The sequence below is a fragment of the Bacteroidota bacterium genome (assembly GCA_016718825.1).
Lineage (GTDB): Bacteria > Bacteroidota > Bacteroidia > J057 > JADKCL01 > JADKCL01.
Map to the genome: position 1 here is coordinate 1 of JADKCL010000012.1, position 57,671 is coordinate 57,671.

46 protein-coding genes and 1 tRNA gene (1 of these 47 running past the window's edge) are annotated in these 57,671 nt (G+C 50.1%); 21 read left to right on the plus strand and 26 right to left on the minus strand.

Going from position 1 to position 57,671, the window contains the following annotated elements:
- Positions 1-200 precede the first annotated feature (200 nt).
- Complete coding sequence (locus IPN95_15005) at positions 201-797, minus strand: hypothetical protein (GenBank protein MBK9450682.1); 597 nt, start codon at positions 795-797, stop codon at positions 201-203.
- 182 nt (positions 798-979) lie between these two features.
- Here IPN95_15005 and IPN95_15010 point away from each other — a divergent pair, with 182 nt between their 5' ends.
- The 8 genes from IPN95_15010 to dnaJ all read left to right on the plus strand — a co-directional run bounded on the left by IPN95_15010 (position 980) and on the right by dnaJ (position 11,861).
- Positions 980-4,036 (plus strand): right-handed parallel beta-helix repeat-containing protein, encoded by a 3,057-nt coding sequence (locus tag IPN95_15010; protein ID MBK9450683.1) that lies wholly within the window; start codon positions 980-982, stop codon positions 4,034-4,036.
- Complete coding sequence (locus IPN95_15015) at positions 3,961-4,374, plus strand: T9SS type A sorting domain-containing protein (protein ID MBK9450684.1); 414 nt, start codon at positions 3,961-3,963, stop codon at positions 4,372-4,374. Before IPN95_15010 ends, IPN95_15015 begins: the two co-directional genes overlap by 76 nt.
- A 144-nt stretch (positions 4,375-4,518) precedes the next feature.
- On the plus strand, positions 4,519-6,738 hold the full coding sequence (locus tag IPN95_15020) for a UvrD-helicase domain-containing protein (GenBank protein MBK9450685.1): 2,220 nt from the start codon (positions 4,519-4,521) through the stop codon (positions 6,736-6,738).
- Positions 6,739-6,850: 112 nt separating this feature from the next.
- Positions 6,851-7,510: a DUF4290 domain-containing protein gene (locus tag IPN95_15025; GenBank protein ID MBK9450686.1), complete on the plus strand. Its 660-nt coding sequence runs from the start codon at positions 6,851-6,853 to the stop codon at positions 7,508-7,510.
- Positions 7,511-7,516: 6 nt separating this feature from the next.
- The gene (gene murA / locus IPN95_15030; GenBank protein ID MBK9450687.1) at positions 7,517-8,842 is read left to right on the plus strand and encodes a UDP-N-acetylglucosamine 1-carboxyvinyltransferase; all 1,326 of its coding nucleotides are present in this window, start codon (positions 7,517-7,519) and stop codon (positions 8,840-8,842) included.
- Between the two features lie 28 nt (positions 8,843-8,870).
- A complete protein-coding gene (locus tag IPN95_15035) occupies positions 8,871-10,088 on the plus strand; it encodes a DUF255 domain-containing protein (GenBank protein MBK9450688.1) in 1,218 nt (405 codons plus the stop codon).
- A 71-nt stretch (positions 10,089-10,159) separates the two neighbouring features.
- Positions 10,160-10,699 carry a nucleotide exchange factor GrpE gene (locus IPN95_15040; protein ID MBK9450689.1) on the plus strand — a complete coding sequence of 180 codons (540 nt, stop codon included), beginning with the start codon at positions 10,160-10,162 and terminating at the stop codon, positions 10,697-10,699.
- Between the two features lie 4 nt (positions 10,700-10,703).
- Entirely contained in the window at positions 10,704-11,861 is a 1,158-nt protein-coding gene (gene dnaJ, locus IPN95_15045) for a molecular chaperone DnaJ (GenBank protein ID MBK9450690.1), read from the plus strand.
- Between the two features lie 36 nt (positions 11,862-11,897).
- On the opposite strand, the gene IPN95_15050 is transcribed toward dnaJ, so the two are convergent.
- From IPN95_15050 to IPN95_15065, 4 genes are all read right to left on the minus strand, one after another.
- Positions 11,898-13,058: an acyltransferase gene (locus tag IPN95_15050; protein ID MBK9450691.1), complete on the minus strand. Its 1,161-nt coding sequence runs from the start codon at positions 13,056-13,058 to the stop codon at positions 11,898-11,900.
- A gap of 123 nt (positions 13,059-13,181) precedes the next feature.
- A complete protein-coding gene (locus IPN95_15055; GenBank protein ID MBK9450692.1) occupies positions 13,182-13,643 on the minus strand; it encodes a DUF1569 domain-containing protein in 462 nt (153 codons plus the stop codon).
- 79 nt (positions 13,644-13,722) lie between these two features.
- On the minus strand, positions 13,723-13,872 hold the full coding sequence (locus tag IPN95_15060; GenBank protein ID MBK9450693.1) for a hypothetical protein: 150 nt from the start codon (positions 13,870-13,872) through the stop codon (positions 13,723-13,725).
- Between the two features lie 10 nt (positions 13,873-13,882).
- Positions 13,883-14,599, minus strand: a complete 717-nt coding sequence (locus IPN95_15065) for a hypothetical protein (protein ID MBK9450694.1) — start codon at positions 14,597-14,599, stop codon at positions 13,883-13,885.
- 286 nt (positions 14,600-14,885) lie between these two features.
- Here IPN95_15065 and purH point away from each other — a divergent pair, with 286 nt between their 5' ends.
- The 6 genes from purH (at position 14,886) to rodA (ending at position 22,928) form a co-directional block, all read left to right on the plus strand.
- Positions 14,886-17,063: a bifunctional phosphoribosylaminoimidazolecarboxamide formyltransferase/IMP cyclohydrolase gene (purH, locus tag IPN95_15070; protein ID MBK9450695.1), complete on the plus strand. Its 2,178-nt coding sequence runs from the start codon at positions 14,886-14,888 to the stop codon at positions 17,061-17,063.
- A 22-nt stretch (positions 17,064-17,085) separates the two neighbouring features.
- Complete coding sequence (locus tag IPN95_15075; GenBank protein ID MBK9450696.1) at positions 17,086-18,108, plus strand: rod shape-determining protein; 1,023 nt, start codon at positions 17,086-17,088, stop codon at positions 18,106-18,108.
- Positions 18,109-18,228: 120 nt separating this feature from the next.
- Positions 18,229-19,146, plus strand: coding sequence for a rod shape-determining protein MreC (locus IPN95_15080; GenBank protein MBK9450697.1), 918 nt, complete (start codon positions 18,229-18,231; stop codon positions 19,144-19,146).
- Positions 19,143-19,661 carry a hypothetical protein gene (locus tag IPN95_15085; GenBank protein ID MBK9450698.1) on the plus strand — a complete coding sequence of 173 codons (519 nt, stop codon included), beginning with the start codon at positions 19,143-19,145 and terminating at the stop codon, positions 19,659-19,661. The genes IPN95_15080 and IPN95_15085 overlap by 4 nt, the downstream gene beginning before the upstream one ends.
- Entirely contained in the window at positions 19,658-21,559 is a 1,902-nt protein-coding gene (gene mrdA, locus IPN95_15090) for a penicillin-binding protein 2 (GenBank protein ID MBK9450699.1), read from the plus strand. Before IPN95_15085 ends, mrdA begins: the two co-directional genes overlap by 4 nt.
- Complete coding sequence (rodA, locus tag IPN95_15095; GenBank protein MBK9450700.1) at positions 21,549-22,928, plus strand: rod shape-determining protein RodA; 1,380 nt, start codon at positions 21,549-21,551, stop codon at positions 22,926-22,928. Before mrdA ends, rodA begins: the two co-directional genes overlap by 11 nt.
- Here the strand turns inward: rodA and IPN95_15100 are convergent.
- Positions 22,925-24,442: a hypothetical protein gene (locus tag IPN95_15100; protein MBK9450701.1), complete on the minus strand. Its 1,518-nt coding sequence runs from the start codon at positions 24,440-24,442 to the stop codon at positions 22,925-22,927. The two genes, rodA and IPN95_15100, sit on opposite strands and share 4 nt — an antisense overlap.
- Before the next feature lie 254 nt (positions 24,443-24,696).
- On the opposite strand from IPN95_15100, the gene IPN95_15105 reads away from it, so the two are divergent.
- Complete coding sequence (locus tag IPN95_15105; protein MBK9450702.1) at positions 24,697-25,275, plus strand: thymidine kinase; 579 nt, start codon at positions 24,697-24,699, stop codon at positions 25,273-25,275.
- A gap of 303 nt (positions 25,276-25,578) precedes the next feature.
- Here IPN95_15105 and IPN95_15110 read toward each other — a convergent pair whose 3' ends face one another.
- From IPN95_15110 to IPN95_15120, 3 genes are all read right to left on the minus strand, one after another.
- The gene (locus tag IPN95_15110) at positions 25,579-26,295 is read right to left on the minus strand and encodes a hypothetical protein (GenBank protein ID MBK9450703.1); all 717 of its coding nucleotides are present in this window, start codon (positions 26,293-26,295) and stop codon (positions 25,579-25,581) included.
- A 42-nt stretch (positions 26,296-26,337) separates the two neighbouring features.
- Positions 26,338-27,729, minus strand: coding sequence for an arginine decarboxylase (locus IPN95_15115; GenBank protein ID MBK9450704.1), 1,392 nt, complete (start codon positions 27,727-27,729; stop codon positions 26,338-26,340).
- Between the two features lie 306 nt (positions 27,730-28,035).
- Positions 28,036-28,767, minus strand: a complete 732-nt coding sequence (locus IPN95_15120; protein MBK9450705.1) for a hypothetical protein — start codon at positions 28,765-28,767, stop codon at positions 28,036-28,038.
- A gap of 195 nt (positions 28,768-28,962) precedes the next feature.
- Here IPN95_15120 and IPN95_15125 point away from each other — a divergent pair, with 195 nt between their 5' ends.
- Together IPN95_15125 and IPN95_15130 are read left to right on the plus strand one after the other, a co-directional pair.
- Entirely contained in the window at positions 28,963-29,367 is a 405-nt protein-coding gene (locus IPN95_15125; protein MBK9450706.1) for a DUF4332 domain-containing protein, read from the plus strand.
- A 270-nt stretch (positions 29,368-29,637) separates the two neighbouring features.
- On the plus strand, positions 29,638-30,075 hold the full coding sequence (locus tag IPN95_15130) for a hypothetical protein (GenBank protein ID MBK9450707.1): 438 nt from the start codon (positions 29,638-29,640) through the stop codon (positions 30,073-30,075).
- 25 nt (positions 30,076-30,100) lie between these two features.
- Here the strand turns inward: IPN95_15130 and IPN95_15135 are convergent, their stop codons facing one another.
- The 6 genes from IPN95_15135 to IPN95_15160 all read right to left on the minus strand — a co-directional run bounded on the left by IPN95_15135 (position 30,101) and on the right by IPN95_15160 (position 38,997).
- The gene (locus tag IPN95_15135; GenBank protein MBK9450708.1) at positions 30,101-30,919 is read right to left on the minus strand and encodes an SUMF1/EgtB/PvdO family nonheme iron enzyme; all 819 of its coding nucleotides are present in this window, start codon (positions 30,917-30,919) and stop codon (positions 30,101-30,103) included.
- 104 nt (positions 30,920-31,023) lie between these two features.
- Positions 31,024-31,659 carry an FKBP-type peptidyl-prolyl cis-trans isomerase gene (locus IPN95_15140; GenBank protein MBK9450709.1) on the minus strand — a complete coding sequence of 212 codons (636 nt, stop codon included), beginning with the start codon at positions 31,657-31,659 and terminating at the stop codon, positions 31,024-31,026.
- Between the two features lie 227 nt (positions 31,660-31,886).
- A complete protein-coding gene (locus tag IPN95_15145) occupies positions 31,887-36,440 on the minus strand; it encodes a T9SS type A sorting domain-containing protein (protein MBK9450710.1) in 4,554 nt (1,517 codons plus the stop codon).
- A gap of 37 nt (positions 36,441-36,477) precedes the next feature.
- On the minus strand, positions 36,478-37,107 hold the full coding sequence (locus tag IPN95_15150; protein ID MBK9450711.1) for a hypothetical protein: 630 nt from the start codon (positions 37,105-37,107) through the stop codon (positions 36,478-36,480).
- 151 nt (positions 37,108-37,258) lie between these two features.
- Positions 37,259-38,758, minus strand: coding sequence for a hypothetical protein (locus IPN95_15155; protein ID MBK9450712.1), 1,500 nt, complete (start codon positions 38,756-38,758; stop codon positions 37,259-37,261).
- Positions 38,759-38,924: 166 nt separating this feature from the next.
- A tRNA-Phe gene (locus IPN95_15160) sits at positions 38,925-38,997 on the minus strand.
- Positions 38,998-39,132: 135 nt separating this feature from the next.
- On the opposite strand from IPN95_15160, the gene IPN95_15165 reads away from it, so the two are divergent.
- The 3 genes from IPN95_15165 to IPN95_15175 all read left to right on the plus strand — a co-directional run bounded on the left by IPN95_15165 (position 39,133) and on the right by IPN95_15175 (position 43,355).
- Positions 39,133-40,488: a 4Fe-4S dicluster domain-containing protein gene (locus tag IPN95_15165; GenBank protein MBK9450713.1), complete on the plus strand. Its 1,356-nt coding sequence runs from the start codon at positions 39,133-39,135 to the stop codon at positions 40,486-40,488.
- Between the two features lie 27 nt (positions 40,489-40,515).
- Complete coding sequence (locus IPN95_15170) at positions 40,516-42,447, plus strand: hypothetical protein (protein ID MBK9450714.1); 1,932 nt, start codon at positions 40,516-40,518, stop codon at positions 42,445-42,447.
- Positions 42,448-42,557: 110 nt separating this feature from the next.
- On the plus strand, positions 42,558-43,355 hold the full coding sequence (locus IPN95_15175) for a (Fe-S)-binding protein (GenBank protein MBK9450715.1): 798 nt from the start codon (positions 42,558-42,560) through the stop codon (positions 43,353-43,355).
- Positions 43,356-43,481: 126 nt separating this feature from the next.
- Here the strand turns inward: IPN95_15175 and IPN95_15180 are convergent, their stop codons facing one another.
- The 7 genes from IPN95_15180 to IPN95_15210 form a co-directional block, all read right to left on the minus strand.
- The gene (locus IPN95_15180) at positions 43,482-44,849 is read right to left on the minus strand and encodes a nucleotide sugar dehydrogenase (protein MBK9450716.1); all 1,368 of its coding nucleotides are present in this window, start codon (positions 44,847-44,849) and stop codon (positions 43,482-43,484) included.
- Between the two features lie 108 nt (positions 44,850-44,957).
- Positions 44,958-46,184, minus strand: a complete 1,227-nt coding sequence (locus IPN95_15185) for a PP2C family protein-serine/threonine phosphatase (protein MBK9450717.1) — start codon at positions 46,182-46,184, stop codon at positions 44,958-44,960.
- Positions 46,185-46,187: 3 nt separating this feature from the next.
- Positions 46,188-47,441, minus strand: coding sequence for an ABC transporter permease (locus IPN95_15190; GenBank protein MBK9450718.1), 1,254 nt, complete (start codon positions 47,439-47,441; stop codon positions 46,188-46,190).
- Between the two features lie 5 nt (positions 47,442-47,446).
- Positions 47,447-47,710: a hypothetical protein gene (locus tag IPN95_15195; GenBank protein MBK9450719.1), complete on the minus strand. Its 264-nt coding sequence runs from the start codon at positions 47,708-47,710 to the stop codon at positions 47,447-47,449.
- Positions 47,707-48,837: a glycosyltransferase gene (locus IPN95_15200; GenBank protein ID MBK9450720.1), complete on the minus strand. Its 1,131-nt coding sequence runs from the start codon at positions 48,835-48,837 to the stop codon at positions 47,707-47,709. Before IPN95_15200 ends, IPN95_15195 begins: the two co-directional genes overlap by 4 nt.
- 20 nt (positions 48,838-48,857) lie before the next feature.
- Positions 48,858-49,841, minus strand: coding sequence for a flippase-like domain-containing protein (locus IPN95_15205; protein ID MBK9450721.1), 984 nt, complete (start codon positions 49,839-49,841; stop codon positions 48,858-48,860).
- A complete protein-coding gene (locus IPN95_15210; GenBank protein ID MBK9450722.1) occupies positions 49,838-51,241 on the minus strand; it encodes an MBL fold metallo-hydrolase in 1,404 nt (467 codons plus the stop codon). The genes IPN95_15205 and IPN95_15210 overlap by 4 nt, the downstream gene beginning before the upstream one ends.
- Before the next feature lie 74 nt (positions 51,242-51,315).
- On the opposite strand from IPN95_15210, the gene ruvC reads away from it, so the two are divergent.
- The gene (gene ruvC / locus IPN95_15215; GenBank protein ID MBK9450723.1) at positions 51,316-51,921 is read left to right on the plus strand and encodes a crossover junction endodeoxyribonuclease RuvC; all 606 of its coding nucleotides are present in this window, start codon (positions 51,316-51,318) and stop codon (positions 51,919-51,921) included.
- A 32-nt stretch (positions 51,922-51,953) separates the two neighbouring features.
- Here the strand turns inward: ruvC and IPN95_15220 are convergent, their stop codons facing one another.
- The 4 genes from IPN95_15220 to IPN95_15235 all read right to left on the minus strand — a co-directional run.
- On the minus strand, positions 51,954-52,355 hold the full coding sequence (locus IPN95_15220) for an HIT family protein (GenBank protein ID MBK9450724.1): 402 nt from the start codon (positions 52,353-52,355) through the stop codon (positions 51,954-51,956).
- Positions 52,356-52,357: 2 nt separating this feature from the next.
- A complete protein-coding gene (greA, locus tag IPN95_15225) occupies positions 52,358-52,834 on the minus strand; it encodes a transcription elongation factor GreA (protein MBK9450725.1) in 477 nt (158 codons plus the stop codon).
- A 92-nt stretch (positions 52,835-52,926) separates the two neighbouring features.
- Positions 52,927-53,985: a PorV/PorQ family protein gene (locus tag IPN95_15230; GenBank protein MBK9450726.1), complete on the minus strand. Its 1,059-nt coding sequence runs from the start codon at positions 53,983-53,985 to the stop codon at positions 52,927-52,929.
- A gap of 19 nt (positions 53,986-54,004) precedes the next feature.
- A protein-coding gene (locus IPN95_15235; protein MBK9450727.1) for a T9SS type A sorting domain-containing protein crosses the window boundary here: on the minus strand, positions 54,005-57,671 show its 3' portion. 245 nt of this gene lie beyond the right edge of the window; only the last 3,667 of its 3,912 coding nucleotides appear in the window; its start codon lies off the right edge, out of view; the stop codon is at positions 54,005-54,007.

The window sequence follows — 57,671 nt, forward strand, 5'->3', positions numbered from 1 at the left end:
TCTGCAAGGCGCCTCGGTCAACGCGATCCTCTTCAGCGATCAAAAAGACCTCATCGAAAACCACAGGAAGTGAAAAGTGAAAAGTGAAAAACTATAAGTGAAAAGTGAACGGTTAGCCCTTTCATTTCAGGGACTTTTCACTTTTCACTCTCCACTTTTCACCACTTTTCACTTAAAAAGCTGTTGCGATGATGCGCCATTCACCGTCGAGGCGCTTGTAAATCGCCTTGCTGAGGAGGGAATCGTGATACCCCTCGCACCGCATTTTGAAGTTCGAGGATGGCATTTCGATCGTTTTCTTTGCCTACCAAAAGGAGGTTGTGGCAAGGAATTGCGGCATACATTTCCGTTCCAAATTCGGCTTCCAAGGTGAGCCAAAGGTTGCTCAACAGCAGAAATGAGGCCTCATATTTGCCGCCGGATGCGATTCTGCTCAATCCATTGTCGAGTAAAATCAGCTGCAAGTCTTCGCCCATTCTGTCCTTGAGATTGCGAAAGCCCTGCTGAATCAACGCCATATCGTCCCAAACTTCATCGCCTTGTCGGTCATTTTCCCTGACAAAATCGAATCCGCGCTCCCGGTCCTGCACGAATTGCACTGCAAGATCCTCGAGCATGGGCACGGTGACAATTTTGCTACTGAGATCCACAACTTGTGAAGTTGACAGGCGCATATGTCGTCCAAGATCACGCTGATAAATCGCGTGGGCACGGTCGGCGATGAGACGCGGGAATAGCAACTGCGGATCAATCAAACTGGTATCCATGGCATTGGCGAGGAGGCCAAAGATAGGCACCGCCTTTGTTTGTTCAAAAACTAAGATCTCTTAGGCCAGTTCTAAGGTGAATTTCAGCTCCGAATCCGTATTATTGTATTGACGCGTCGGCAAAAGCAGAATTGCTACGCAGTTTGGCCGCACATGGAATCAGAATCTTCTTGTCGGCTTGGATTTAGAACTACAAAAACACAATTGGAATGATGAAAAATTCTACAAAATGCTTGTTGCTTGCATTGCTATGCATTTTATGCTCAACAACGGGAATGGCTTACGGGGCATTGAATGGTAACTATACCATCAATTCGGGGGCGCCGGCCTCGGCCAGCAACTATCAGACGATTGCCTCGGCGGTTTCCGATTTGATGTCCGGCACACGCGCCGACGGCGGCATAGTGAACGGACCGGGGGTGACAGGACCCGTGAACCTCCGCATTGTCGCTGGATCAGGACCTTATACAGAACAAATCTCGTTTGGTGCCATAGCGGGCACCAATGCGACCAACTATGTGAGGCTTAGCGGTGGCGCTACGCGGGAAACGATTCAATTCACCAATACGACCACAACCGATCGCCATGTTGTGCGGCTAACCGGAACCAAAAACATCATTTTGGACAGCTTGACCATCGTGAACAATGGTGCAACCTATGGGTACGGCGTTTGGATCACCAACAATTCTGACTCCAACTTTGTAAAAAACAGCGTCATTACCGTCAACCCAACCACAACGAGCTCAAGTTTTTGCGGGATCTCGATCTCAGGCACGACCCCAACCACGCTTGGCAACAATGGGGACTACAACACCATCCAAGGAAATGTGATTACTGGCGGATACTACTCGGTAGCGATCAACGGGACGAGCACAACAGTCTTTGCGCAAAACAATCATGTACTCAATAACGAATTGCGTGAATTCTACTACTACGGATTGCGCCACTATGCCCAAAATGCAGCAGTCATCAGCGGAAATTACATTCACGCCCGCAGTACAGGCACAACGGCCGGCTACGGAATGTACATCTATTACAATGACCGGTTCTTGATTGAGCGCAATTGGGTCACCAACTACGGCGCCTACGGCGTCTACATTTACTACGGCAATTACCAAGGTGGGGCATCAAGTTCGAGGGCCACGTTGCGCAACAACTTCATCGGAGGCACCTTGCTGAACAGTACAACGCCCTATGGCATCTATGTTACCACCAATACGACCAACGTCGATTTTTTCCACAACTCGGTGAGTCTGGTTGCAGGCAACGGCCGCTGCATATATATCCTTTCCGGCTCTGGCAATGACGTCCGCAACAATTCGTTTTCCGTCAGGAACTCCACCACCGGATGGGCGGCCTACGTGTCGTCGACGGCCTACGTCACCAACATGGACTACAATAACTACTACGCACCAGGATCCTCCAACTTTCTCTATTTGAGTGCGCCCTATTCACAAAGCACCTATATCGGAGGTGCAGGATTCAATGCCAATTCGAAGGATGGAGATCCCAATTACATCAACCCAGCTTCAGACCTGCATGCCTTTGCTGCGCAATTGTTTGACAGTGGGGATCCCATCGTTGGCGTGAATTCAGACTATGACAATGACCTTCGCCCGAATCCCTTCTCTACGATCCCTGACATTGGCGCCGATGAATATATGCCCGACACCATTGACATCGCTCCGATCACCTTTCTCACCCCCGCAAACAATATTTGCCCTGACAGCCAGCAGGTTGTGAGCGTGATCATTTCCAACAAGGGATTAAATTCGATTACCAACATCCCCATGACCGCCAATGTCACCGGCGCATTGACGGCTACACTCACGGCGACCTACACCGATACGCTTGATTTGGGCGAGTCAGACACAGTTTTGCTCGGCACACTTAACACCTGGCCAGGTGGAGTGCTCAACTTCGAAGTTTACAGCGCAGTACCTGGAGATCAAACGCTAAGTAATGACACGTTGGCTGCTACACGCAACATCAACCTCACACCTGCTGCTCCAGCCGCTACCAACGACACCGTGTGCGCAGGCGACAGCACCATGTTGGTCGCCAGTTCCACCGGCACGAATTATTGGTACGATGCTCCTTTTGGCGGAACGGTCCTCGCCAACGCCGATACCCTTCATACAGGTCCGCTCAACACCAACACCACTTACTATGTCGAGGCAAAAGGCGTTGCTTCCAATTCACTCGAGACCACTTTTGCCAACAACAACAGCTGTGGCGGGGGCAATATGTTTGAAATCACTGCCTACAACGAAATCACAGTGGACAGTTTTGACCTGAATATGAATGCTGGCACCGTCAATGTCGATGTATATTACAAGGTGGGGACTTTTACAGGCTTTGAGACGACAGGCGCCGCGTGGACCTTGCTCGGCAGCGGATCCGCAACGAGTACGGGAACAGGGATACCTACGCGCTTGGCAGTCGGCGGGCTCACAATCCCTGCGGGTCAGACCTACGCCATTTATATCTATGCAACGAATATGGTCTACACGACACTTACAGTCCCGACGAATTATACCAACTCCGATATGAATCTTTTGGCGGGTGTAGGCCTGTGTTCACTATTTGGCGGAACCAACAATCCAAGAGGCTGGAATGGAAGGGTTTACTACACGGCTGAAGGTTGTGCGTCTCCACGTACCCCCGTAAGCGTTGCCGTAAATCCGGTCCCTGCGGTGAGTATCGCCGACACGAGTACATGCAGTTCCTTGACATTGGATGCTGGCGCGGGCGGTGCCACGTACACTTGGAGCACGGGCGACAGTACGCAGACGATCGTTGCCAATGCAAGCGGCACCTACAATGTCACGGTGAGCAGCGCTGCAGGATGCTATGCCTCTGACTCCGCTGCCATCGTGATCAATACCCCGGCAACGGTAAATTTGGGCAACGACCAACTCCTTTGCGACGGTGCAAGTTCTACCTTGGATGCGGGAAATACCCCTGGCAGCAGCTTTGCTTGGAGTACAGGTGATACCACGCAAACGATTGTTGTTTCGGCCGCCGGGAATTATACCGTGGCAGTTACGACACTGGAAGGCTGTGTGACCACAGACACCCTTGTCGCCACAACGCTGAATTCGCCAAGTGGCAGCTTTGTTGCAGACACTTCAGGCTGTCCTACGATTGCCTTCACGGGCGCCAATGCCGGCGGCATCGCAAGTGCGACAAGTTGGGATTTTGGGGATGGAAATACGGCGACAGGCAGGCCAACCATACCTATACCGCCAACGGAACTTATAATGTGACCTATGTGCTTGCAAATGACTGCGGCGGTGATACGGTAACCGTTCCAGTCACCATCGCTTGCCTCGTGGGCACGACTGCACCCAATGGAACTGTGATCAGCCTTTACCCCAATCCGACCAATGGTTTTGCGGCACTTGAGCTGCAACTGCCCAACACGACAGAGACGGAGGTAGCCGTGACTGATATCACTGGCAAGATCATTTTCCGCCAAAATCAGGCGTATCCATCTGGCAAAAGCCTTCTTCAGATTGATTTGTCAAAGGCGAGCGCTGGAATTTACCTCGTTCATGTGACCACCGAAGGTCTGAAATGGCAAGGTAAATTGGTCAAGAACTGATCTCCAAAAGTCCTGAAAATGGGGAATGCCGGTGTTGGTATTCCCCATTTTTCATTTTCGGAGATTGGCTTGCAGGTATCCATTTTCCGTCCGCTTCTCTGAACTTCGTTTCTCCATTGTTCATTAATCAGTAGCTTTGTTGCGATGTACTTTTTGGACGAATTGAATGAAGCTCAACGTGCAGCCGCGGCTGCGACGGATGGTGCTGTCATGATCATTGCAGGGGCAGGTTCCGGAAAAACCCGCACGCTCACCTTTCGCTTGGCCTTCATTATTGATCAAGGATTTGCAGATCCTTTTGAAGTGCTCGCGCTGACCTTTACCAACAAGGCGGCCAAGGAAATGAAGGAAAGGATCGTCAAATTGGTGGGGCCCGAGGCGAAAAATATCTGGATGGGAACCTTTCACAGCATTTTTGCAAGAATGCTGCGAATGGAGGCCGAAAAAATCGGCTACACCAACTCCTTCACCATTTACGATACCGACGATACCGAGAGTTTGCTCAAGAAAGTCGTGGATTCGATGGCTTTGGATCCCAAAAAATTCAAGCCAAGGGTCCTTTACACCCACATTTCCAGCGCAAAAAGCGCCTTGGTCGATCCGGAGGACTATGCGATCAACTACGTCACCGACGAACAAAGCAATACGATCGCAAGAATTTACAAAATCTATCAGACCAGGCTTTTTGAAAGCAATTCGATGGATTTTGATGACCTGTTGATGAAGCCGATTGAGCTTTTTCAGCGGTTTCCCGATGTCTTGCACAAATGGCAGAAGCGCTTCAAATACATCATGGTGGATGAGTATCAAGATACCAACCACGCGCAGTACATGATTACGCGCATGCTTGCCGGTCACCATGGCAACGTTTGCGTGGTGGGCGATGATGCGCAATCCATTTACTCTTTCCGCGGCGCCAACATTGCCAACATCCTGAACTTCAAAAAGGATTATCCCGAGGCGCGCCAATTCAAACTGGAGCAGAATTACCGTTCCACCAAAAACATCGTTGGGGCCGCCAACAGCGTGATTGCACGGAACAAGGACCAGCTGCAAAAAACGGTCTACACCGACAATGACGCGGGTGACCTCATCAAAATCCTGGAATCCAACACCGAGCAGGATGAAAGCAAGGCCGTGACGGATGCGATTCGGGAGCAAAAAATGCGCAACAGCTATCGCAACCAAGACTTTGCGATCCTTTACCGCACCAACGCGCAGTCGCGCTCCGTGGAAACCGAATTGCGCCGCGCCAACATCCGCTACAAAATCTTTGGCGGACAAAGCTTTTACAAACGCAAGGAAATCAAGGATGTGACCAGCTATCTAAAGCTGGCGATCAATCCCAAAGATACCGCAGCCCTGCTGCGCGTGATCAACTACCCGGTCAGGGGGATTGGCAAATCCTCCCTCGACAAACTGACGGTCATCGCCGACGAAGCCAAGCTCGGGCTTTGGGAGGCTTTGATGCAGGTCGAGCGCTTCACCGAATTGGGCAAAGCCCGGAAGGCATTTGCAGATTTCGTCCTGATGATCCGCACATTCGGCATCAAGGCCAAGGAGGCCAATGCCTACGAAGCTGCGAGTTACATCGCCAAACAGAGCGGCATTCTCAAGGAATTGCACCAGGAAAACAGCATTGAAAGCCTGAGCCGCTGGGAAAACGTGCAGGAACTCCTCAACGCAGCCAAGGAATTCACCGAAGATCCTGATCAAGATGCCCATTCGCTCGATGCCTTCCTCGCCGAAATTTCGCTCTACAGTGATCAGGATGACAAGGAGGACGACCTCGACTTCGTGACCCTGATGTCGATTCACGCGGCGAAGGGCTTGGAGTTTCCGAGTGTATTTGTGGTCGGCATGGAGGAGGAATTGTTCCCGAGTTTCATGTCATTGGGCAGCCGCGCAGATTTGGAGGAGGAACGCCGCCTGTTTTATGTCGCTGTGACCCGCGCCAAGGACCGGCTCACGTTGAGCTACGCCAAAAGCCGCTACAAATACGGCAGCCTGAGCTACAATGAACCCAGCAGGTTTCTGACAGAAATCGATGTTGAATATCTTGCGCTACCGAGTCGCGGGCGCGGGCCTGCTCCTGCACAACAAGGCATCCCGATCACAACGCGTTCGCTCACGCAGCGTCCACAGCGCGGCACGCAACGCGGCGCAAGCATTCAAGAAGAATTCGAAGGGGACAACCTTGATGGGCTCCGCCCCGGCATGGAAGTGCGCCACAGCAAGTTTGGTCAAGGAAAAGTCCTCGTCGTCGACGGAAACGCGCAGGAAAGGAAAGCCACGATCTTTTTTCAGGACATCGGGCAGAAGGTATTGCTGCTCAAGTATGCAAAACTGAAGATTTTGAATTAAGTTTGCCAACCAAGGCGCTTGGGCATGGAATCGATGACGCTGCTGGCAATTGCGCCCCGAAGCGAATAAGCAGCAATGGTCCTGAGCGCCCGAATCAACACGATAAGATAGCATGAAGTACAAGATCTCTGACGAGCCCATGAAATTGAGAGAATTTGGACGTAACGTTCAAATGATGCTCGACTATTGTAAGACACTCCCCGACCGCGAAGAACGGAATGCATTGGCCCGCACCATCGTGCGTATCATGGCCCATATCAATCCTTCAGTTACCGAAGAGGCTGACTATCAGCAGAAGCTTTGGGACCACCTGATGCTCCTTGCAGACTACGATCTCGATGCGGATATTCCTGCCGAATTTACCCGTGCCGAAGAGAGCCGCAGATTCACGCGCCCCAAGACGCGCATGGAATACCGCACCCATCGTTCGCGCTTCCTGCAATACGGCCATAACGTCGAGCTACTCGCCGAGCAAGCCTACAAAATGGAAGACGAAGAGGAAAAAATGGCGCTCGTCGCCTTGATCCTCAATGTCATGAAAATGCAGATCAAGGGCGCCGAAAAGGACATCAATGCCGAGCTCATCGTCTGCGAACACTTGAAAACGTTGAGCAAGGGCAGGTTGGATTACCAACCCGAAGACGTGCGCTTCCACAAGTATGCACGTGAAACGATGCCGCAATTGGCCAACTACAGCACGGCAACCTATCAACCGCGCAACGGCGCCAAAAAGAAAAAGAAGAAGGTCCAACCCCAAAAGAAGTACAAATAAGCAGCTATGCAATACTTTGAGATCGAAGGTGGTCACCAATTAACGGGTGAAATCGAGCCCCAAGGAGCTAAAAACGAGGCACTACAGGTTGTTTGTGCCGTATTGCTCACCGAGGAAAAGGTTGTTCTGGAGAACGTTCCTGACATTCTCGACGTCAACCGCCTCATCGAGCTGCTTGAAATCATCGGCGTCGAGGTCAAGCGCCTCGAACCTGGAAAAATCGCCTTCCGCGCCAAGGACGTCAAAATCAGCCTGCTCAACGGGCCTGAATTCCGGAATGCAGCTGCAAGGTTGCGTGGTTCCATGATGATCCTCGGTCCGCTGTTGGCACGTTTTGGCGAAGCCTTGATGCCGCAGCCGGGTGGGGACAAAATCGGTCGTCGCAGGGTCGACACGCACTTCCTCGGTTTTCAGCAGTTGGGCGCCCACTTCGTCTACAACGAAAAGGAAAGCTATTTCAAGGTCTTCTCCCATGGCCGTCTCAAGGGCACGTTCATGCACTTGGACGAACCCTCCGTTACGGGTACAGCCAACATTATCATGGCGGCAGTCCTTGCAGAAGGCACCACGACGATCTACAATGCCGCCTGCGAGCCTTATATTCAGCAACTCTGCAAGTTGCTCAACAGCATGGGCGCCAAAATCGAGGAAACCACGATTGGCTCCAACAAGCTGATCATCAACGGCGTTGAAAAGCTCGGCGGCAACAAAAAACCGCACCGGATTTTGGCCGACATGATCGAAGTCGGTTCCTTCATTGGTATGGCAGCCATGACGCAAAGTCAGTTGACGATCAAGAATGCCGATGTGGAGCACTTGGGCTTGATTCCTTCGGTTTTCCGTCGACTGGGCGTCGACTTGGAAGTACGCGGCAACGACTTGATCGTGAACCGTCAATCGATTTGCAAGATTGACACCTATATAGATGGTACTTCGCTGACCATTTATGACCACCCATGGCCGGGCTTCACGCCTGACCTTTTGAGCATCGTGCTCGTGGTGGCAACGCAATGCGAAGGCAGTGTGCTCATTCACCAGAAAATGTTTGAGAGCCGGCTGTTTTTCGTGGACAAATTGATCGAAATGGGTGCACAGGTGATTTTGTGTGACCCGCACCGCGCGGTCGTCATCGGTCTTGGGCGCAAGCACATGCTGCGTGCCATCCGCATGACTAGTCCGGATATCCGTGCCGGCATCGCCCTGCTCATTGCCGCGCTCGGGGCCAACGGCACAAGCCGCATCTACAACATCGAGCAGATTGACCGCGGTTATCAGAATATCGAAGCGAGACTCAACGCGCTAGGTGCCCGCATCAAGCGCATGAAGGAATAGGGCCATCCATCAAGGCAGCCCACATTTCATGGTGTATTTCTACCGGCTCACTTTCACGTTTGCTGCCCTCCTTGGATTGATACTGGGACTTGGCAGCAATTCCCACGCGGCAAACGCTGATTTGGCGTTGGAAGGTGGCATGGACAGCATTCCACGAAATGCACTGGTCTTTGTCGAGGGGTTTGATTCCCAAGGAAAAAGCATCAGCATTTCTGTAGGATTAATTGTCAAAAAGGGCTTTGTCGCACTCAACTACCACTACTTGGTGGGTGCCACCGAAGTCAAATGTTTCAAACCGGGCGAGACACAGGCGCACGTTTCCAATGGATTTTTGTCCGTCGAGGAAAACCAAGACCTGATCGTCATTTCCGTTCCAACGCTTGAAGGTACGATTGCGAACCTCAGTCCGCTGAATTTTCCTGCCAATGGGAGTACCGTGCAATTAACTGGCAGTGCAGATCAGCATCGATTGGTTTTCGGAAATGCGCTGGTTTCCGGTACCAAGGACATCCTCGGGAAAACCATGCCGCAGATGATTTCCACGCAAATGGAAGACTGCACCGGCGGTCCGATTTTTCAAGGAAATCAGGTCGTAGGCTTTGCAGTGGCCGGCTATTTGGATGATCGCAGGTACTATGCCTACGGGATTCCAGCCTACGAATTGAAACGTTTGCTCAACCGCAGCTTCATCATCAAGACTTTCAGTGCTATGAGTGAAATGGCCCCCACCCCATTCGCCCCCTTTCAAGCAAACTTGATGGAATCGTTGGAGGCTGTGCTTTGGCAAAGCTTTGCCGACGCGGAGCGCGTGGTCACGAAACGCAAGAAGATGGTGCTGATCGACGTTTCGACCAAATGGACAGGATGGTCCAACCTCATGGAAAAAAACACCTACACCAAAAAGGGGATCATCCGCTATCTGAACGAGAATTTTTATGCCGTGCGGTTGGATGCAGAATCCAATGACACCATCGTCTTCAACCGGCTGGCATACCACCGCAATTCTGGCAGTCCCTACCATACATTGGCTTACTCTTTGCTTGAGGGGAATATGCAGTTTCCATCCACGGTGATTCTCGACGAGGAGTTGAATGAATTGTTGGTGATCCCGGGATATATGGATGCAAAAAAGATGGAGGTGGTTCTCCATTATTTCTTTGAAAAGGCCTATCTCAATGTTGCACTCAGCTTCCAGCAATACGAATCCAAGTATTGGGAAAAGCTGCGTGTGTTGGATGGCAACTAAGTTGTTTTACAGAAACATATAGAAAAATGAGCCAGAAAGACTTGGAAGAAACATCAGAATCAGTTTCAGAAATGATTGATAACGAGAGCGAAATCTCTGAAATCGAGGTTTCGGCAGTGGAGGAGGTTCCTGCAAACGACGATCAGTTGCTCATGGACATGCGCGCAGAGTTGGAATCTGCCAAAAAGCGTGCAAACGAAGCCACCGATCAATATTTACGCGTGTTGGCTGAGTTTGACAACTTCAGAAAGCGTAGTCGCCGCGAATATGATTCGTTGCAGGAATATGCCTCGGAAAAAGTACTTAGCGCATTGTTGACGGTCTTGGACGACTTTGACCGAACGCTGACAGCAATGGAAAAAACTGACAATTTGTCATCCATCAAAGATGGCATTACGTTGGTCACCAACAAACTTCACCGCACCCTCGAAAAGGAAGGTCTTAACCTGATCGACTGCCAAGATGCAGACTTTGACAGCTCCTTGCATGAAGCGATTCACAGCATCGAGGTCCCTGCCGAGAAAAAAGGGAAGGTCTTGGAGCAAGTCGAGAAGGGTTACCGCCTCAAAGACAAGGTGATCCGGTATGCGAAAGTAATCGTGGGAGAATAAGGGCATGGCCAAGAGAGATTATTACGAAGTACTTGGCGTCGCCAAAGACGCTCCCAAAGACGACATCAAAAAGTCGTACCGCAAGCTTGCCATGCAGTATCACCCCGACAAAAATCCGGGTGATGCAACGGCAGAGGACAAGTTCAAGGAGGCTGCTGAAGCCTACGAAGTGCTGAGCGATGAGCAAAAGCGCGCCCAATACGACCGTTTTGGCCACGCAGCCATGGGTGGTAACGGTGGCGGATACACGCAGGTAAACATGGACGACATTTTCTCCCGCTTCAGCGACATCTTTGGTGGCGGCGGTGGAAGTCCATTTGAAAGCATTTTTGGCGGCGGCGGCGGCCGGCAGCGGCAACGTCCACGTGGGCAACGCGGAAGCGATCTGCGGGTCAAGGTTCCCTTGACCATGGAAGAAATCTATGATGGCGTTACCAAAAAGATCAAACTTTCACGCCACGCGACCTGCGAAACCTGCAACGGCATTGGTGCAAGCAGTTCCGACGCTTACCGCACATGCACGACTTGCAACGGCAGCGGCGAGTTGCGTCGTCAAGCAGGGGGAGGATTTTTCCAGCAAATCGTCGTCAGTGCTTGCCCGACCTGTCAAGGCGAAGGCCGCGTGATCTCAGCCGCATGTCCTGCATGCAGCGGAGAAGGCCGCAAAGAGATTTCCGAGGTGCTCGAGGTGAAAATCCCAGGCGGTATTACCGAAGGCATGCAAATCACGATGCGTGGCAAAGGCAATGCAGGCAAACGTGGCGGCGCACCGGGCGACCTGATCATCTTGGTGGAAGAAACAGCACACGCCGAATACGAACGCCATGGTGACGACCTCATCTACGAACTCTGGCTCAACTTCGCGGATGCAGCCATGGGTACAAGTGTGGAGGTACCAACCCTGAGCGGCAAAACTCGCTTCAAGATTGCTCCCGGCACACAATCAGGCAAAATCTTCAGGCTCAAGGGCAAAGGGTTTCCGATCATCAACGGCTACGGACGAGGTGATCAGCTGATTCAAGTTCATATCTGGGTGCCTCAGACGCTCAGCCGTGACGAAAAAGCTGCGATGGAGAAAATCAAGGAGAGTCCGAATTTCAATCCCAATCCCACCAAAAGTGACAAGGGATTCTTTCAACGAATCAAAGACATGTTTTCTTAGGAAACATCGATACATCAATAAGGGGGCTTTGCCCCCTTATTGTTTTCCATGAGGGACTTTTTCCCGTGCATTCAGTGGAAACCTATCTCGCAAATCGCGCATGGGTCGCTCAAAATAGCGAAATAGGACCCAAGAAAGGACGAAGGTGATCGCCCAAAACAATCCAAATCGTACAAAGGCAATACCCAACGGGGGTTGCTGATCGAGTGCACGGCTCATTTCTCCGGTGAGAATAGGCAACAAGATCAACTGCACCAAAGTAAGATTGAGCAAGTACATCGAATAAGATACTGTGCTCACAAATCGCACCGGCATTCCCAGATACTTCCATCGGGTTGATCGCCAACTCGCAAGGAAAGGCAATGCAAGCATGCCTGCCAACGGTTCAAAACTCGGTTGCCAAACTGCCCGGTAATAGATTCCGTTGCTGAGGAAGCGCATGTTCACTGTCATCATGAACACGATCGCCAGGGACAAACCCAAACCCCAATCCTTATACTTGATGCAAAACTCTTTTTTATAACGGAAAAGGTAAGCCATTATCACACCATACATCAAGCTATCAAGACGATAGATCACAATCTTGCGCAGCATATCTGGAAGCTTCTTGTCTTCCGGGTCGAGATAGTACTGCTGCATTCGTAAAACAAGTGGCAAGACCAAAATGGTGATTGCGACAAAAAGCACCGCATTTTTTCGTTCCTTGAATAAAAATGAGCACGCAAAAATCAGCACAGGCAGAAGCAGGTAAAACCACTCTTCTACCGACAAACTCCAAGCCTCTGGAAAGAAAAACTCCGGATGGGGGACCACCAAGTTCTGAGAAAAAATGTAATAGGTCCAAGTGAATTCGTCGGTGGATCTCCCCAAAGCATAGCAGAGGACAAGCACCAGGGTGAGGATCAATACATAATTGGGGAGGGTACGAAACCAACGGCGAATCCAAAATTGGAAGATTTCACGGGGTCCAAAATTTTGTTCCTCCAGAATTCGCAGCAGAATCCCGCCAATCAGAAACCCGCTGAGCACAAAGAAGACCGATACGCCATCCATGGCAGGCAGTGGCAGGTTGAAAATCCGTTGCACAGAGACCGGCAATACAAACATCGAATGCATGTACATGACGATCAATATCGCGATGGCACGCATAAGATCAAGACCAAAAATCCGGCCACTAGCCTCCTCTTTCTCCAACATTTAAATCTGGGATATCTTTGTAACTCAAAATAAGTACGTAGACCCCGAATATGCAATTTTGCAACAAAACACCCTGGGATCCCGAGAGAAAAGGAAAAGCTGGAAAACAATTCATTGGGCTACCTAAACACCAAATTGCCTCAAATGATGATCCAAATGGATCCAACCCATTCGGCACCACTCCTTTTCACCCATTATCCCAAAGGTTGGGTGGGCGGCCCAAGGGTATTCATTCCCTTTGGAAACCACGATATCGATGTAGGCATACAAGGCTTGGCGGTCTTTTTCAAAATCAGTGGGCTTTGTACCGCTCGTAAGCTGATCGAGCTCCGGCATGGTTGACACCTTCCCCTTTGGAGCTGGCATTCCCGCCAAAACCAACCATCGCATCAGCGTGCGCCCAAAAAATCCTGCCTCGCCCTTCACTGGCAACTCTCCCAAAGCCATCCTGAACTGATCGGCGAGGTGGCAAAGCACCTGAGCGGCATTCATCTTGCCCCACAACGCAGGAGAATCGGGCTGCAACTTCGCGATTCTCGCCATCATGGCGGTTTTTGCGTCCGGATCCAACAGGGTATTCTTCATGTGACATTCGACTTAAGAACTGCTAAAATAGTGCACATTCCGCAATTTGCCGGTCATTCTTCGCAGCTGAGGCAGTCTTTCATCCTTCATTGGCTGCTCCTTCCATCGAACTCAGCTTCGTTGACCATTTCTCGAATCCTTCTTCGATTTCTTCCTTGCCCTCACGACGGGAGCGCATTCGTTGCTTACGCCAACGCTTCTCCCTTTCGATGGCCTCATCGTCTCTCATCTTGTCAAACTTACGCTTTGGCATCGTCCATCACCTCCTTTCCCCGTGCATAGTCGAGCCTACCTTGCGCAAATGCCTCCCAAGCTTCGTTGACTTCCTTGCGGTGCTCACGGTCCCGCAACTTTGATTTTGTATCCCTGCGAATGGATTTCCAGCCATTGCGACGTGGAGACTTGATTTTCAGGCCATGCTCCCGGAGACAGCCTTGTGTTTCAAGCGCGTCGAGATAGGCAATCTCCTGCTTGAGTTCCACGTTGGGAATGAAGCGATGCGCAATCCAGAGTTTGGACCGCCGGGATTCAAATACCCAGGGTTCGATGACGCAATAAACCCGCTGATAGCGGTCCCAGCCCTGATAAAAATAGCCTTTGAGGTGGTTGGGGAGGCGTTCATACCTCCTCGAATTCAATTTTGCAGGCGTATGCCGCCATTCTTCCCAACGCCTCAGCTTTGGATTCCAGTTTTTGAAATCCTTGCGCCGCGCGTCTTCCACCTTCTGCACATGCTGCAGCAATTCCAGGAACCGACGTGCATCCGACCGGCTTGCGACATCTTTTCGCACCACCAAATGCCTGCGATATCCCCAGAATTTCGGCACCTCCAACGGCACACGTTCTTCATTTTCATGACGATCCAGAATCCAGAGCTGGTTACTTCTCCTCCGGATTTGGATCATTCGCTTTTCGGCAGCCGTTTTATTGGCACGCACGAATAACCGATCGCCCATAAGACCTTCGATCTTAAAATGTTATGTAACTTGAAAAAGGTTTGCGCTTGTCAATTCAACCGCAGTGGCGGTGGAAGTACAAGACGTCTTTTGTCGAAGGATGGACTACCGTAACATGATGCTGCAAAGCTAGCAAAGCGCATCACAATTTTGTCTCCGTTCACCTTCTCCTTTTGACGATTCGCCACTGGAATTGAGCAGTTTGCATGGGAGTCAGGAATCAACAATGCGCGGTGCAAAAAAAACACGGTCAAATAATCCACAAACAGGGTTTTTGTGAAAGTTTATGGTGAATTTTGCAGGCATTGCTGACAACAGCAGTCAAGACCGAGTGATTGTAAAGAAAAAAGCTGCCGAAATGCTGCGCATTGCATTGTTTGCCTCCGGAAACGGAAGCAACGCGGAGCGTATTGTTCAGCACTTTCAAGGCAGTGATTCTGTTGCAGTTACCGTGATCTTCACCAACAATCCCAAGGCAGGCGTAGTAGCAAGAGCAAAGGCGCTTGGCATCAGCCTTGAAGTACTGTCCAAAAGATGCTACGAAAGCGGAAGCGAATTGCTTTCAGAATTGCGTAGGCATCAGGTTGACTTCATCGTCTTGGCAGGATGGCTGAAGCATGTGCCGGATGCAGTCGTGGCAACCTACCGTGGCCGCATCGTGAACATCCATCCCTCTCTCCTGCCTGCTCACGGCGGCGAAAGCATGTACGGGAGTCGCGTGCATGAGCAGGTCATCGCCAATGGCGACTCTGTATCCGGCATCACCATCCACCATGTCGACGAGCATTACGATCAGGGTGAGATCATTCATCAAGTGAAACTATCGGTGCAACCCAACTGGGATGCAACCACTTTGGCACAAGAAATCCATGCGCTGGAACATGCGCACTATCCAACAGTGATTCAAAATTTGATCGAATCGGTGCAGGAGGCCCCCAATCAGGCGCTTCGCAAGATCGAAACCGCCCTCATCAGTGTCTACCACAAGGACGGATTGGATGCCATCGCTTTGCAATTGCAGGCACTTGGCGTCACCATCATTTCCACGGGAGGTACAAGCGACTTTCTCAAGGGTTTGGGCATCGAGGTTACCGACGTGGCCGACTTGACCGATTATCCCTCGATCCTCGGCGGACGTGTGAAGACGCTGCATCCCAAAGTCTTCGGGGGAATTCTCGCAAGACGTGCCGATGCCGGCGATGTTGCGACCATGGAGGAATATGGAATCCCAAGCATCGATTTGGTGATTGTGGATCTTTATCCTTTTGAGGATACCGTTGCATCAGGTGCGGCAGAGCAGGCGATCATCGAAAAAATCGACATCGGCGGCATTTCGTTGATCCGCGCAGCAGCCAAAAACTTTAAGGACGTGTTGTGCTTGCCTTCGCGCAACCACTACGCTGAATTCTTGGATACCTTGACAAGGCAGGAAGGCTGCTTTACACTGGCGCAACGCAAGTACTATGCAGCTGAGTCCTTTGACGTCTCTTCCCATTATGACAGCCAAATTTACGGCTACATGGTGGGTGAGCCGCGCAGCTTCAAGCGATCGATCCAACAAAAGAGTCCCTTGCGGTACGGTGAGAATCCGCATCAAGAGGCGGTTTTCTACGGTGACTTGGACGCGCAGTTTGAGCAATTGCATGGCAAGGCTTTGTCTTACAACAATTTGCTTGATGTCGATGCAGCGGTCAACTTGATGGCCGATTTTCAACAAGGCGAACCCTGTTTTGCGATTTTCAAGCATACGAACCCTTGCGGCGTTGCCCTGGGAACGACGCTGAAGCAAGCATGGGACCGCGCCTTGGAATGCGATCCGGTATCGGCCTTCGGCGGCATCATCATCTGCAATGGCATCGTGGATGTGGACGTTGCCGATGCGATTCAAGAGATTTTCTTTGAAGTATTGATTGCTGAAGGATTTACAGCTGATGCATTGGCAAGATTGCAGCAGAAGAAAAACCGGATTCTGCTAAGGCGCAAATCACACGACCTACCACGCCATACGGTGCGAACGGCCGTCAATGGCCTTCTTTTTCAGGAAAAGGACAACCTTTTGACCGATTCCTCCGTATATGAGCCGAAATCTACAAGGCAAGTGACTGAAAATGAACTTGCTGACGTGATATTTGGGGAGAAAATCGGAAAGCATCTCAAGTCGAATGCCATTGCGATTGTAAGGCAAAAGCAGCTGATTGGCAGTGGTGTCGGGCAGACATCGCGCGTCGACGCGCTGAAGCAAAGCATTGCAAAGGCAGCTGAGCGCGGATTTTCGCTGAAAGGCGCCGTACTCTACTCGGATGCATTTTTTCCATTTGCAGACAGTGCCGAGCTGGCGTTGAAGGCTGGCATTGAAGTTTTGGCAGAGCCGGGTGGCTCGGTCAAGGATCAGGAAACGATTGATTTTTGTGAAAAGCACGGAATGTGCTTGATATTTACGAAGTATCGCCACTTTAGGCATTAATTTTTAGGAAGCGGGATCTACTATGGGTTTGTTTAACTTTTTTACCTCGGAAATCGCCATCGACCTTGGCACCGCCAACACACTTATCATGCACAATGATGAGATCGTGGTCGATGAGCCGTCTATTGTGGCCCTTGACCGGATGACAGGCAAAGTTCTGGCTATCGGCAAGGAGGCCCAACAAATGCATGAAAAGACGCACGAAAACATCAAAACGGTGCGTCCGTTGCGTGATGGTGTGATTGCTGACTTTACGGTCGCAGAACACATGATCCGCGGCATGATCAAAATGATTCATCCAGGCCGTCGCCTGATGCCGAGCAACCACAAGATGGTCATCTGCATTCCGAGCGGCATTACCGAAGTCGAAAAACGCGCTGTGCGTGACTCGGCCGAGCACGCAGGTGCCAAGGAAGTCTATTTGATTCCAGAACCAATGGCAGCTGCGATCGGTATCGGCATCAACGTCGAGGAGCCGGTCGGTCACATGATCGTCGACATCGGCGGTGGAACCACCGAGATCGCCGTGATTGCCCTTTCTGGAATCGTGAGCGACCAAAGCATCCGGATCGCAGGTGACGAATTCAACAGCGACATCTTGGATTATATGCGCCGTCAGCACAACCTGCTGATCGGGGAGCGCTCTGCCGAGCGTATCAAAATCGAAGTCGGAGCAGCTTTGCCCGAACTCGACAACCCGCCTGCGGACATCGAAATCCGCGGCAAAGACTTGATGACCGGTATTCCAAAGACGATTTCCATCAGCTATCGCGAAATCGCCCATGCTTTGAACAAGAGCATCGCCAAAATCGAGGAAGCTATCCTGAAGGCGTTGGAATTCACGCCTCCTGAACTTTCCGCGGACATTTATGACCGCGGTATCCACATCTCAGGTGGCGGTGCTTTGTTGCGTGGCTTGGACATTCGCCTCAGCGAAAAGACCAAACTTCCGATTCACATCGCCGACGATCCGCTTCGTGCCGTCGTGAAAGGTTCTGGAATTGCCCTCAAAAACACGGGTACCTTCAAGTTTTTGATGACTTGATTTGCAGGCATTTGCCAATTGAATTGCAGCACCTTTAGTCCCGCTTCCATATTCCGCTTGCACTTCATTGGCGATCACGTTTTTTTCTCGCATCTCGATACGTTTTTGAGCAACTGATCTATGTGGCGCATTTTCCGGTTTCTTGGCCGGTTTGGAAACTTCCTCTTGTTCCTGTTTCTGGAGCTTGTGGCATTTATCATTATTGTCTCCACCAATCATAAGCAACGCACGATCTCTGAAGGGATGTTGCTCGAAATGTCGGGTTCCCTGGCAGAAAGAAAGTCCTCAATTTTCAGTTATTTCAACCTGAATACTGAAAATGAAAACCTCAAGGAGCACCTTGCCGCCTTGCAAAGTCAGGTCTTGGCTTTGCAAGATTCGCTCAACGTTGTACTTCACCGCCGGCCGGATAGCCTGGACTATATGGTGGTTCCAGATTCAATTGCCAAAGACAGTTGTCTGTTGATGGAATTTACCGAATTGGAACTTCCTGACTCCCTGATCCCCGTCTCCAGGTACAAGTTTATCCCTGCAGTGGCCATCAATAATTCCGTAAATCTGAATTACAACTACATCACCATCAACAAGGGTCGCAATCAAGGCGTGGTGATGGACATGGGAGTGATTTCGCCGGATGGGATTGCAGGACAGGTGGTTAATGTCAGCGCCAACTATTCACTTGCCTTGAGCGTGCTCAACGACAAGTTCTTGACCGGGGCTAAATTGCTCCACAATTCCAACGTGGGTACTATTCGATGGTCGGGGACCAATCCTCGGTTTGCGACGCTGAAATTCATTCCCCAAACCAGTCAGATTAACATCGGCGACACGGTTGTAACCTCTGGTTACAGTACGGTCTTTCCAAAGGACTACATGATTGGCCGGGTGAGCGAATTTAATATCCATACACAGGATGGCTTTTATGATATCACGGTAGAATTGGCGACCAATTTCCGCGGCCTGCACCACATTTTTCTGGTTCAGCACAGTCATCAGGCCGAAATCGACTCCATTGAGCAAAACAAACCGGCACAATGAATCTCTACCTACGGCATACCGCAATTTTTGTATTGTATTTGCTGGCGCAAGTATTGGTCTTGCGTCACTTGACGCTGTTTGAAACAGCGTCTGCCCACATATTTCTGGTTTCCCTTCTGATCCTGCCGGTGACGACGCCATTTCCAATCTTGCTTTTGATGGGATTCTTTGCAGGTATGCTGGTGGACCTGCTGTCCTTTGGACCGTTTACCGGGATTTCTTCTTTTTCGGCGGTGTTGATGTTGAGCCTGCGAAATGCCTGGGTATTCTTGATCACCAACAAATCCAGCTTCAGGGGAAGCGAGGAAACCATGATCAGGGTGCAGCCGATTGGCTGGCTTTTGCAGTATATGGTGCCTATGGTCTTGCTTTATGAGTTGAGCTATCATTTGTTGGAGGCCTTCGGTTTCGATGATTTCGGCATCACAATGCTACGTTTCATCACCAGCAGCTTGTATACTTTGTTGTTGTGCATCATTTTTACTTACTGGATTCACCAAGACTATAAGCGTTGAACAATAATAGCAACAGGGGAACTCAAATTCTGATAGGCTTTGCCTTCATCCTGCTCCTATTTGTGGTGCGCTTGCTGTTTTTGCAGGTGATTTATGAAAAATACTCCATTCAGGCTCAGGCAGTTGATATGGAGAAGGTGGATTTATATCCTTCACGTGGCATTATTTATGACCGTAAGGACCGCCTTTACGTCAAGAATACCCCAATTTTTGATGTGATGTTCATGCCAAGCCAAATCACGATTCCGGACACCAATATCCTTGTCGAGCATCTTGGACTTACCCGGGAAAAGATTCGGGCAGCCTTAAAGCAGTACACGAAAATCGATCGGTATCATTGGCAGCCCTTGGTCACCAAGCTTGATCAGGAACGCTTTGGCAGGTTTAGCGAGCAGATGTATAAGTTTGAGGGAATCAAAGTGGTAACCCGGCCAATCCGGGAGTACAACTATCCGGCTGGCGCGCACTTTTTGGGCTACCTCTCCAAGATTGATTCAGGGGACATCAAACGGCAGATCAAGGAAGACGATGTCAAAGACTATCCATATAGCGGCGAGGATTTGATCGGCAAACTCGGCATCGAATATCAATATGAAAAGACCCTTCGCGGGAAAAAAGGCTCCAAACTGGTATTGGTGGATCACCTCCACCGCCAAATGGAGTCCTATGACGACGGGAAATACGATGAAAACCCGGTTTCGGGATCCGATATCAAACTAGGTGTCGATGCAGACCTGCAGATGCTGGGGGAGAAGTTGATGCAAGGAAAACGTGGAAGTATCGTCGCCATCGAGCCTAGTACGGGCGAAATCCTCGCCTTCGTTTCAGCTCCGAGCTATGACCCGTCTGAGTTGACCGGCAGCAACTTGGGAAACAACTACATGCGCCTGTTTGCAGACCCCGAGTTACCGCTGATCAACCGTCCGCTAAGCGCACAGTACCCTCCTGGATCGATCTTCAAGATGGTGCAAGCGCTTGCTGCCTTGGCGGAAGGGGTCATCGATGAAAACACCCACTACGGTTGCGGCGGATCGTGGTTCAGGAACAAAGGGAAACCTGCTTGCCATGGTGCCCACGGTTCGGTAGATCTGTCTTACGGGATCAAACAAAGCTGCAACAGCTACTTTGCCGAAGTTTATTATTCCTATCTTAATCACTCAAAGTTCAAGGACATTCACGAATCGTACCAAAGCTGGTACGACCGGATGATCACATTCGGAATTGGCCACAAGCTCGGCGTGGACATTCCGGATGAAAAACCAGGCAACCTTCCCCGCAAGGAGACTTATGACAAGACTTATGGTAAAAAAGGTTGGGGCGCATTGACCATCTACTCCAACTCGATTGGCCAAGGCGAAATATTGATGACACCGTTGCAAATGGCCAATATCGCAGTGTTGATCGCCAACCGTGGCTGGTACTATCCACCGCACTTTGTCGTTGCAGAAAAGGCATCCGGCACCCCATGGAAACCCAAGGAATACCCAAAAATCGACCCGCAAGGCAATCCGTTTCAGTATGAGGTGGTGGTAGATGCGATGGAACAGGTCGTGCTCGCAGGCACCGGCACCCGTGCACGCATTGACAGCATCACAGTTTGCGGCAAAACTGGCACGGTGGAAAACAAAGCCGGCGAAGACCACTCCGTTTTTATGGCATTCGCCCCCAAAGACAAACCGAAGATTGCAATTGCAGCTATCGTGGAAAACGCAGGTTTTGGCGGTACTTGGTCTGCGCCGATTTGCGCCTTTATGATGGAGCAATACCTGAAAGGCAAAATCAAGGATCCTGCAAAAATGCAGCCATTGATCGATGCCCGGTTTAGCCCCGTCAGACGAGAAAACCAGCCCGAAGCGGTAAAACCAGACCCCAACCAAATCATGAACGATGGCAACTGAGTACTCCATTCGAGAATCGAAGGTCGATTGGATTACCATCGGTCTTTACCTCATCATCGTCGTGCTGGGTTGGTTAAATCTTTATTCCACCTCTAGCAGCATTGATCCCTCCTACATCAACTTCAACAGCTACCACGGCAAGGAAGCTGTCTTTTTGATTGCATCCTTTGGATTGGGGATTTTTGTACTGTTCATGGACACCAAATTCGTCGAGTTTGTGTCGTTCATCTACTACGGATTGTGCATGGTTGCCCTTGTGGCGGTACTTTTTGTGTCCAAGGTCAGTGGTGCGGCGAGTTGGTTTGAAATCGGAGGGGTCAAGATCCAACCGACGGAATTTGCCAAAGTTGCGACACTCATGGCATTGGCCAAATTCATGTCGCGGTACAATTTCAGCCTCAAAAACCGGCAGGACCTTTTGACGGTGCTTGGGATCGTTTTCTTGCCAATGGTGCTCGTTTTGGCGCAGAATGACGCTGGATCAGCACTTGTCTTTTGCAGCTTGATCCTGGTTTTTTACCGTGAGGGCCTGCATCCGCTGATTTTGCTCGGATTGTTGCTGCTGGTTATGGTTGGGTTTATTTCCTTGGTTTTCAGTGCCGAAAAGTGGTTGCCGCTCTACCTCGGTGTTCCGCTCGTCCTTTTGGCTGGTGCTTCTTACTGGTACATCTTCCGCCGACGGTTCATCACATGGCATATTGTCGGCTTGCTATTTATGGTGAGCATCCCCTTTACTGCCACCAAGGTGGTCAAGGATTATCAAAGTGCCCGCTTCAGGGTTTTGGTTGCAAGCAATGCCGATATCAAAAAGGACGATGCACTGAAAAAGGTGCATTACAATTACATTCAAGCCCTTGTCGCGGTCGGCTCAGGAAAAGTCTGGGGAAAAGGATTTGGCAAAAGCACCCATACCCGTGCCAACTTCGTACCTGAGGAACATACCGACTACATTCACTGCGTATTTGGCGAAGAACATGGCTTTGTCGGCAGCACGGTCTTGCTGCTCCTGTTCTTCTTGCTTGTCGTGCGCGTGATCTACGTCGCCGAAAACTCAAAAACAGTCTATGCGCGCGTTTTTGGATACGGAGCGGCCTCGATTCTCATCGTGCACGTGGTCGTTAATATTGGGATGAGCATCGGCGTGGTCCCGACGATTGGCATTCCCTTACCATTCTTCAGCTATGGCGGGTCTTCCGTGATCGCATTCAGCTTGATGCTGTTCATCATGATGAATCACTACAGCTACCGCACAAACATCTTGTCAAGCGGATCAAGCTTCAGCGGCGGTGGCAATACACGCGGAGGTTTTACGCCACCTGTGCGCACACCCGCATCGAGTGCGCCAAAGGACTCAAACTTCAAACATTAAGATTGGAATCTGGCGCGAACCATGGCTTCAAATTCCTTTGAAACCTTGTCGTTGCGGTTCACATTGGGGTCGTTGAAGACGTACTTCTCAAGCACTTCATTGGTTTCTTCCAGTGACTCGGTCTTGTTGATCTTGTCCAACACAACCTTAAACTTCACGCTGCTCCCTCCAAATACCTTCTGCACGTATTGGAACTGTTTGTGTACAGGGATGTGCTCAGCTTTGATTGATTTGCCACTGTCTTCGTCTCCGCCGACCGGGCTTGCCTGCTGACGGAATTTATCGACCAGCGTCCTTGGTTCCTTGCTGCCAAATTCGTCGTTGCGCTCACTGCTCCCCAACAGGCTCTTGGGAGTGACAGGCTGCTCATTCACAGGCGGTTGCTCCACTTCCGGCTGACGAACTTCCTCCCTTGGCGGCTCATTGGTGCGCACGCGCACCTCAATTTTGGGGCTTTGAACGCCTTCCTTCTTCTCCTGACCGCGCTCCACAAGGCTTGGCTGCTTTCCTTCGCGGTTGGCAAATGCCTCATTGATGGATCTGGGCTTCTCTTCCACTTTGGGTTCCTCACGTGGTGTGCTCACCAACGGTTTGCGCACCTCAACCTCCTCTTGAACCCAAGGCGGCAGATTGCTCGGCCTCGATTCCTTTTCTTCCACTTCCGGCTTGGGCGTTTCAACCCACGGTGGTGTGGTAGGCTTGGATTCGCGCTGCGACGGTACCACCGGCTCTTCCCTTTTCTCCTCAGGGCGCTGGATGTTCTCCGGGCGAATACGAATCACCGGCTTCTTCCGCTCTTCTGCCTCAGGCTCGACAACTGCGGTATGGGTCGAATCCTCGACCACCGCGGTATTTTCCGGCTCTTGATAGCGACCAACCACCTCGTCAATTTCCTTACCCGTGAGATTGACAAAAAGCTCCCGCTGATATTCGCTGATGCTGCGGGATTCTTTTCCCTCCCAAAGCTCGATGACCCGGTCAAATTTTTCAAAAAAGACCTGACGCTCGACTTGGTTGAGGTTGTTCTTTTCGTGGTACTTCAGAATCGACTGAATCACGAAGTCAAAGCTGCTGAAATAAGGGGCATGTTTGCGGAAAACATCAATCCCGATTGCATCCGTATTCAGAAAAAAGAAGCGACCGATCGCATCCTCGGCATTGAGGATCAATTTGATGCTATTGTACACCGCTTGGCGCACCAAAGGCTCAAAATCGGCTTGTTTCACCAGGATATGCCCCGAAAGCAAATTCAAAAAGCGGCGCAAACCATCTTTGACCTCATTTGCCGAATAGTCAAAATAGGGATGCACCATCTGAGAAATCTGGGCATTCCAATCTTGATATATGCGGAACAAGATGAATTGATTTACCTGCGAATGGTGGCAAAATTCAGTAATGCCGGCACCATCAATGGCGCCGTTCTCAAATCGGTCTTGGGCAGATTGAAGCAACTTGGCGGTGATGTCATCGACCAACTGGTTGAGTTTCTGATCTGCGAGGATTATCTTCTTCATTCTAGGGGTAAGCCAATCAAAATATGGCTGCAAAAATAAACAAACTCTACTTGATTCAAGGCAAAATACAGGGCCGGATATACCCCAAAATCGGAGCGACTGTCCAAATAATGCGCCAAAACAACGAAATTCGGCTTGGTCAGAACCCAACGGCTTCGAAACCGTCAAAGAAGTTATCCACCTTCATATTGATAACCCGATCCAAAGCGGCACCGGGAGTTTTCTAATTTCGCAGCTTATCAAAGGCACTGTAGATGTTTATTGAGCCGCATTATGCCAACCCGGCAACAGGATCGATCGAAGTAGTCGTCGGAAGCATGTTTTCCGGCAAGACCGAGGAATTGATCCGTAGGATGCGTCGTGCCCAGATTGCCAACCAGAAGGTTGCCATTTTCAAGCCTTCGTTTGACACGCGGTACAGCGAATCCGACGTTGTTTCCCATGGCGGAAATTCAATCCCTTCCATTGCCGTCACCAATTCGCAGCAAATTTTGTTGCTGGTGCAGGATGTGAAAGTGGTTGGCATCGACGAAGCCCAATTTTTTGATGCCGGCATCGTCGATGTTGCGCGACAACTCGCAAGCCAAAACATCCGCGTGATCGCCGCCGGACTCGACATGGACTATACCGGAAAACCATTCGGCCCGATTCCAGCCCTCATGGCCAATGCCGAATTTGTCACCAAGGTCCATGCCATTTGCCAAAAATGCGGATCACTTGCCAATTACTCCTTTCGCAAAGTTCCCGCCGCGTCGCAGCTTCTCCTCGGCGAAAAAGACAGCTATGAGCCCAGGTGCAGGCACTGCTTCTTTGAGGACTTCAAGGGGAATTGAGAATTGAGAATTGAGAATGCGAAGCAACTCAGGAGCAACTGCGAAGCACATCACGAAGGCCTTTGAAAACAGACAAAACTGAGTACATCGCGAACTCCTTTGAATGTTTGAACACGTGAGCAATCACGTCAGTAAACCCGCAGGGTTCAGCGCAGCTAATTGAGAATGAAAAGCGCATCGCCTGCAGGATCCTATCATGGCGCTATAAGGGATTTTGGCTTTTCGATTCTGGCGAGGGATTTATAGGGATTCCCCAGCAAACACGGACCAGCGCATCCTTTGGTTGCGGACGATTCCGCAAATTCAACTGCCAAAAAACAGGCCCACCTTCAATCCGGCATTGGTTTGGCGGCCAAGAATGAACAGCGGGTCATTGAGGTACTCGATCGGGCGAATGGCGCGGTTCAGTGGGCCATAGTCGTTTTGATAAAGTCCAAACTGAAAATAGGGCCGAATGAAAATCCCGGGACCGACGCCGTCTTGAAAGGCAATCATCGTATGCAAGAAACTTGTCGTCCCCAGATTCAATTCGTTGACAAACCTTCCAAAAATCTGGCTTGGAAGCGACTCAGAAGGCCCGCGCTTGCCTGAAATCCTGACGTTGCCAAAGTCGATGGATTGCCCGATGGCCATCCTGAACCTTGGTTTGCGAATGAAAAACACACCCACACCCAAATCCATCGTACTCGCATTGTAACGAATGATGATTTCCTGGGACGGTTCCGGAGCATTTCCCGACAAAGGCCCCTTTGCCTTGGTCGTTGCCAAACGCATCGTGTAATGAAAATCGATCAGGACTCCGGCGAAATCCGCCCCCATGTGGGCGGTGATTCCAGCAGGCATGCGAATGTTATGCATTGGCTTTGATGCCGTCCAGAAATTCTCCTCATTAAAAGCCTGAAGCACGTAATTGAGACTGTCGAGCCGTGCAAAACTTTGGTTGTAGCCGATGCCAATGTGTACCCGGTTTTGGGCGTAGCTGTGGCAGGTGAGCAAAAGGCAGCCCATCCAAAACATCATCCCAACCCTATAAAACCGATTCCGCCGAGACACATTCATCGATTAATAACCCAAAATCTTCAGCATTGACTTGTAGCTCTGCTCCTTGGAGAAAAGCTTGGTGGTAATTTCGCCATTTTCATCGCGATCCACAACAATGTGTTTGGGCGTGGGCAGGAGACAGTGCTGCAAACCATGGTAGCCGCCGACGGATTCCTGATAGGCGCCTGTATTGAAAAAGCCGATGTATTGGTCGCGGCCGCGTTTGTAGCGCGGCAGGTAAATCGCATTGCTATGCGCCTCGGCATTGTAGTAGTCGTCGCTGTCACAAGTCAATCCGCCAAGGAATACACGCTCATAAGGCTCATCCAAGTTGTCGATGGCCATCATGATGTAACGCTTGTTGATCGCCCATGTGTCGGGCAACGTTGTCATGAAGGAGCTGTCGATCATGTCCCACTTTTCGCGGTCGTTTTGCTGCTTCTGATCGAGGATGTTGAAGAGGATCGCGCCGCTTTCGCCAACGGTAAATGTGCCAAATTCGGTGAAAATATCCGGTTCCTGCACCCGACGGGCGTTGCAATTCTCCTTGATCTGCGCCACAATCTCCTCGGCCATGTATTCGTAGTCATATTCGAATGCCATGCTGTCCTTGACTGGAAATCCGCCGCCAATGTTGAGGCTGTCGAGCTCCGGGCAGATATTTTTCAGGGCGCAGTAAACGTTGATGCACTTGATCAACTCATTCCAATAGTAGGCGGTATCGGTGATGCCTGTATTGATGAAAAAGTGGAGCATTTTCAGCTCCAAGTGCTTGTGCTTGCGGATCTTGTCCACATAAAACGGCACGATATCCTTGTAGCGAATGCCCAAACGTGAAGTGTAAAATTCAAATTTGGGATCCTCTTCGGCGGCAATGCGAAGTCCGATTTTGCAGGGTTTGTCGGTGAACTCGAGCAAGCGGTCCAACTCATGCATGTTGTCAAGCACGACGATCAGGTTCTCGAATCCCTTGTCCAACAAACGTGCGATGTTCTCGAGGTAAGTATCCTTCTTGAATCCGTTACAAATGATGAATCGATCCTTTCCAAGTTTGCCATCTTCGAAGAGGGACTCCACGATGTTGATGTCAAATGCACTGGAAGTCTCGATATGTGCGCCATGTTCAAGCACCTTTTCCAAGACGAATGAGAAGTGCGAACTTTTGGTGCAATAGGCATAATGGTAGTCGCCTTCGTAGAGCGACTTGGCGATTCCGACACCAAAAAGTTTGCGTGCGCGGTCAATTTGCTGCCCGATACGGGGCAAATAAGTCAGCTTAACCGGTGTACCGTACTGCTCGACAATGTCCATCAACGGGATACCCCACCAATGCAGTTGATTGTCATCAACATGAAAACCTTCCTGCGGAAAGTGGAAAGTCTGTGTGATGAGATCGATGTAACGGTTCTTCATTTCTTCTTCCAATTCAGTTACTTTCCTGATTTATTACAAATCCAAATCACCCGGATGATACAATTTTTCCAGATGCATCAAAAATAGAATAACTAGCGCCAAGCACAAAGAACTATTTGGATGGTAATCTAAATTTTACATCAGGCCCCTTCACTCCTCATAATCAATTCATTCGAAGACATTTGAGCGAGCCGGACTTGGTCTTGACAAGTCTTTTGGGAAGTAGGTAATACGGCGAAAGCCTGCAATCGGTGCTTGCAAGTGCATTGAGAACCAAAAATTTGGATGAGAAGGATTCTGAAATCGTCAATTGTCCAGAAACCGCAGCAAGTCGATATCGATGTTGAATGCAAGCCCGACATTGACAGGTCGTGCGGGAAGTGGTGTTGTCAATACTTGCAATGAACCTTGATTGAGCAATTGTTCGAGGGACAAGAAATCAAACTCTTGAAGCGGAATGTGCAGATAAGGAGTCAGCGACCAAACCCCTATGGATTCGCGGCTGCCGCGAAAAACGAATTTGGTATTGATGGTAATCGCAAGCATCGGCAAGCGCCGGTAGAGATAATAAGGAGTGCGCGCGATTTGGTTGGACGGACCGGTGCGCGTGAGCAGACGCATGTAACCTGCGTCGAGCGCACCCCCGAGGTACCAAACAAAAGTTTCATTGTCGATGGCAGCATATCCGGCGCCAAGGCTCAAGGCTTGCATGGTGAACCGCACGTCGCGCTGATCGATTCCGTTGGCCGAAGTGCTTTTTGCAGTTGCCCGCTGCCGTCTTGTATTGAGATTCAGGCTCACAAGACCTCTTCCCGAGCGAAAGCTTGCCTCATAAATCTCCCCAAACGGCCAATGAAACTGGTTCATCCGCTTGTAGAGAAATGCACGGCTATTGTACCGGTCGATTGGAATGTTGGCATTGGGCATGTTTCCAAAGCCTGCCTGAAGCCCGATACCCACAAAAAGCTGGGCACAACCTACCAATGGAATGAACGACAAGGCAATTCCAATTATTCCCCCAACAATCAGCTTCTTCATCATTGATTTCTGGCCACAGCCATTTTTACAGGGTGAAATAGTACAAATTCAGTGAATTCTACAATGTCAATTCCGAACCATTGCTATATTCGTAGCGCGTTGAATGCTGAATGACGCTCAAGGCGCCTGACAGTCTCTCAGCACCTAAGGATCACTTTGATCAACGATATTCACCTCAAAATTTTCATTTTCGTTATGGCAAATGTTCATGAAATAGAAGGAATCGGGCCGGTTTATGCAGAAAAACTTGCAGCCGCTGATGTCAGAACCACGGATTCGCTTCTGAAAAATGGTGGCAGCAAGGCGGGACGTACCAAAATTGCAGATGCCACCGGTATCAGCGAGACTTTGATTTTGCGCTGGGTCAACATGGCTGACCTGTTTCGCATCAAGGGCGTCGGCGAAGAGTATTCAGATCTTCTGGAGGCAGCGGGAGTAGACACCGTCAAGGAACTCGCCACACGCAGGCCTGACAACCTTCACGCCAAAATGGAAGAAGTCAACGCTGAGAGCAAATTGGTGCGTCAGCTCCCATCGCTTGCCAAAGTCGAAGCTTGGGTTGCCGAAGCCAAAACCCTGGAGCCGATGGTGACGCATTGACGCAATTGGAAAATACTTGAACATGCCCCAAAAGTGCTCCTTTTGGGGCATGTTTATTTCTGTTTTCCACGCAACCATTCACATTGTCTCTTGTCTGCGACAACGCCGGCTCCTCAGTGGAAAACATCGACTTTATCGATTCAGATTCTTTTTCTACCTTCGTACTTCACTTCATTGTCTCTCAAGGCGATAAGTGATTTCCAGTTTTGCCAGCAAAAATGGCGGTCAAGGCTGGAAATGCTCGATTTTATTCGTGGTTGACACTTGGCTATGAAATCAAGACTTGGATTTGTTTTGGTGTTGATGCTGCTCGGCGGCTTGAATTTTGGATTCAAGACACGCGGAAATCAGTCTCCAGACCTCAGTACGCCCCAAAAAAGCTTTGCCGCGTTTGTGGATATCTTGAAGTCCGGCGATGCTGCAGCATTGGAAAAAGTGGCCACACGCACCGGACAAGTATCTTTGGATGCCCTTTCAGATGGCGAAAATGTCAATGATGGCCTGACAGAGCTTGGCAAGGAATTGGAAGCATCCAAACCCAAGTGGGAAGAAATCACCGAAGACATCTATTTTGTAAGCGCGAGCATCGGTGAAAAAGTCCATAAAATGGAATTCACCAAGGAAGAGCCCGGATGGATGCTGTATCACTGGCAAATCGGCGGCGGCGCACATGAGGGTGAAAATCAACCCGAGCCAGGCGATTGGTAAGATTGCTATCGCAAACCATCCGTCTTCAACTTGCCGTATCTGAGGCAGGAATCGCCTCCAAGACAATTCTAAACCCAAGCCAAGTCGCAGGTCTTTCATAGGAATTGACACTCTCGATGGTGCAATCATCGGAACGGTGATTCCAACTTCCGCCTTTGGCAACGCCAAACTCGGCGACCATTTCGGCAACATTTCCAGTGAGATTGTAAAATCCAGAAGGATCGGCCCAATAAGCATCAACCGGAGCTGTGATCATATAGCCTTCATAGTCCTTGCCGATTCCGCCTGCATATCCTGCAAAATCACCTTTCCCGACTTTGTGGTTGAAAATGAACCTTCCGCGGTGATCGCGCGGATAGTGATAACCTCCAGGATAACTCGTTCCATGGTGCCGCTCCCCCCCTGCTGCTGCCATCCATTCTGCCTCCGTGGGAAGCCGAAACCGATAACCCGATGGAACACTACCATCTGCGGTTTTCATTTTCAGCACCTTGCCATATTTGACAGTCATCCAATCACAAAATGCGTTTGCAGCTGCATGGCTGATGCCGACCACGGGATACGTGGAGAAGGCGTAATGCTGAAAATAATACTTCGCGTAGGGATCGTTGAATCCAGTGGTAAGCCAAACAGTGGAATCAGGCTTCATTTCCAGCATCTTTTCCTGTGGGATTTCGGCCAGAAACTGCTTGTAACGCGCTTGGGAAACTTCGTATTTGGACATCCAAATGCCTGATGGAAGGGCGACCATTTCCTTTTTGGCATCAAATTCCGGGTACTTGGATAGATTTTTCGCAGCAAAAAGCAAAAGACAAGCCGGGAGCAGGAGCAATAACTTCTTCATTGGATTCTAATTTGGAATTGTCTGATTACAAAGACCAAACAGTAACACAAGAAAAAGGCAAACCGAAGTCTGCCATTTATCATTTCTCGTCCACTGAAAATTTGTCAGTTGACCTTGATGAGTTCAATGTCGAAGATCAGCACCTCGTTCGGGCCGATGGTGGCACCCTGACCGCTCGCGCCGTAGGCGAGGTTGGAGGGTGAATAGAGGCGAACTTTGCCGCCCTCCTTCATCATCGGCAACATGATCTGCCAAGCCTGAATCACGCCATTGACGCCAAATGTAGCGGGTTGGCCGCGCTTGTAGGAGCTGTCAAATTCGGTGCCGTCGATCAATGTGCCACGGTAATGCGTGGTGACTTTGTCGGTTGCCTTGGGGCTGATGCCTGTGCCCTCGACGAGGACTTCGTATTGCAAGCCGTTGGGCAACACTTGGATGCCGGGCTTGATCTTGTTTTGGGCGAGGAATTCCTCTCCTTTTTTGAGATTGGCGTTTGCTTTGGCGTTTTTCTCAGCATTGGCCTTGGCCTGCTGCGCCACTTGATAGGCTGTCAACACGGCGCGTGCATCGGCATCGCTCAATGTGGTCGGCTTGCTTTCCATGGCGTCTTTGAGACCTGCCATCAAAGTTTCAAGGTTCAGCTGAATGCCTTGCTTCTTGAAATCGTTGCCGATGTTCATGCCGACGGCGTAGCCGAGGCTGTCAGCTTTGGTTTTAAGTGGAATGGCCTTTTGCGCCATCGCCATTCCGGCACCAAGGCCAAAAAGGATCACCAATGTTACTATCTGCTTCATGTTTCTTGACTTTTTTTCTTGGTAAAGCAGGCAAATGTAATGCCAATTTTGGGGAATTGGAAAGAGGAGGCAGGGCATACATTCCATTTCAGCAAAAGTATCTGCATTACCTCCTCCGGTATTCATTCGACCAAACTCGGTTTCCAAGGCAATCCAATCTTAATCCAAGGTGCTTAATTTACAATCAGCTTCTGGGATACGGATTTATCTCCTGACTGGAATCGGATGATGTAAATACCCGCCGAAAGCATACGTGTATCCAACACAAAACAAGGTGAAGTAGCGGAGCCAAATTGCTGCCTAATTGGAATTTGCAAATTTCTTCCCTGAGCATCCCAAAGCGCAAGGGCAGCAATGGCGTTGGGGTCGGCATTTTGAATATTCACCCAAACGACTTCATTTGCAGGTGAAGGATATGCGAGCATTGTGATTCGGTTTTCAAGTGATGCAGCAAAACGTTCCAAGCTTCCGTCATTCAAAAGGTCTGACTCGTGCCACTTATTCGTTTCACAAGTTGCTACTTGACTATCGAATTCGTCACGTTCAAAGACCAAGTTCATCGCATTGGCTTCCGCTTCGACATAACAATCCGCATAGTCCAGGTACGACTGAAACCCTGACATTGACATAGAGATCAAACTATCCAAGCGTGTCAAAGTTGTGTCCATAAAGCCTTGCGTATGCTTAAACATGGCTTCATCCAAGCTTTGCAAGAAAGTGCTCACAGCATCATCATATAGCTGCGCCGACAAAATCGTTTGAATAGCGATGATATTGGAATCATTCGAAATACTATTGATGGATTCTAGTGTGCTGATTTTGCCACTCGCACAAGCACCATTAAATGCGGTTTTCGAGAGGCTCATGAGCAACCCATTCAAATACTGCTCCTCCTCAGTAGGTTCATTTGGAAATGCACCAGCAATTTCTTCAAACAGCTCCAAAGCAGTAAGATCGTTTTGCGTAGAGTCAACAAGCTCAAGGTAACCGATAGCCTTGCGCATTGCAGAATCCAAAGGAATATCAACAAAACTCTTTGTCGTAATCGTTCCGCATTCTCCGCAGCTTCGCAACGTGCTTCCCGGCAATCCCGTGTTTGAATATGCGCAACTCGGTGCGGCAGCAGGGTTTGTATCATCAAAATAGACTGGGTACAACTGACCATTATTGAGGTTGGCCACAAGATAGTCTGTGTTGTAGCTCGGCGCTATTCCCGTCGCGGACCCGGTTGTATTCCAATGGTTTCTCAGTGCCTTGAGTGTCGCAGAAGTGGTTCCCGGCAAGGCCATGTAACCATAGATATCGCGGTTTGCATTGAGTTGATTGGGAACCAAGTCGTTTTTTCCAAAATATAGATCGATCAATCGTGGAAAAAGAGCGGCAACTGAATACTTGTTTCCGACAGAAACATGCTGGCTTCCAGCGGAGTACAAAGCATCATTGAGCATGAGTCTGGCTCCAAATGCCACGACAATTCCGGCTTCTGAATTATTGCTTGTACTGCTGCATTTCGAATACAGGCTACCTGGACCGGAAAAACGCAAACCGTACACGTTAAAATCAGACTCAGAGGCATGAAAATACAAATCGCCTCCCGTTGACTTGAATTCTATCCCTTGTTCGTTGTTTTCAAACGAACACATCTGCACCCGAGACAATACTGAAGCTGCGTCTTGCTGATACCCGATGGTATTGTTCTGAAAATCACACGAAATCATGTTTACGCCTCGTGTATGTACCTGCAACCCAACTTCACAATCATGAAATTCACAATTCATAAGTTGGAGAATCGACCCTTGATTCCACATTTGGTAGGCGGTTATACCTTTAAATGCCCCGGAAACCTCCACGTCACGAATCTCATGGATAGCTTGACCATGTACATAAATCCCGTTGTGTTTGCCAACCGTGCCATCCAACGCGACATGCAAATTGTCCAAAATGAAGGCGGCATCTGCAGTACTGATACTGGCACCCGGTCCCATGCGAATAGTGCCGTCATGCAAATTTAAATGGGCAAGACTGGTTTCTGGCTGTATATGTGCTCCCGGCTTGACATACAAAATAGGGTCTGACTTGCTGCTTCCCTGCAAAGCGATTCCCGTATTGGCTCCACAGGTGATGTTGGGCCCTGCATTTGAATTGCCCCAAACGACATGCCCTGACCCTGTAAAGGTGAATACGGCATTGTCTTTTAAAATCAAATTTCCATCAATTTCCAAAACGGCGTCGTTCCCTGCAAGCTCAATCTCGGCACCTACGTCAAGGATAAGGTTCGCTCCACTTTCAATCTTTAGACGCGAATGGTTATTGATCAAAAGATGGCCAGAATTTGAGGCATTTGGACCACCTAAAATCATCGTGCTCCCATGATTGAGCGCGACATCTGCATGCATAGCGACAGCTTGATCGCCAATCACGACATTCCCACCGTCATCCACCAGCACAGTCAGTTCACCACAAAGGTCGGCTTGCATCGTCGAATTGGATGCTGGACGGTCGGTTGAATAGTTTCCATATTGGAATTTGAATGGGAGATTTTTGTTGAAGAAAAGTGATGTGCCGCCTGAAATATGGATAGGATCACTCAAATAGGTACTCCCATTCTGTGTGGCGGTCGCCAAATTGTAATCGTGGTAGGGGAAGGCATACAAGGACTTGATGTCACGCTCATGCTCAAAAAGCATCGACCAAAGTGTTCCCGAGTATGAATAATTTTCAATACCCTGGATTTCATCACCGCTAAACCCATCATAGTTCCCGTTGGGGAAGTTCTCGACATGGCCAACAACACGGTTTTGATCAAATACCTCCCGGATTTTTGCACGGTCCTCACAACCTCTCCACCTTATGATATTCTTGTAAAACCCTTGAATACTTTCAATTTGATTGTTGGGAGCGTTGTTGTCTCCCTCAATGATGGCTAGACAAATATCTTCAAACGACAACGATACCTTGTCCTCCTTGTCGTTTGCCCACAAATGTGGTATCGATGTTGGATTACGGTCATTGTACTGATTGGAAGTTGGGGGCACGGTCCAGTTCGAGAATTTGTCAGCACCATCCCAGAGATCAAATACGGCGCAGGCAACTTTGTATTCACTTCGAAATCCTTGGCCACTAGCCGTACCAGCGTCATCAACTAAGTGCTCCAAACTACGCTTCCCATAGTAATCTGACTCATTATCCCAATTACGATTTGAATTGTCAACGATCATGGAAAATGCTTGTACCCAACCTTCATTCCAAGCAAGTCTTGGATTTGACATACAGGGAAAACAATGCCCTGGAGCAGTTTGGCTCAATGGCTCCGTAAAGCATTTGCCTTGGAGCTGCCACATGACAAAATGTCCAAATTCATGCCATGGTGTATTTTCAGTTGTGCCGCCAGTATGGTGGAGCAAAATATTTGGTTCTGGACGGTTGATCAAATAGTACACGACACCAACAGTTGAACCAATAATTGCCGCCGTGGCTACTTGAGCTGCCTGAATCATCGGAAAGCCACAATAGGTATTGGGGATAAATCTGCAACTAGTCACATTTACTTCGGCTCTGATCACCAATCCATTTTCGAGTGTAACACCAGAATTTGTATTCACGTAGCGATAGGCCATTTGGGCAAGGTGTACAGCCCTGAATGATCCGCGATACACCATCAACTGCCCAAAATTGAGAGGGCTCATAACATTTCCATTGTTATAAGCCCAATCGACCGGTTGAGTGTCCTTGAAGCTTACAAGCCCATATACGATTGCTGTTTTTCCTTTGATGTCATATTCCTCATTTTCCGCGACAATTCGTACCTTGATTTCGAGTTCGTTACCTTCCAATGCCTGGCAGGTATTGATGGTTTTTGTAAAGTAGCCATTCGCGTCCGTGACCGAATCCCCAAGCATATTGCTAAAAATCGGTCCATCGTCCTCCCAAATCTGAACCTTCAGACCTTCCAATGGGAGCAGTGTGTCTCCTTCTTTATATACAAACAAAAAGGGAGAAAGCACTTGACCGGTGATCGTCCCCAAGTAGCGTCTAAATCCAGGCCCACAATTGTCCCATCTGCTCAAGCTGTCAGGGGCATTGACGTCTGTCGTGTCAAGTACCAATGTATCAGGGTGAGTTGCAAGCATCGGTATGGCATAGGCAAGGCCTTCCATGTGGATCGATTGGAAATTTTCCTGCCAATCCTCTGTTGGCTCATACTCTGACGGAATATTTGAAACTGGGATGGAATCTTCATAGATATAGACGCGAGTTGGTGAGGACGAGTTAGGAAAATACCAAGTTCGAGGTAGGTTGATAAAATCGGCAAACGACCAAATCTCCACCGTATTGTAAGGTGTAAAGTAAATACAGGAGATTGTTGTGACAAAGTCTTCCGTCTCAGGACTTGTCAAAACAACAAATGTCATCTGAATTGGATAAAAAGGCAATGCCGATGTCGGATATTGAAACAACAACGTTTTTCTGACGGTATCATCGGCTGCCATGGCAATCACATTCATTTCTGCGGGATTGAGGAGCGTCCAATCTTCAGGAAGGTCAAGAGCATAAGCAGAATCCACCAATATGGAATCGAATGCAACCAACTCAAATTCAATCTGCAAAAAACCATCGATGGAATCCTTTTCGTAAGAAATGGCTCTAATAAAAAGGGGGGTAGAATTGTTTGCAATTCCTAGGAAACAAAAGAAGAGTATACCAATGAAAACGGCTGTTTTTTTCATATTGCTTGAATTTTATGGACTAAATAATAGCTGAAACCTACCGATTGATATGATACCGCACCAAATTCCAAACAGTGCCATCCAAAATCGACCTTCGGATCACCCCGATATCCTTTGCCCATACCACATTGTATGTGTATTCGGCGGCAGAAGGCGGATCGGTCGCAACTTCGATGACATCATGGTAAACAACACCCCGAATTTCCAAACTGTCATATCGTCCAACAACTTTAGTGGCAGGGTAAACAAAAGTAGTATTAAGACCGCGAGTATCCCAGAACAATACATGGTCCGACTCCTCCACCGTAGAATCAGAATAATATTCAAACATATCTGAAAGGGTATGACTTCCATCTGATCCAGCTAGCCAAGCATTTGTTGATTGAAACCGTCTTCTACCGCGGATGGTAAGTGCTAAAGTATAATTTTCCCAATTGTATCCCTCTTCACTGTCTTCGTAGATTTGAGTGCCAGCATGCGAGGCATAAACTGAATCAAAATCCCCCGTAGAATCCCCCTCCTCGTAAATCCAATAGCTGTCATTTGGAAACCAGCAATAGCGCAGCATCTCCTTGCTTACATAATAGGTGGGGATGGGCTCACGCTCTTTACAGCCCATTGCCAAGAAGAGGATCAAGAAAAAGAGGAATGTGAAGAGGCTGCGCATTTTGTACTTCAAGTTTCAGTTTGAGGAAGATAGAGGATGAAAATGACATTTCCAAACTATCTGATGCTTTTTCTTGGGTTGAGCTGGCAAATGTAATGCCAATTTTGGGGAATTGGAAAGGCGGGGCGATTTGGACAAATCACAAAACAGATCAGTACTTGACGATCTTCTTTTTCCCATTCTGATCGCGGGTAATCCATTTTCCAATGCGCTTGCCATCCACATATGTTCCCTGCTCCTTGACTTTGCCGCTTGGGTAAAAGCTGCCATAATCCCCCGTATAGACTTGGCGGCCATTGCACTCACCATATTCGGCAAGCTTGCCGTCCGCATACCACTTCCAGTACTTACCCTCCAACTTGCCTTCAAAATAGCTGTAGGAGGTGAGCGTAGTTCCGTTTTCAGCGTACGTATGCCAGATGCCTTTTTTTCTCTCGAAAGCGGTGTATTCGCCCTGTTCGGCCAAATTTCCGTTGGGGTGCCAGACTTTCCACACCCCGAAAGGTTCGTTTTTATAATAGCCAATCTCCGAACGCTGCTTTCCGTCTTCGAAGTACTCCTTCCAAACGCCGGACTTCAGGGTGTCAGACTCATAAACGCCATCTGCGCTGACTTTTCCATCCGGGAAATAAGTCGTGGCGCGACCCGACCTCACACCGGATTCGAAAAAGGCGATTGACCTGATGACGCCGGTGTCATAGTAGGTAGAACAGGCACCTTGCCATCGAGACTTGCCATTCATCCAACCTTGCTCCTTCAATCCCCCCTTCTCATCAAACACTTTGAAAGATGCCGCAGTCTTTGGAACACCAGTATACCCATAAACCATTTGCGTTTCGATCGTTCCGTTTTCATGGTAGGTTTTCCATTCTCCATCCCAATGACCATCACTGTCAAAGCTCCCCTCCGCCTTCAATTTCCCATTGGGGTGCCATTCTTGGTAAGGGCCAACGTTTTTTCCATCGACGTAGGATTCTTGGATTTTGAGATTGCCATTCTCAAAATACTGCTTCCATTCGCCAGACTGTTGATTGTTCTTATAGTCACCAACGAGCTTTTGTTGGCCATTGCTCTCGTAAAATGCCTCATAGCGGCCATTTTTGATCCCTTCCTGATCGTAGCGAATGATTTCATGAACCTTCTTCCCGGGGTAATACCTTGTCCAAGTGCCCACTTTTTTCCCGCAAATGGCAGGTCCTTCTTCTGTCTCGCCGAATCCGCTGTTGCGTTGGATGGATTCCTTGGCGTACTCAAATTCCAGAAACTTGACCCGCTTTCCAGCGACAAAATGACTTTTTGCCTGTCCATTGATCGTCATTGAGGATTTAGCTTCCAGGACTTTGAATTCAACAACGCCGCTGTTGCAAGACAGAACTTCCACCTCCGCAATCACAAGCCAACCACTGACTTTGCCACCAAACAGCTCGGTTTCAAAATATTTCTGCAATTCGCCGCGGTCATATTGCTTGGGCGAAACCTCTCCGGGTGCCAAAGTCATCTTGGGCTTGGTGCTCGAGGCATTGACCAAGGTACCCTCGATTTCCCTGACAGGATCCTTGCTACATTTGACGCTACCGGGCGTTTCGGACTGCGCAAAAAGCGACACAGGCAACCAAAGGGCAAGCAAAAGGAGCTGAATATGTTGTTTCATATCGGAGTTGTTGGGCTAAAGTTCTGAAGAATAGGATGATTTGGCAACTTTTCAGGTCTGGAATTGGGGTGATGCCTTAGTTATAGTTTTCGCAAAAAGAGTGGCTTAGCACGTATTTTGACAGCCTATAACACAAAGAAAGCCCCTGACGGGGCTTCCTTTTTCGTGGTGTGGGGCGGGATCGAACCGCCGACACATAGATTTTCAGTCTATTGCTCTACCGACTGAGCTACCGCACCATCATCTGCCGCCAACAATGTTAGTGACAAAATGGGAATGCAAATTTAGGCAGGTTTGTGGATATTCCAAGCGAATTTTGATTTTTTTCTTGGAGCTTCTTGGTATAAGTTTGCTCAAAGCGTGAAATCCGAGGTATGGAATACATCGACAACATCATTTTCGCCGTTTTGACGGTCGCAGCATTTGGCTTTTTTGGCTTCCAATTCAATAAAATTTGGAAAAGCATCTCCCTAGGGCTGCCCCAAAATCGCAAAGATCGCATGGGCGAACGCGCACAGCGCATGCTGCTCGTGGCCTTTGGACAGCAAAAAATGTTTAAAAAGCCGCTGCCCGCTGTCTTGCACGGCTTCATCTATGTCGGCTTCCTCGTCATCAACATCGAATTGCTCGAAATCCTCGTGGACGGCATTTTCGGGACCCATCGATTTCTGAGTTTCCTCGGACCGGGTTACGATGCGCTCATGGCAACGAATGAAATTCTTGGCCTGCTCGTCATCATCGCCTGCGTGATGCTGCTCTACCGCCGCAACGTCATGAAAGTGAAACGCTTCTCCGGTGTCGAAATGAGCCGTTGGCCAAGACTGGATGCCAATATCATCCTGATCACCGAAATCGTGCTCATGACTTTCCTGTTCACGTTCAATACGGTCGAAGTCAAGCACATCCAAGACCTTGGACCTTTGGCTGCAGGCATGCAGCATGGCGTTTTCCCGGTCAGCAGCATGCTTGCCAGCATTTGGCCTGATGCCTTGACCACCGAATTTGTCATGATGGCAGGCTGGTGGGGCCACATCATCGGCATTTACTTGCTGCTGAATTACATTCCCCGCTCCAAGCACTTCCACATCATCATGGCTTTCCCGAATGTCTATTCGAGCAAGCTCGAGCCCAAGGGCAAGCTGGACAATGTCGAATTCATCACCCGCGAGGTGAAAGCGATGATGGATCCGAGCGCAGCAAGCGATCCCGGCGACGGCACGATCCCCCGTTTTGGCGCCCGCGACGTGATCGACCTGCCCTGGACCAACCTGATGAATGCCTACGCCTGCACGGAATGTGGACGTTGTACTGACGTTTGCCCCGCGAATATCACCGGGAAAAAACTTTCGCCGCGCAAGATCATCATGGACACGCGCGACCGCATGGAGGAATTGCAACGTCAAAATCTCCTCACGCCCGACGCCGTCAAAGCCAATGCCGAGGAAACCAAACGCACGTTGCTCAACGACTTCATCTCCGCCGAGGAACTCTGGGCTTGCACCACTTGCAATGCCTGCACCGAGGCTTGCCCGGTCAACATTGACCATGTCTCCACCATCGTCTCGATGCGTCAATGCCTCGTGATGGAGGATTCCAAGGCGCCACAGGAGCTGAACATCATGCTCACCAATATCCAAAACAACGGCGCACCTTGGGCGATGAGCGCAAGCAGCCGGTTCGATTGGGCACGTGACGTGGAAATGCCGGGTCACCTCGTCGCGCAAAACTAGGGATAGACTCCTCAAAACCACTTCGATGTGAAATCCAATTCGCCGCTGCACACCGTCCTTCTTGCCCTCAGTGTGGCAATGTTGGTGCTGTTGGGCGTGGCTTGGATGTACCCCGTTCATCTCTGGGGGCTGAATTTCATTTCCTACGCCCCGCTGATTTACCTCTTGGCGGTATTGCCGATCGCGGTCGCCTTGGCATGGCCCGGATGGAGCAAATTCAAATTCCCTTCGAATCAAATCCCTCGCTGGGTCTGGTCCTTGGTCGCGGCTGTGGGCATGTGGGCGATGTTTTTCTTCTATTACATCGACACGGAACTGTATGGCGACGCCCTGCTCAACATCAAAGTGCTTTCAGACGGAGGCGATTGGGCGAAGCGTTACCATGTCATCAGCGGATCGACCTTCAACATTTTCACCCCCAAAAACGGCGAACAATTCACTTTCAGCATCGTCAAGGGCCTTTCGCGGCTCACGGGCCTGAGCATGTGGGCGACGTTTCGGGGATACGCCTCAGTGCTTGGGGCGGTTTGGGTTTTCATTTGGATGCAATTCGTGCAGCGGAAGATCCAAAACAAGGGAATACAAATGCTGGCGGCATTGCTGGGCATTTTTTCGGGGATGACGATGACGTTTTATGCGATGCCCGAGGTGTATGCGCCTCCCCTCCTATTTTTTACGGGTTACCTCATCTGCCTTGTCGAATTTCTGGAAACGGGCAAGAAAAAGTGGCTGGTGCTCCTGTTTCCGTTGCTGTTGATGGCGATTCGCACCCATTCGTCGGGATTTGCATTGGCGCCTTCGTTGGTTTATGCGCTGTTGGTGGCAGCAGTCGGCGAAAAGGAGAATTTGCAGAAATGGACAAGCTGGCGCAGAGCGGGTTGGATGATTCCTGCAGTATTTTTGGCCATCGGTTTAGCCGGATACCTGACCGTTTTCAAAGCCGGCGACGACAGCGTCAAGGTAATTCCAACGGCAGGGAATATGTTTTTGACGCCCTTCGGAGGTTCCAACCCTGACGACGCCTATTACTTGTTCGGGTTTTGGCATGCCTGGGACTTCGTACAGGAATTGTTGTTTTGTTCGGCTGCCGGATGCGTGATTTTTTTGGCATTTCTGCTGGCTCCGGGGCGAAAGGTCTATTGGACGGGAAAGCCGATGGTCGGCCTCGGCATTGCGACGGTCATGTTGCTGGCGCTGTATTTTGCGATTGATCCGCATGTGACCCTGCCGCGGGATTGGGATCTTTTCAGTCTGGTTTTCCCGCCCATTTTGGTGACTTGCATTGTCTTGATGGCAAAAGCCGAGGAGAAATTGGCCGAATCTTGGCTGCGCCAAAGCTTGCTTTTGTTGCTGATCGGGCTGCAGTTCTCATTTTTCCTCGTCAATCACGACAAAAAGCGTGTCCATGACCGGCAATTGGACGTCGCGCAGCATGTTTTTGCCAGCAACGAACCGGGAGGCGCATTCCTCATCAAACATACCTTGGATGCCTATCCAACGTCGCCTCAGGAGCGCGTGGCGATGCTGGAAAAGCAATTGAAGGTGCTTGCACCCTACGAAAACGCTGTCACCAATACAGATTTTGCCTTCATTTACCAGTATGGCGGAATCCTTTGCTTCGAAATGAAAGACTTCCAAAAAGCACGCAATTTTTATTTGGAAGCCGACAAACGCCTTCCGGAGCAGGTTGGAACCTACGAGGACTTGGCAGTCGTCGAATTCAACCTCGGCAGTTATGACCGCGCCCTGTACTTCGCCAATCTCGCCATGCGCTTCCAAAGCAAACATTCCGCGAACTGGGTGCTTGCGTTTACGGCTGCCCGAAGGATCGGCAATGAGCCTTTGGCATTGCAAATCGGAATCGACTACCTTCAGAAATACGGGGATCCGAATGGTATTCGGCCGGAAATCGAGGCGCTTGCCGGAAAATTGAATGTCCAACCGGGCAATTCGCAGTGAGACAAGCCAAAATAGTTTGTGGTAAAAGCAGCAACAATGTACTTTTGAAACGCGGAGGCTCACATCCCGATCAAAGCAAAAAATAGAATATGAGCGAGGAAACAAAAAATATGGTCAAGGTTCAGGTTCCCACGATGGCAGACATGGTCGCGCAGGGAAAAACGCCTGAAATTCTCTTTTGGGTGGGATGTGCCGGCTCCTTTGATCAGCGGTATCAGAAGGTGACCAAGTCATTTGTGCGCATTTTGGAACACGTCGGCGTGAGCTATGCTGTTCTCGGTCCGGAAGAATCCTGCACCGGTGATCCTGCCAAGCGCGCAGGCGATGAAATGACCTTCCAAATGCAGGCGCTCACCAACATCGCAGTCCTGAACGGCTACGAAATCAAGAAAATCGTGACGGCTTGCCCGCACTGCTTCAATACGCTCAAAAACGAATATCCCAACTTGGGCGGCAACTACGAAGTGCTGCACCATTCGCAGTTTTTGGAGCAACTCATCGCCTCGGGCAAACTGCAAGTGAACGAAGATGCTGCCTTGATCGAAGGCGGCGTGACGTTCCACGACAGCTGCTACCTCGGCCGCGCCAATGAAGTCTATGAGGCGCCGCGCAAGGTGATCGAATCGCTCAAAGTTGAGATCCGGGAAATGAAGCGCAGCCGCACCAATGGCCTTTGCTGTGGCGCAGGCGGCGCACAGATGTTCAAGGAAGCCGAACACGGCAACAAAGAGATCAACATCGAGCGCTCGGAGGAAGCCTTGGCCACAGGCGCCAAAACCATCGCGGTCGGATGCCCCTTCTGCATGACGATGTTGGGCGACGGCGTCAAAAACAAAAATCAAGAAGACACGGTCAAAGTGCTCGACATTGCCGAGCTCATTGCAAGTGCCAAGGGGCTGAATCCCTGAATTGATTGCATTTGGAGCGTCAACCGACCTTCTGAAAGTGCAAATTCGCCGCGTTTATACCGGCATCTAAAACGCAAAAGCGGGACTATTTACAGTCCCGCTTTTGCGTTTTAGCCCATTAAGGGCTTACAAAGTACTGCCCAACAACGTGATTTTTTCACGGCTGCCGGTTACGTTTTTCATCATGTTCCGGGTATCGACCACAAAATTGCTGTGATCAACGATCATTTGCGGGTCGAATGCATCGTGGTCGGTGACGACGATGGCGCAATGGTAGGTCTTCAACATTTCGGGCGTCACCTCAAGGCACTTGAAAACGCGGCCATGGGCCTCGTATTCGGGCACCCACATGTCAGCCACGTCGATATGCCCGACACCGGCCTCTTCCAAATTGCGGATGATCGGCTCTGCCGGCGAATGCCGCATGTCTTTAACATTCTTCTTGAAGGTCGCACCCACGACGAGCACACGCGCCTGCGAAAGCGAAATCGGTTGCTTGGCGATGATGTGAATGACCTTGTTGGTGACATGCAGCGGCATGCTCTCGTTGGTATTGGCGCTCAGGGTGATGAAACGCGTCTCGAAATCGTAGGCGCGTGCCAACCAAGAGAGGTAATACGGGTCAATCGGAATGCAGTGACCGCCGATGCCCGGTCCGGGCAAAAATTTCATGTATCCGAAAGGCTTGGTAGCCGCGGCTTCGATCACTTCCCAGACGTCGATGCCTTCCATGCGCTCGCACAACAAGGCAAGCTCATTGACCAAGGCGATATTGACCGAACGGAAGATGTTTTCGAGGAGTTTTTCGAGTTCGGCGATTTTGGGGTTGGTGACCATGTAGACCTTCTCGATGATGGCATTGTTGACCATCGAAGCGAGGTAGGTCGCCTCGGCGCCAATACCGCCGACAACGATAGGTGTATTGCCGGTATGGAAGGTTTTATTTCCCGGATCGACACGCTCGGGGCTGAAGGCTGCAAAGAAGTCCACGCTTGTCGTCAAGCCGCTGCGCTCGAGAATGGGCACCATATAATCCTCCGTCGTGCCGGGGAATGTGGTGCTTTTGAGAATGACCAATTGCCCGCGTTGCAGGGCCTCGCCGACCTTTTCCGAGGCGCGCTCGATGAAGCTCAGGTCAGGATCCTTGTTGGCATTGAAGGGGGTGGGCACCGCAATGAAAACCACGTCGACTTCGCTCAATCGCGCAAAGTCAGTCGTTGCCTTCAAACGGCCGTTTTTTGCCACGGCTGCAATTTCGGCATCGGAAAGATCCTCATTGTAATTTTCACCGGCATTGAGCATGTCCACCTTTTGGGTGGAAACATCAAATCCCATGACGTTGAAATCGCGCTTGGCAAACTCCAAGCCGATCGGCAAACCCACGTAGCCCAAGCCTACGATGCCGATCACAGCTTTTTTTGCTGCCACTTTGTCTGCAAGCGCTTGCGCAAGGGGGCCCAAGGAAACGGGCGATTGAGGATCAAAAAGTTTCATTTTCTCTCATCCATTTAAGGGACGCAAATATAGAAATTATTTGAAGCCAAGGAGGAGGAATCCGCTGAAAGTCGCGTGGCATGCACATGCAACGGGATAATTTACATTCTAGAAACGTACAGCAAGCAAAGTGACATCATCTTCCTGCTCGGCACCGTCACAAAATGCATCATACATCGTTTGCATCGCAGCCACAATGTCCTTGACCGAATCCTGTGCGGTATCGGCAAGCGTGGTATGGATGCGGTGCTCCCCAAGCATTTCGCCTGCCTTGTTGTGCTGTTCCATGAGTCCGTCGGTGTACATGAACAGCGTATCCCCCTTCTCATAGCGAACCGTGCTCTGCTCAACTCCCGGCAAATCAATGATTCCCAACGGAATTGTGCCTTCGTCAAACTCTTTCAACCGCCCGTCACGGGCAAGCAGCGGCGGGTTGTGACCACAGTTGATGTAGTCGATTTCGCCTTGTTCAAAGCGCACATGGGCAATGAAAAATGTAACGAATTGCTCGCCATGGGTAATGTTGTACAAAATCTTGTGGAGCTTCTGCACCACGGATTTCAGCTCGTTTTCGCTTAGAATCAAGGCGCGAAGGTTGGCTTGCAGATTGGCCATGAGCAATGCCGCTCCGATGCCCTTTCCTGCAACGTCGGCAATACAAAGGAAAAAGCCCTTTTCTCCGCGGGAAATCACGTCGTAAAAGTCGCCACCAATGTGGTGGTGACTCTGGTTACTGGCAAAAATTTCCGCCTGCCCGATCATGCCAAAATCAGTTGGGAGCAGCTGCTTTTGAATCTTTTCGGCAACTTCGAGTTCGCGGCGCAGGCTTTCCTGCGCGACCATGTCCGCGATCAAAATGCGGTTTTCCAATGCGGCAGAAACAACATTCCCGATGATTTCGATGAAAATCAGGTCATTTTCCCGCTCGGCATCGCTTTCCGCGAAGTCAGCTACGAGTACCCAAGCGGCGACTTTGTTTTGAAAATTGACGGGAACCACGTATTCGACACCCATTCCAAACAGGATAGGATGTTCCTCTTCCCGAATTTCCAATGTCACCAATTCTCGGGGGAGCTCATGCGTTGCCTCAGCGGTGAATTTCTGGAACCCGACACGCATTCCAAATTGGAAACCCTCGTCAGTAAGGTAAATGAACTTCATTTTGCGCACCTCACATTGGGCAAGGAGCGTGTTGCGTGCAACTTTGAAGATATGTTCCGGGCGCAGATGGGCTTGGTTGATGGACCTGAGCACATCCCGCAAAGCATCCGCTTCCTGCCTTTTCAAGCGAAGCAGCAATTCGGGATCATTGGTAGAATATGCTTTTCTGCGCATGGATCAACCCTTTTGTTTGGGGTCAAGCGCATCGCGCAACCCAAAGCCGACCAAATTTAGCGAAATCACCACCAAAATGATGGCCAATCCCGGGAAAATCGCAAGCCAAATTCCGCTGTCAAACATGATTTGGGCATAACCTTCCTTGATCATGGAGCCCCAAGACGGCGTAGGCGGTTGCACACCAACACCTAAGAAGCTGAGCCCAGCTTCCATCAAGATCGCGGAAGCAAAATTGGCGGCTGCAATGATGATCAACGGACTGAGAACATTCGGCAAAATATGTCTGAAAATCGTCCTTGGCCAGCGGTAACCCAAGGCTTTGGTCGCTTCGACGAATTGCATCTCCCGGATGGAAAAAATTTGTCCGCGCACCAAACGTGCGACATCCACCCAGGAACTGATCCCGATTGCCAAAAACAACTGCCAAGTCCCTTTTCCCATCACAAAAGCCAAGGAAATCGCAAGCAACAGTGTCGGAATGGACCAAACAACGGAGACAAACCACATGATCACCGCGTCCACTTTGCCTCTGAAAAATCCGGCGAGCGCACCCAAAGTCACTCCAAGCAGCAAGCTGACCAATACAGCCATCAAACCGATGCCAAGGCTCACGCGCGTACCCAAGATCAATCGGCTCAGGACGTCCCTTCCGGCAGCATCCGATCCTAACCAAAAATGCCCTTTGGCCACAAGCTGATTCTCAAATTTTGACTGCAGGGATGCAAGCTGCACGGAGGTATTACCGTCAGATCCGACACCTCGAATGGTCACTGTCGCTGGGGTACCCGGCTGATTGTTGAGCAGATAGGGCTTCCCATTCATTTGCTTCCACTTTGTTGGCCATTCGCCTTCCTTTTCGAGGGCGATCACCCAAGCGGGTAACAAGGTTGTTTGCTGCTTTCCGTGCAGGTCCACATAGAGAATCGTGTCGGCATGCACCTGAAGGGATTCGGCTGCAGAAATGGCAGTGGGCGTGAAGTTGTCGGGGTTTCCACTGCCCAAAAAGCCGAACCATCCCGGTGGCGCTTGCTGTACTTGATTGGGCTTGAGCATGAGCAAGTAGGCGGTTCCAGGGGGTTGTTTGGACAATGCGCTTACTTGGAAATTGCCGTTGTGCGTGCCATCCGGCATCAAAGGATAGGCAAAAATGGCAACCAAGGTGCACAACAATAACCAGCCCAGCCCGACCATGGCGGGCACGTTGCGTCTGAAACGCCTCCATGCCAATGCTGCCGGACTGCTACTTTGTCCCACGTGTTTTATTCCTCGAGATGTTGCAAACCCTTGGCCGAAATTTGATAACGGAAAGCCCGCATATTGTCTGAATCGTAGAAAATGCTTGGCTTAAAACTGCCATTGGCCATTTCCTCCATGGAAAGCACAAAGCTTTTGTCGATCAAAAACTTCAATTCGGCTCCGATCACGGGCTCCCTTTCCTTGATTTCTTCGACGAGCGTATCAAACGGCTCCGGAAAGAGCAAGGCACGCAAAATTTGTATCTGGAGGGTGTTGAGTTCGATCATTTTACATTCCTGCCTTTCCACTGATAAGTCTTGCGGTTGCCTGCCAGCCCCACCCAAAGCACGTAAGCAATATGGGCGGCTTGCTCGAATGGCAACCACCACAAGAGCCGCAATTTATCAAAAAAAACTGCTGCCGAAACCAAGACCGCCGCTTCGGCCACCATCTTCAAGCCCAAATGCCCCAAGAGCATCCACCAAAGCCGGGAATCCCAAAACCCTACAATAAGCAAGACTGGAAATCCCAGCATCGCCAAATAGGACAAAACAAGTGTCCAAGTAATCGAATTGCGTTTGTAATGTCGGCTTTTGCTCACCCACCGGATGCGCTGCTGCTTGAATGCCGCCCAAGTTTCCTGTGCATGCGTGTGTACAATGGCGCGGCGGTCCTTTGCAAATCGAATCTTGAATTCCGGTAGGGTTGCGATTTTGTGCATCAGCAACTCGTCGTCTCCCGAAGCGATGTGGTCGATCCCGGCAAAGCCTCCCACCGCATCATAAGCTCCACGCCGATAGGCGAGATTGGCTCCATTGCACATGGTCGGGCTGCCTGCGGCGATCGAGGCCGCGCCGACGGCAATCAATCCCATGAATTCCAAAGCCTGAAATTGCCCGAAGATGCTTTTTCCGTCCAGCAAAACCGGACCGGAGACGAGTCCTGTGTTGGCATCAAATTGCGCGACCATTGTCCGCAGCCAATCCGGGCCCATGGTGCAGTCGGCATCGGTGGTGACGATGATTTCTCCGGCCGCAGCGGCAATCCCCTTGGCGACAGCCGCCTTCTTGTAGGCTGCCCCCGTCTGCGCTTCCAAATCCAGCACTTTGAAGTTCGAATGACCACTTGCCACCGATTTTGCATTTGCCACGGTTGCGTCCTCGCTGTGGTCATTCACCAAAATCAACTCCATTCGCTCCGAAGGATAATTCTGCGCCAAGATCGCGCTGACACATGCCGCTACATTCGCAGCCTCGTTGCGCGCTGGAACGATGACGGAAACCAATGGCAATTTTTCTTGCGAATCCTTTTGCCGATCCTTCACCTTGAGCCCATTCCAATACCAAGCGCAGCGCAGCAAATAGCCGACGTAAAACAGCAACAACGCGGTAAAGATGAAAGCTGGAATGAGCATTGGCGGGAAAGATACGAATGTCAGCCGTTTTCCTTTACCCTTTGCAGCGCAACCACGCCGAGCAAGGTTGGAAGCAGGATATTGATAAAATACAAAACCAACGTACTCCCGATGGCTGTGGCTTCAGCAGCACCAAAGGCAGTCATTACAACCAAGGCAACGGCCTCTCTTGCGCCCAATTCGAGGATGCCCATGACCGGCAATACTGACTTTCCAAGGAAGATCAATGCCACCATCCAGAATCCAGCGAGCATTCCCCCCTGATAGCCAAAGGCATACATGAGTAGCACATATTGAAAGGAGAAGACAAAGTAGCGGATGGCCGCGAGTCCCAATACTTTTCCCACAAGCCGCATTTCGAGGTTTTGGAGCGCAAACCGTGCCTTTCTGACCCAGGCAGCACGGTTCCAACGAACGGGGATCAGGGCTGCAAATCGTCTGGGAATCACCAACATCACAAAGCTGATTCCACCCAAGACAATGCTGAGAAACAGGAAAACACCTTGTGAGACCGGGTCACCCAAGATTTGCTCGGGAAGGTGGCGGTCGGCGAGCAACCATAGGGCCAAAAGTGCCAGCAAACCTGTGAGCAGGGTCACAAACAGCTGACAAATGCGATCCACGAAGGTGGCCATGATGGCTTCAATGCGCTTTCCTTCCTTCAAAAAGAGAATTCGACCGGCGTATTCACCAATCCGGTTGGGGGTAAACACGCCTGCAGCCATGCCGGCAAAAACAGCTAGCGTAGCTGGGAAAAGTTTCAGGCCCGGGTAAAACGGACGAACCATGAGCCTCCATTTTTGGGCCTCAAGGCCGTAATTGACCGGCATCAGAACAATGGAAAGCAAAAAACTCAGCCATTGGAGTTGTGCCCATGGCACAGCCCACATCTCGTGGATGACCTCCCACTTTTCATTGACTTTCCAAGCGACGTAGCCGATAGCAAGCAACGTCACCGCGACCTTGAACAGTTGAAGCCAGGGTTTTGGACGCTTTCTGCTCAAATCAACACCGTTTCACCGCGGATGGGTACATGTACATCCTTGAAGCCCTTGCCCAACAGATAACCTCTGAAAATGTCCGCCCGTTCGCCTTCGCCATGCACCAAAAACACGCCTTTGGTCTTTTCGATATCATAGCCGGACTGGATGAATTCGCAAAGTTCCTTCTCATCCGCATGACCGCTGTAGCTCGTGAGCTTGACGACATTGGCCTTGACTTCAAATTCTTCGCCGAAGATTTTCACTGTGGGGTCGCCGTTCAGGATGCGTGCCCCCAAGGTCCCTTCAGCGCAAAATCCGGTTGCGAGAATCGTATTCCGTTCGTCGCTGATGCCATTTGCAAGGTGATGCAGGATGCGTCCTGCAGCCATCATCCCGGAGGCAGAAATCACGATAAACGGTCCCGGCTTGGTGTTGAGCTCCTTAGAATCTTCGACGTCGCGGATATAATGCAACCCATTGAATCCAAACGGATTGGGGTCATTGATCATGTAGCGGAGTAGTTCCTCGTCAAAGCACTCAGGGTGCATTTGGAAGACACTTGTTGCATTGACAGCCAATGGACTGTCTACATAAACCGGAATATCGGGCAGACGCCCCTCCCCTTTAAGTTTGTCGAGGTAATAGACGATGATCTGCGTGCGTCCGACGCTGAATGCGGGAATGATCAATTTACCTTTCCGCACGACACAGGCTTCATGAATGATCGCCTCGAGTTGATCCTTGGCTTCCTCGATCGGCTCGTGGCGTTCACCTCCATAGGTGCATTCGCTGATCAGGTAGTCACTTTGCGGCATCGGAAGCGGGTCACGCAGAATCGGGCTATGGGGCCTTCCCACGTCGCCGGTGAATCCAAGGGTGATGGTCCTGCTTCCTTCTTGTATGCGGAGGCTCACGGTCGCACTGCCTAGCATGTGCCCTGCATCACGGAAAAGCACTTCGACATCGTCGTCTACCTTGTGCCATTGCTCATAGGAGAGCGTAACGAAGTTGCTCAGTGCCGGCAGCACGTCCTCAAGCTTGTAAAGCGGCTCCACAAGCTCAAACCCCTTCTTCCGTCGCCATTTGTTTTCACTGATGGCGTCCTTTTCTTGGATATTGGCGCTGTCTTGCAGCATGATGGTCGCCAAGTCGTACGTCGCGTGCGTGCAATAAATGCGCCCAGTAAAGCCGGCCTTGACCAGTTGCGGAATGTTGCCACAATGGTCGATGTGCGCGTGCGAGAGAATCAGAAGGTCAATTTCCGAAGGTTCGCAGGGAAAATTTCGGTTGTACTCGTCAGCAAACCCTTCTGAACCTTGATAAAGTCCGCATTCGAGCAGGACCTTTTTCCCATTGTCCAACTGCAGCAAATGCATACTGCCTGTGACCGTGCGTGCGGCGCCCCAAAACTTGATTATCATAGAAATCGAATCATTACAAGAAAATTCAAAGCCTTGCAGCCTAAATTAAGACGCATCTGCCTAATTTTAAACTTATGACTGAAAAAGAGCCGCGCGAGCGGATCATCTTGGGCATCGACCCCGGCACAAGTATTACCGGATATGGCATTTTACAGTGTCTCGGCAGCAAAATGTCCTTAATGAACTATGGTATCATCGATCTAAGAAAGATAGAAACCGACCATCCGCTCAAGTTGAAACGCATCTTTGAACGCACCACCAGCCTCATCGACGAATTCCACCCCGACGAATTGGCGATTGAGGCGCCCTTTTTTGGAAAGAATGTGCAATCCATGCTCAAACTTGGACGTGCACAAGGCGTGGCGATGGCAGCAGCCTTGCAACGCGACGTACCGATTGTCGAATATGCCCCCAAAAAGGTAAAAATGGCGATCACAGGAAATGGCAATGCTTCGAAGGAACAAGTAAGCGCGATGATCGAGCGATTGCTTAACTTCAAATTTGACCATGAAAAGTTTCCGCTCGATGCGAGTGATGGCATTGCCGTAGCGGTTTGCCACTTCCTACAAAACAACACCTCAAGAATAGAAGCTTCAGGAACAGGCAAAAACAAAGTCAGATCCGCGAAATATGGAAGCTGGGAAAGTTTTGTAGCCAACAATCCAAAACGGGCGAAGTAATCAGAAAGAGCATCCAAGCCATTTTGAGAAGCTCAATACCCGGGAATATGCTTCCGAATTAAAGCTGCCGTGGCGGCGAGCTCTTCTTGGGTTGGTTTCAGCTTCTCCTTTTGAAAATTCAAATCGCCAACGGTGTCCATGGGCACCAAATGTATGTGCGCGTGAGGTACCTCGAGTCCAATGACTGCGACGCCCACCTTTTTGCAAGGAATCGCCTTTTTGATCGCCTCAGCAACAATTTTGGCAAACAACTGAAGGCCGATGTAGCGCTCTTCGTCCAGGTCAAACAGGTAATCGACTTCTGTCTTGGGGATCACCAAGGTATGCCCCTCTCTCAGGGGAGTGATATCGAGGAAGGCCAAGTAGTCCTCAGTTTCGGCAATGCGATGCGCAGGAATCTCACCTTGCACAATTCTTGTGAAGATGCTTGCCATGGTCAGATGTATTGAATGTCCAAGATTTCAAATTCCATCTTGCCCGAGGGAACTTCGATCACCGCACTATCTCCGACGGAAAGTCCGAGCAAACCTTTGCCAACAGGGGACTCTACGGAGATTCTACCTGCACGCATGTCTGATTCCTTGGGTGATACCAATTTGTACTTCACCTCTGCACCATTCTTTTTGTTCTTAAGTGTTACCGTACTCAAGATCAACGCCTTTGACGTATCCAACTGGGATTCATCAATGATTTTGGCATTGGCAATAATGTTCTCCAGGCGCGCAATTTCGGCTTCATGCAAGCCTTGCGCGTGCTTTGCCGCATCGTATTCTGCGTTTTCCTTGAGGTCACCCTTTTCCCTTGCCTCCGCAATCGCAGCGGCTATCTTCTTTCTACCAGAACTTTTGAGTTCATCGAGCTCGGCCCTGAGTATTTCAAGTCCGGTGTAAGTAAAAAATTGACTATCTGCCATTGCAGTAAATTTCTAGGTAACAACAAGTCTAAAATTAAACGTAGTGGGTTGGCAGACGCCAACCCACTACGCAAAAATACGAATTTTTCGAATTAGAGATCGATGCGAACACCGAGTACGTGCGATCCTTGGAAAGGATTGGTCGAACGATAGCTGTAATCCAAGCCGAAGCTTGAGAAGCGATCTTTGCCAACTTTGAAAGGAATCTCAACGGAAGCTCCGAGTCCGTGGCCCGTCCAAGCAGTCGTGCGGTTTTCGTTCATGATGTTCTTTTCGTACAAGAAGCTATAACGCAGCATCAGGTACTTTTTGAAACCGTATTCGAAACCGACCCCGATGTTGTCACGGGTAAAGGAGTTAGAAACAAATGCACCAAGCGCTGTGAGACGGTGGTCATCGCCCAAGTAGAAGTCATAAGAAATACCCATGGCAAGCACTGATGGCATTTCAAACTGTGAAGTTGGGCGGCTGGAGATCGATGTGAAATTCGGGTCGCGATTGGCGCGGAAAGACAAACCGTCTCCACCGTAACGCATGGTCGAACCGATATTCCTCAAGGCGATACCAATTTTCAACTTGTCAGTATGAAGGGAGTCTTTGCCGAGGTTGGTGCGGTATTGCACACCTGCGTCAAAAGCTACACCGTTTGCACCGGCGTTGTTGATACTTTCATGCACGATCTTGATGGTAGCACCCACCGAAATGTGATCAGTGAACTTCTTTCCATAAGTAAGACCGAGATTCATGAAAGTAGGCCTGAAAATACCCAGTTCGCCTTCAGGATTGTCTTCCGTAGTGCGAATAAAGGTACCCAAGTCAAACGAAGTCAGGTACATCCCGATCACGCCAGCCCTTTTCAGCGCTTGCGAAATACCAAAGCTGTTCACGCTGATGTCGGAACCCACGAGGTACCTTGAGTGCGCGAAAATCAGCTCGGTGCGACGTGTCTGAGCCAACCCCGCAGGGTTATTGATCACGCTTTCGATGCCAGATGTGCTGCCGATGTTGATGCCATTGAAGCCGGTAGAGCGACCCCAGGTGTTCACCAGAAGCTGCGTTGCGCCTGCCTGACCGGCACGCTCAGGGTTGCCAGCAAAGGACTGCCCAACAGCGGCGAGGAGAACGAATCCAATGATAAGATATTTTTTCATCTCTCTTTCAAGTTGAATGTTAGAATGCGTTAAGGTCAATTTCTGGCATCACTGCAAAGAATTTGACCACTGTCTCACCGAGATTACCGGCATCCACGTGGATGATATAGGCTCCAGAAGCAACCGGTGTACCGGCAGCATTCTTGAGGTCCCAAGTCTGCGAAGGCTCGTCAGAATCCTTGATATAGGTCCTGATCAATGTTCCGCTCAGATTGTAAATCTTGATCCTGCACTGACGTGGCAGGTTCGTGATTTTCACGATCGTTTGAAGCTGCGAACGCTCATACTTGCTGAAGGCATAGTATGGGTTGGGGACAACCCTTACATTGTTGAGCAGCGAATTGATCGCAACATCCTCGACATTCGCCTCAGCAGCGAGGTCGCTGGTGTTGAATGTAAAGATCGGGTAGTCAGTGGAGCCACCGCGTGAACGAATTGGCTGATTCACACGCAACTTGATGCGAGCTGTCGTAGGGATTTGGCGTGGATCTTTGAAATCAAAACCAGGATACAACATTGGGCAGCCTACCCATGCAACCTGTTTGTAAGCCTCACGCATATCGGTAGTTGGGTCGTTTTGATCAAGATACAACAACGATCCTGTACCTCCAGCGGTTGGAAGCGTTCCATTGGACAAGAAGCCGTAGATGTAATTGCACTCGTCGTAGGTCTGACGTGTGACATAGACAAAGTGGCGGCCACCAACGTTGTTGCCCGAAGGGCCAAAATCGCTGGTTGGATTCCAAACCATGTCGTTGCCAAAATTCTCACGATCCCATGAACTTTCGCCGAAGAAAATGTTCAAACGACGACCGGTATTGACATCGATGGCGTAGCCAGGGAACCAACCCTTGCCTTGCTCGGTAACAAGGTCAGCATTCAGGTTTTTGCTGGTATCGCCGGCTGTGACGATAGGATAATCCCATCTTGCAGCCATTGGCCAAGCTCCACTGCCGATTGCCTTGCCAGGTGAGGTTTCTACAACCACACACTTGGACCACTTCGATACATCAGATGTGAAAACCACATCCACATCTGGGAGTTGGCTCAGGTTGGTAACTGTGGCAGCGGAAACACCAAAGCCAGAGTTTGTCGCCCTTACATCAACCCCAGGACGTACATCACCGTTCACGTCGTCATTGGAGAATTCCCTTGCGAGGCAGAAAGGTGCCCACATGCCATTGATCATGGCCTCAAAACGCTCCTCCTTGTCATAGACACGATTGGTTTTGAAGGCATTACCGCTTGTTCCACGGTCGGTATCCTCGGTTCCGGATTCAATCCAGTCCCAAGTACTGAAACCATCCTGATCAGGCACGCCATACAACCAGGATTGCAATGGATCATCAAAGGTCATGGTAGCACCGATCACGCCGTCAATCAAGGTGTCGCCGGCTTCTACCACATCTCTTACTGAGATTGAGATGCCATGCTCAGGGATCAAACGCTCGATTCCAGAAAGCGGCTCCGGGCGATTGGTAATCGCATTGCCCAAGGCTCCAGTCTGACTTCTTTGAATATAGGTTGACTGGAAGATCAAATTGTTGCCTTCGTAAAGACTCCATTCTGCAAAAGTAGAATCAAGAAGGGCAACCGTATCCATACGGATCGTATCAACCTCTCCAAGGAATTCTTTGCCCACAACTTCCAAACGGTAGTTGCCTGCCTTCACCTCCTTGGGGTTCACCACTTTGACCGTTACAGGCGCATGTCCCGCTGTGTACGTGATGTCACTGACAGAGTCATTGGCCAAGATGGCGTTGACAGTAGCCTCGTTGATCTCCACAAAGTTGCCGCCGTTGCAAACGCCAGCAGTTTGGGTAATCTCCATGCTTGTTGAATACTCTGAGTTTACAACTGTGCCAAATCCTTCAAAATCAATTTTGTGAGGAACCGCCGTTGTATTCTTGAAGAACCTGTTGCCCTGCACAAACATACGACCGCCCGAAGGGGTAGCATTGTAGGCGTAAGCGAGTGCACCAAAATAGTAGTTGGTGTAGTTTTTCAGACGACGATCAGAACCGGTTGCGAAAAGGTCTTCTGTGACGCGAACGCTGTGGAAAATCCCGTCATCTGAGCCCTGCACCATGACAACATCCACAATCACCGGGGTAGAAAGTCCTGAAACCGTCGTGCTTGTGCGGTTGACAATGGTAGAAATCCCATTGTCCAAGTCACATTGCGCAACGATACGGGCCTTATCAGTATCAAAAATGTCATTGGCTGATACACCTGCATTGATCAATTGATAGACAACATAACCTTCGAATGCGAAGAGCGAGTCAGCCAAGCCCTGAGCCTTCAGGTTTGGATCTGCCTGCAAATAGCTTTCATGGTAGTTGTTGAATACAAGCGGATCGCTGTAGTCCCACTTAACCAACAATTCCTGATCATATTCTTCGATCGCAAGCTCTGGCGCATCGGGACCGTCAAGGAGGCGGAAGTTGTTGTCAAACAAGCTCTGTGCAATGTCATCGGCTGTAAGGACTTCGCAAACCGAACCCAATTGGTCATTGTAATAACCACGTGCCCAAACAGCACCAACCACGATGTTGTTAACAGCACCAGGCTGCAAAGTAAATGGTCCAGCAGATTGGAGGAAACGACGGTCAAATGGCTGGTTACCAGCTGAGACTTCTGTCCAGCCAGATCCGCCACCGCCGCACCATCCACCATCACCAGGGTACATGTAGTTGGTTTCAGGACCAGCTGCCGTACCAGGATAACCGTTTTGGCCATTGTCTACCATGTGCGAACCATCTTTCCAATAGCCGTGGAGATAGCCATAGAAGTGTGTTGCAACCTCTGGATTACCACGAAGTGACCAGTCGTTTTCGTAGTAAACGAAAGTTCCCATATCCAAGCGGGTGCCCAAGTCACCAATTGGTCCTTGGAAAAAGTCCAGACCAAAGCAAGGTGGGTTCAAACCGTAGCCAGCTGCGGTCTCGTCATTGGCGTCTCCATTGTAGGCAAAGCCCAAACCACGGGTTGTATCGCATCCCACGTAGTCATCGGAATAGTTACCGACGTCGGAGTCGACCCATTGCCCCATATAGGTGTCATTGAGGCGCAAGGTGCTTTTGTTGGTCACCTTGTATTTGTAGAAGGTCATGTCATTGACCTGATCGGTGGTAGAGAATGCGAATGCAAGCATTTGAATCTCCAAGCCGATCGCTTCACCACCGGTTTCGGTGTGGACGTCACCCTTGTCGTTGAGCACCCACCAAATAGCCTGATCAGGTGAGCCCCCGCCGGCAGTTGGGGAAATGTCAGGGAAGTCACCACCGCCAGGATTGTATTCCTGATCGTTGCCATCGACATCGACAAACGGAGCAAGCGACAAACGATTGCCATCGGAATCAAAACCGAATGCTGGCCATGTTTTCACGGCTGGGTAAAGGTCTAGGTTGACCGATCCACCATTTGTAACGGCGTCGAGATAGGCCGCGCGGAATGAGGAAATCTCCTCCTTGGTAATCAAGAAATGTTTGTCCCATGCTGCGCATGTGACATCATCCACAGTCGCTCCACCCGAGGTAAGCGGACCAGGCCAGAAGTCACTGCCCCATTGGCGATACGTCTGGGCTGCAACACGCAACTGACCGCTTTCATCCACACCGCCGATCCACAAGGAACCAGCAAAGGATGAGTGACGCGCAGAAGCTGCTTGTGTCCTTGGCAATTTA

Excerpts from the sequence above, each read along its gene's own strand:
- IPN95_15115 (MBK9450704.1), bottom strand. The coding sequence starts at position 27,729 with ATGAAGAACCGTTACATCGATCTCATCACACAGACTTTCCACTTTCCG.
- IPN95_15195 (MBK9450719.1), bottom strand. The coding sequence starts at position 47,710 with ATGATCGAACTCAACACCCTCCAGATACAAATTTTGCGTGCCTTGCTC.
- IPN95_15100 (MBK9450701.1), bottom strand. The coding sequence starts at position 24,442 with ATGAAGAAGATAATCCTCGCAGATCAGAAACTCAACCAGTTGGTCGAT.
- IPN95_15010 (MBK9450683.1), top strand. The coding sequence starts at position 980 with ATGAAAAATTCTACAAAATGCTTGTTGCTTGCATTGCTATGCATTTTA.
- IPN95_15130 (MBK9450707.1), top strand. The coding sequence starts at position 29,638 with ATGAAATCAAGACTTGGATTTGTTTTGGTGTTGATGCTGCTCGGCGGC.
- purH (MBK9450695.1), top strand. The coding sequence starts at position 14,886 with ATGGTGAATTTTGCAGGCATTGCTGACAACAGCAGTCAAGACCGAGTG.
- IPN95_15035 (MBK9450688.1), top strand. The coding sequence starts at position 8,871 with ATGGTGTATTTCTACCGGCTCACTTTCACGTTTGCTGCCCTCCTTGGA.
- IPN95_15020 (MBK9450685.1), top strand. The coding sequence starts at position 4,519 with ATGTACTTTTTGGACGAATTGAATGAAGCTCAACGTGCAGCCGCGGCT.
- IPN95_15210 (MBK9450722.1), bottom strand. The coding sequence starts at position 51,241 with ATGATAATCAAGTTTTGGGGCGCCGCACGCACGGTCACAGGCAGTATG.
- IPN95_15060 (MBK9450693.1), bottom strand. The coding sequence starts at position 13,872 with ATGAGAGACGATGAGGCCATCGAAAGGGAGAAGCGTTGGCGTAAGCAA.
- IPN95_15185 (MBK9450717.1), bottom strand. The coding sequence starts at position 46,184 with ATGCGCAGAAAAGCATATTCTACCAATGATCCCGAATTGCTGCTTCGC.
- IPN95_15180 (MBK9450716.1), bottom strand. The coding sequence starts at position 44,849 with ATGAAACTTTTTGATCCTCAATCGCCCGTTTCCTTGGGCCCCCTTGCG.
- dnaJ (MBK9450690.1), top strand. The coding sequence starts at position 10,704 with ATGGCCAAGAGAGATTATTACGAAGTACTTGGCGTCGCCAAAGACGCT.
- IPN95_15135 (MBK9450708.1), bottom strand. The coding sequence starts at position 30,919 with ATGAAGAAGTTATTGCTCCTGCTCCCGGCTTGTCTTTTGCTTTTTGCT.
- ruvC (MBK9450723.1), top strand. The coding sequence starts at position 51,316 with ATGACTGAAAAAGAGCCGCGCGAGCGGATCATCTTGGGCATCGACCCC.
- IPN95_15080 (MBK9450697.1), top strand. The coding sequence starts at position 18,229 with ATGTGGCGCATTTTCCGGTTTCTTGGCCGGTTTGGAAACTTCCTCTTG.
- IPN95_15165 (MBK9450713.1), top strand. The coding sequence starts at position 39,133 with ATGGAATACATCGACAACATCATTTTCGCCGTTTTGACGGTCGCAGCA.
- IPN95_15110 (MBK9450703.1), bottom strand. The coding sequence starts at position 26,295 with ATGATGTTTTGGATGGGCTGCCTTTTGCTCACCTGCCACAGCTACGCC.
- IPN95_15040 (MBK9450689.1), top strand. The coding sequence starts at position 10,160 with ATGATTGATAACGAGAGCGAAATCTCTGAAATCGAGGTTTCGGCAGTG.
- IPN95_15105 (MBK9450702.1), top strand. The coding sequence starts at position 24,697 with ATGTTTATTGAGCCGCATTATGCCAACCCGGCAACAGGATCGATCGAA.
- IPN95_15200 (MBK9450720.1), bottom strand. The coding sequence starts at position 48,837 with ATGCTCATTCCAGCTTTCATCTTTACCGCGTTGTTGCTGTTTTACGTC.
- IPN95_15075 (MBK9450696.1), top strand. The coding sequence starts at position 17,086 with ATGGGTTTGTTTAACTTTTTTACCTCGGAAATCGCCATCGACCTTGGC.
- IPN95_15065 (MBK9450694.1), bottom strand. The coding sequence starts at position 14,599 with ATGGGCGATCGGTTATTCGTGCGTGCCAATAAAACGGCTGCCGAAAAG.
- IPN95_15050 (MBK9450691.1), bottom strand. The coding sequence starts at position 13,058 with ATGTTGGAGAAAGAGGAGGCTAGTGGCCGGATTTTTGGTCTTGATCTT.
- IPN95_15175 (MBK9450715.1), top strand. The coding sequence starts at position 42,558 with ATGGTCAAGGTTCAGGTTCCCACGATGGCAGACATGGTCGCGCAGGGA.
- IPN95_15025 (MBK9450686.1), top strand. The coding sequence starts at position 6,851 with ATGAAGTACAAGATCTCTGACGAGCCCATGAAATTGAGAGAATTTGGA.
- IPN95_15155 (MBK9450712.1), bottom strand. The coding sequence starts at position 38,758 with ATGAAACAACATATTCAGCTCCTTTTGCTTGCCCTTTGGTTGCCTGTG.
- murA (MBK9450687.1), top strand. The coding sequence starts at position 7,517 with ATGCAATACTTTGAGATCGAAGGTGGTCACCAATTAACGGGTGAAATC.
- IPN95_15085 (MBK9450698.1), top strand. The coding sequence starts at position 19,143 with ATGAATCTCTACCTACGGCATACCGCAATTTTTGTATTGTATTTGCTG.
- IPN95_15055 (MBK9450692.1), bottom strand. The coding sequence starts at position 13,643 with ATGAAGAATACCCTGTTGGATCCGGACGCAAAAACCGCCATGATGGCG.
- IPN95_15145 (MBK9450710.1), bottom strand. The coding sequence starts at position 36,440 with ATGAAAAAAACAGCCGTTTTCATTGGTATACTCTTCTTTTGTTTCCTA.
- IPN95_15140 (MBK9450709.1), bottom strand. The coding sequence starts at position 31,659 with ATGGCGCAAAAGGCCATTCCACTTAAAACCAAAGCTGACAGCCTCGGC.
- IPN95_15120 (MBK9450705.1), bottom strand. The coding sequence starts at position 28,767 with ATGAAGAAGCTGATTGTTGGGGGAATAATTGGAATTGCCTTGTCGTTC.
- rodA (MBK9450700.1), top strand. The coding sequence starts at position 21,549 with ATGGCAACTGAGTACTCCATTCGAGAATCGAAGGTCGATTGGATTACC.
- greA (MBK9450725.1), bottom strand. The coding sequence starts at position 52,834 with ATGGCAGATAGTCAATTTTTTACTTACACCGGACTTGAAATACTCAGG.
- IPN95_15125 (MBK9450706.1), top strand. The coding sequence starts at position 28,963 with ATGGCAAATGTTCATGAAATAGAAGGAATCGGGCCGGTTTATGCAGAA.
- IPN95_15220 (MBK9450724.1), bottom strand. The coding sequence starts at position 52,355 with ATGGCAAGCATCTTCACAAGAATTGTGCAAGGTGAGATTCCTGCGCAT.
- IPN95_15230 (MBK9450726.1), bottom strand. The coding sequence starts at position 53,985 with ATGAAAAAATATCTTATCATTGGATTCGTTCTCCTCGCCGCTGTTGGG.
- IPN95_15150 (MBK9450711.1), bottom strand. The coding sequence starts at position 37,107 with ATGCGCAGCCTCTTCACATTCCTCTTTTTCTTGATCCTCTTCTTGGCA.